Source organism: Herbaspirillum aquaticum (assembly GCF_002213425.1).
In the GTDB taxonomy this organism is placed as follows: domain Bacteria; phylum Pseudomonadota; class Gammaproteobacteria; order Burkholderiales; family Burkholderiaceae_D; genus Herbaspirillum; species Herbaspirillum aquaticum.
Genome location: NZ_NJGV01000018.1, coordinates 114,172 through 158,845 on the forward strand (window position 1 = coordinate 114,172; position 44,674 = coordinate 158,845).

Sequence of the window (44,674 nt, forward strand, 5' to 3'; positions counted from 1 at the left end):
ACGTTCCATGGTGGACTGGAAATCGGCATAGCCGGAGTAGGCCGCATCGAAGCCGGAAACGATGGCGAAGAGATCGGCATCGCGCGGCTTGAAGGGCGCTACCAGCGGCGCGGTCACGCCGTGCTCGATGCAGGCCAGGATCTGCCACTGGTTGACCAGGTCGGTATAGCGGCGCAGCGGCGAGGTGCTCCAGGCATATTGATCCACGCCCAGGCCCTGGTGGGGCGCGGCGTGGGTGACCATGCGCACCTGCATCTTGGCGGCCCAGCCACCGGCCCCGCCACCTTGCGCGCGGTAGATGCCGGGCACGCCGTGATCGGCCATGAGCTTGCCCCAGGTGCTGTTGGCGAAAATCATCAGCTCGGCCACGATCTTGTCCAGCGGTGCGCCACGGCGGCGGCGCACGATGCTCACCACATCGTTCTCGACGTAGAAGTTGAAGTCGACACGGTTGTTCTGCTCCGGGCGCAGGCCGAAGCTCTCGCGCTTGGCCATGCGGCCCTGTTCGAGCAGTTGCACCCACTGCCACAGGAGCGCGATCTCTTCCTTGTGCGGATACTCGCCGCGATTCTCGGCCAGGGCCTCCTCGGTGACCAGCTCGTCGAGGTCGTTGTGGCGCAGGTTGGCGGCAATGGGGACCAGCTCGGCACGGGTCTCGGTGGCCAGCACTTCCCAGCTGGCCGCATCCAGGGTCGCATAGAGCGACAGCGCAGGACGGGCAGCACCGGCATCGAGCGTATAGGTGGCCACCAGGTCGTCGGGCAGCATGGTGATCTTCTCGCCCGGCATGTAGACGGTGGACATGCGCGCACGCGCAATCGCATCGATCGCATCGCCGCGCTTGATGGCCAGGCCCGGTGCGGCGATGTGGATACCCACGCGCAGCTTGCCGTCCGGCAGGCGGGTGACGGACAGGGCATCATCGATTTCGGTGGTGGTCACGTCATCGATGGAGAAGGCCTGTACATCGGCCAGCGGCAGGTCGGTGGTGGCCGGCGGGATATCGATGGCCGGGAAACCGGTGCCGCGCGGGAAGAATTCGGAGAGGAAACGCGCGTAATGCAGGTCCTTGGGCGAGGCCACGCCACCGGCGGCCAGCATCAGGCGCTGCGGGGTGGTCTGCATTTCCTTGGCGGCGGCGTCCAGGGCCTTGAATTCGATGCCGTTCTTGTCCGGCTTGAAGAGCAGTTGCAGGGCGATGGGGCGGAAGGCTTCCGGCAGTTTGTGGGCCTTGAGTTCCTCCACATACACGGCCTGTGCGGCCAGTTGCTGCTTCTTCTTTTCCAGCCCGGCCAGGGCCGCCTGCAGCGAGGCTTGCGGGGCCGCCTTGTAGCGGCCGCGGCCCTTCTTGTAGAAATAGATCGGCGCACGATGCAGGCACAGCAGCAGGCCGGCCGCTTCCGGGGGCAGCGGGGCGTGGCCGAAATATTCGGCGGCCAGGTCGGTGAAACCGAATTCTTCTTCGCCGGCCACTTCCCAGAGGAAATCCAGGTCGACTTCATCAGCGATGGCCTGGGCCTGTTGCATCAGCTCCTGCGGCGCGGGGGCAGCGAATTGCAGCAGCGCATCGCGCGACTTGACTTTGGCGCGCTTGCCGGAGGCCATCTCGACCTGGTAGGACTCGCCCTGCTGGGTCATGATGGAGCCGGCCTTGAAGTCGCCGGATTCTTCGAACAATAAATTCATCTGCTTCTATCGCTTTTCAATCGGTACGTGGGCCGGCAGCGGACGCATCAGCGCCTCCAGTGCCGGCAGGAAAACATCGGTGACCATCAGCACGCCGCCGCGCCGGGTAAACAGGGAGCGGCGCGCCAGCAAACTGGTCGGCAATTCGGACTCGGGCAAGGCCTGCGCGATGCGGCGCATCAGCGGGTGGCCGGCGGACAGCCGAGCATACTGGATGGGACTGCGCCCGACCAGCGGATCAAAGAACAAGTTGGCGCCCAGGGGCGTGGTACCGAGCTTGCTGAAAAAGGGCCAGTCGGACTTGACCGAGCCGGTCGACAGCACCGTATGCCCGAACACCACCGGCTGCCCGTCGCCCAGCAGGATGACATCGCGCTCCACCACCCGGCTACGGGGCGATATGCGCAAGGCTTCATGCTCATCGGCCAGGATGCGGCCCGGGCGCTGGCGCAACAGGCGCACGCTGAAGCTGTCGGTGCGTTTCTTCAGTTTCAGGGTCATGGAACCGGGGTCGGCCAGCCAGGCCCGGGTGCGCCGCATCAGGTCGCCATCGGTAGCCAAGAGCGCCGCCAATGCCTGCGGATGCGCCATCCAGCGCGCCTTGCGCACGGCCTGCGGCATCAGCGCACCGCCTTGCCGGGCAGGTCCACGCCGCAGAAGGCCAGTACCTCGTCCAGATGATCGGCAAACTCGGCCATGCCATGGTCGCTGCCCTCGATGACGGTCTGGCGCGCGCCGGGGTAATGGGCCACCATCTCGCGCCAGTCCAGCACCTCGTCGCCGGTGGCCGCCAGCAGGAAATAGCGCTCGGGGCGCGTGATGGCCGGCACGGCCAGGGCCAGCAGCTCGGCGATGTACTCGCGCTTGAATTCAAAGGGTTCGTCGGAGTGATATTGCGTGGTCACGCCGACATAGGATTCCAGGTCACGCGGCGGCTTGACCGCCGGATTGACCAGCACCGCCCGGCAGCCGGTGTGTTCGGCCAGCCAGGTGGCGTAGTAGCCACCCAGCGACGAGCCGACCACGGTCAGCGCGGCCGGGTCCACCCCCGCCACCAGCGCACCGGCCAGGGCGATGGCCCCGGCCGGCGAGGCCGGCAATTGCGGACAGGCGTACTGGTCCTGCAGGCCGAGCTCGGCCATGCGCTGTCCCATCACGCGCGCCTTGAAGGACTGCGGCGAAGAACGAAAGCCGTGCAGGTACAGGATCATGCCAGTGCGTCCAGCAGCTTCTGGTGCACGCCGCCGAAGCCGCCATTGCTCATCACCAGCACATGGTCGCCGGGCTGCGCGGCGGCCTTGACTGCCTGCACCAATGCATCGAGGTCATGGAAGGCGGCGGCCCTCTGGCCCAGCGGGGCCAGCGCTTCGGCCAGGTCCCAGCCCAGCGCATCGCGCCCGGACTGGGCGCCGAAACCGAAGACCAGGTCGGCCTCCGCCAGGCTGCCCGGCAGGGCTTCTTTCATCGTACCCAGCTTCATGGTGTTGGAACGCGGCTCCAGCACGGCCAGGATGCGGGCGCCCCCGACCTTCTTGCGCAGCCCTGCCACCGTGGTGGCAATGGCGGTCGGGTGATGGGCGAAATCGTCATACACGGCCACGCCATTGGCGCTGCCGCGCAGCTCCATGCGCCGCTTCACGCTCTGGAAAGCGCCCAGTGCCTCGATGGCCTGGGCCGCCGGCACGCCCACGTGACGGGCAGCGGCGATGGCGGCGATGGCGTTCATGCGGTTATGTTCACCGGTCAGCGACCAATCCACCGTGCCTTGCGACTGGCCTTCGAAGAAGACCTCGAAACGGCCATCGTCGTGGGTCTGCAGCGACCAGCCGGGCTGGCCGGCAGCCACGCCAAAATCTTCACGTTCGCTCCAGCAGCCACGTGCCAGCACGCGCTGCAATGCGGCTTCGCGGCCATTGACAATGACCCGGCCGATGCCGGGCACGGTGCGCACCAGATGGTGGAATTGCGTCTCGATGGCGGCCAGATCGGGGAAGATGTCGGCGTGATCGTATTCAAGGTTGTTCAGCACGGCAGTCCGGCTGCGGTAGTGCACGAACTTGCTGCGCTTGTCGAAGAAGGCGGTGTCGTACTCGTCGGCTTCGATGACGAAGAAGGGAGACGGCCCACCCTGGCCATCACTGCCCAGGCGCGCCGAGATGCCGAAGTTCATCGGCACCCCGCCGATCAGGAAGCCCGGCTGGTAGCCCGCGTGTTCCAGCACCCAGGCCAGCATGGCCGAGGTGGTGGTCTTGCCATGCGTGCCGGCCACCGACAGGACCCACTTGTCCTGCAGGATGTTTTCGCCCATCCATTGCGGCCCGGACACATAAGGCAGGCCGCGGTTGAGGATCTCTTCCATCAGCGGGTTGCCGCGCGAGACCACGTTGCCGATGACGAACAGGTCCGGCTTGATCTCCACCTGGGACGGCTCGAAACCCTGGGTCAGGGTGATGCCCTGGGCTTCCAGCTGGGTGCTCATCGGGGGATAGACGTTGGCGTCGCAGCCGGTCACGGTATGGCCAGCCTCTTTGGCCAGCACGGCCAGGCCGCCCATGAAGGTGCCGCAGATGCCGAGGATGTGTATATGCATAGCGAATCTTGGGGTGTAATCCCGCGATTTTACCTGAGGCGGCGGGTGCATCCGCTAACGAGTATCATGTCGCCCATGTCTGAATTTGAATTCACCTCCCCCACCGAGCAGCTGCGCGCCGAAATCGCCGCAGCCGCCGCCCGCATGATCGCCGAGGATGGCGCCGACTACGGCACCGCCAAGCGCAAGGCGGCCAAACAGATCCTGGGCAACCAGAAGGTGCGCGGCGAGATCATGCCGGATAACGAGCAGATCGAAGAAGAAGTCCGCATCTACAACGAACTCTTCTTTGCCGACACCCAGCCGGCGCGCCTGTTGCACCTGCGCCAGGTGGCCCTGCAGCTGATGCAGGACCTGCAGCAGTTCAATCCTTATATTACCGGCGCAGTCTGGAATGGCACTGCCGGTGAACATTCTGACATCCACTTGCAGCTCTTCTCCCCCAGCGCCAAGGATGTGGAGATTTTCCTGCTGAACAAGAATGTGAACTTCGAGGTCGGGGAGACCAGCCACTTCCGCACTGGCCAGGCCGTGGAGACCCTGAGTTTCCTGCTGCCCCAGCGGGGCGCCGACCCCGAGCTGGCCCATCTGGCCCTGTATGACGAAGACGACCTGCGCGGCAGCCTGCGCGCCGCCCCGGGCAAACGCCCCGAGCGCGGTGATGCGGCTGCGCTGGCCGCGCTCATCGATGCACCCTCCGAGGACTGATTCATGACGAAGCTGAAAAATGTGATCCTGTTGGCCGTGGTTGCGGTCGTTTGCGTGGGTGTTGGCGTTTATGCCAGCCATCGCGCCAACCCGCCCGCCTCGCCCGAGACCCAGGCGCTCAACAAGCTGCTGTCGCAATCGATGCCGGATGCCAGCGGCCAGACCCTATCGCTGGCGCAATACAAGGGCAAGCCCCTGGTGGTCAACTTCTGGGCCACCTGGTGCGGCCCCTGCGTGGAAGAAATGCCGGAACTGACGGCCTTGCAGCAGGAGATCGCGCCGGTGCAAATCCTCGGAATTGGCGTCGATAGTCAGGAAAATATCGCCAAGTTTGCGCAAAAGTACCAAATCCGCTATCCTCTCTTCGTTGCCGGAACCGGCGCCACCGATTTGCTGCGGCAATTCGGCAATCAGGCGGGCGGACTTCCGTTCACCGCTCTGGTGGGCAAGGACGGCAACGTCAAGAAGGTCTACCTGGGCCGCATCAAGTTCGATGAACTGCGCGCCGACCTGTCACAGCTCTGAATCGCAGAGTCAATTGCAGGGCCACCTCGGCGGCCCGCAAACGCAAATCCGTGAAAAGAAAGTTTTTCTTGCCAAATGATGGCATTTGACGGCAAAATGCGCGCATCGTCGTCAAACGGAGCTCAATCTCCATGGCAAAACAGCTTCTCCTGCTCAATGGACCGAACCTCAATCTGCTCGGAACCCGGGAGCCGGAAGTCTACGGATCCACCACGCTGGCCGATATCGAACAGCGTGCACAAGAACAGGCCCGCGCCGCCGGCGCGACTCTGGCCACCTTCCAGAGCAACCACGAAGGTGCGCTGATCGACCGCATCCACCAGGCGCGCCTGGAGGGGGTCGATGGCATCATCATCAATCCGGGTGGACTGACCCACACCAGCGTGGCATTGCGCGATGCGCTGGCCGGGGTGGCGATTCCCTTCGTGGAATTGCATATCTCCAATGTGCACCAGCGCGAGGAGTTCCGGCATTTTTCCTACCTGTCCGGCATCGCCCGGGCAGTCCTGTGCGGCTTCGGGGTCGATGGCTATCGCATGGCCGTTGATTTCTGGCTGCGTCAATCCTGAGGGCGGACACGCCGCTTCGAACGGATCGCTTCACGTACTGCAAGACCCAGACTGAACCCGCCGGGCGCGACAGAGCGCCGGCGTTTCGTTTAACACTACTCATCTACATTCCGAGGGATTCAAATGGATTTACGAAAACTCAAGACGCTGATCGACCTGGTTGCTGAATCGGCCATCGAAGAGCTGGAAGTCACCGAAGGCGAAAGCAAGGTCCGCATCGTCAAGTCGTCCCCGAATGCCCAGAACCAGGTCGTGATGGTGCCGCAACAGCAAGCCTACGCCCCCGCCGCCGCCCCCGTGGCCGCGCCCGCCCCGGCAGCTGCGGCTCCCGCTGCCGCACCGGCGGCGCCGGCCGTGCCGGAAGGCTACATCGTCAAGTCGCCCATGGTCGGTACCTTCTACCGCTCCTCGGCACCGGGCGCACCGGCCTTCGTCGAAGTGGGCAAGGAAGTCAAGGAAGGCGATACCCTGTGCATCATCGAAGCCATGAAGCTGCTCAACGAAATCGACGCCGACAAGGGTGGCGTGGTCAAGCAGATCCTGGTGGAAAACGGCCAGGCCGTCGAGTTCGGCCAACCGCTGTTCGTGCTGGGCTGATTCCCGCCGCAGCAGTCCCTGGCCTGGCAGCAACGGCCGCCGCGCGGCACATGCCGGCTGCCGCGGCCTGGCTCCGGAACCTATAACGCTTGAACCTGGCGACGCCTCATTCCTGTTATGTTTGAAAAAATCCTCATCGCCAACCGTGGCGAAATTGCCCTGCGTATCCAGCGCGCCTGCCGCGAACTGGGTATCAAGACCGTGGTCGTGCACTCCGAGGCCGACCGCGAGGCCAAGTACGTGAAGCTGGCCGATGAGTCGGTCTGCATCGGCCCGGCCCCGTCGGCCCTGTCCTACCTGAACATGCCGGCCATCATCAGCGCCGCTGAAGTGACGGACGCCCAGGCGATCCACCCCGGCTACGGCTTCCTCTCGGAAAACGCCGATTTCGCCGAGCGCGTGGAACAGTCCGGCTTCGTCTTCATCGGCCCGCGCGCGGAAAACATCCGCATGATGGGCGACAAGGTCTCGGCCAAGCAGGCCATGATCCGTGCCGGTGTGCCCTGCGTGCCAGGTTCGGAAGGGGCGTTGCCGGACAATCCCAAGGAAATCGTCCAGATCGCCCGCAAGATCGGCTATCCGGTCATCATCAAGGCCGCTGGCGGCGGCGGTGGCCGTGGCATGCGCGTGGTGCATACCGAAGCCGCGCTGATCAATGCCGTGACCATGACCAAGACCGAAGCCGGTGCTGCCTTCGGCAATCCGGAAGTCTATATGGAGAAGTATCTGGAAAATCCGCGTCACGTGGAAATCCAGGTCCTGGCCGACGAGCACAAGCAAGCCATCTGGCTGGGCGAGCGCGACTGCTCCATGCAGCGCCGCCACCAGAAGGTGATCGAGGAAGCGCCAGCACCGGGCATCCCGCGCAAGATCATCGAGAAGATCGGCGAACGCTGCGCCGAAGCCTGCCGCAAGATGAACTATCGTGGCGCCGGCACCTTCGAGTTCCTGTACGAAAATGAAGAGTTCTACTTCATCGAGATGAACACCCGCGTGCAGGTGGAACACCCGGTCACTGAAATGATTACCGGTGTGGACATCGTGCAGGAACAGATCCGCATCGCCGCCGGCGAAAAGCTGCGTTACCGCCAGCGCGACATCGAACTGAAGGGTCACGCCATCGAGTGCCGCATCAACGCCGAAGATCCGTTCAAGTTCATCCCCTCGCCGGGCCGCATCACGGCGTGGCACGTACCGGGCGGTCCTGGCATCCGCGTCGATTCGCATGCCTACTCGGGTTATTTCGTGCCGCCCAACTATGATTCCATGGTCGGCAAGGTGATTTCCTATGGTGCGACCCGCGAACAGGCCATCCGCCGCATGCAGATCGCGCTGTCGGAGATGGTGGTGGAAGGCATTTCGACCAATATCCCGCTGCACCGCGAGCTGATGGTGGATGCGCGTTTCTTCGAAGGCGGAACCAATATCCATTATCTGGAACATAAGTTGTCGGAACGCCCGACGGCGCCGGAAGCGGACAAGTCCCTCAAGAAGTAAATCGCAGTTCAGCAGCAAAAGCAGCAACAACAGTACTAACAGTAACGACAGCAAAGGCAGGCAAGCATGGCTTGGGTAGAAATCGTCATCGAAGTGGCGCGCGAACAGGCGGAGGCATTGTCCGACGCCCTGATGGACTCTGGCGCCCTTTCGGTGTCGGTGGAAGATGCCGATGAAGGGACGGACGCCGAGCGTCCGCTCTTCGGCGAACCCGGCATGGAGCCGGAAGAAGCCGCCTGGGACCGCAGCCGTGTGGTGGCGCTGGCCGGCAAGGATGCCGATCACGCGACCATCGTCATGGATGCCGCCAAGGCCATCGGCCTGGACTATGCCCTGCCCTTTGCCACGCGCACTGTGGAAGAGCAGGACTGGGTGCGCCTGACGCAATCCCAGTTCGAGCCCATCCACATTGGCCAGCGTATCTGGGTCGTGCCCAGCTGGCACGAGGCACCGTCCGATCCGGACGCCCTGGTGCTGGAACTGGATCCGGGCCTGGCCTTCGGCACCGGCAGCCATCCGACCACCCGGCTGTGCATGGAGTGGCTGGAAACCAATGCCACGCAAGCCCAAACCCTGCTGGACTACGGCTGCGGCTCGGGCATCCTGGCCCTGGTGGCCGCCAAGATCGGCGTGCCGCAGGTGATCGGGGTGGACATCGATCCGCAGGCACTGGAGTCGGCCCAGCACAATACTGAACGCAACCACTGCAGCGCCACCTATTACCTGCCGGAACCCTTCGCCGCCGCCCACCCGGAAGGTGAACGATTCGACGTGGTGGTGGCCAACATCCTGGCCGGCCCCCTGCAACTGATGGCGCCCATGCTGGCTGGCCGCGTGCGCGCCGGCGGCGCGCTGGTGCTTTCGGGCGTGCTGGATCGCCAGGCCCAGGAAGTCATCAACGCCTACGCGCCCTGGATCGCCCTGACCGTCTGGGCAGAACATGAAGGCTGGGTGGCCCTGACAGGCCGCCTGCCGGAGTAATCCATGGCGTTGGCGACCCAGTGTCCGCACTGCCTGACCATCTTCAGGGTCGCCAGCGACCAGCTCAAACTGCGCGGCGGACTGGTCCGCTGCGGCAATTGCCGCCAGGTCTTCAACGGTAACGAATTCCTGGTCGAGCCCAGCGTGGCCGACGGCCACTACCAGCCGGCAGCGGGCAGCAAGGCCCAGGCCGGGATGGCCACACCGGCGTTTGCGCCGGCACCTTCGCCTTCATCCGTCCCGACCGCCCCCGCAAATAGCCCCTATGAACAAGCTGGCGCACCGCTGGCCACGCAACGGCCTGCTTTCGTTCCCCCTGCGCAAGCGCCCGTCCCTGAGGTGAACATTCCTGCGCCGCAGCCGACTGCGGTCGCCGCGCCTGCCCCTGCAGCGCCATCCGCCCCCTTGCCTGCTGCCATCCCGGTCATTGCCGAGCCCAAGGTGTTCCGCTCGCCAGCCAGTCCGGGTTACCTCCCCGACCTCGGCGCAAACTTCAAAGCGGCTGCGCCTGTGGACAAGACAAGTCCGGAAGAAGAGACCCGCCCTCCGATGACACCGGAAGAGGATGCCCCCGACAGCGGCGCGCTGCTGCTCCGCTCGTCGGCCGAGTCCGACGGGATCGCCGCGCCGCCCGAGGTGGCCGCCGTCTTCCGCATGGACGACGAGCCGGTGTTGCATGATGTGGCCGGGGACAAGGACAGCATCCGCGCCGATGGCGAGGAGGCCGGCACGCAAGAGGCGCAGGACGACGACGATCCCGCCGACGAGCCCGGCTTCGTCAAGCGCGCCGAGCGCCGCGCGCGCATCAGCCAGGTCATGAAGATGGTGATGATGGTGCTGGCCGGTGTGATGGTGCCGGTGCTGCTGCTGCAATCGCTGTATTACTGGCGCAATCCGCTGGCGGCCTCCGCACCGCAGCTGCGACCCATGCTCAACGGCATGTGTGTGGCCTTGCATTGCACCGTGGGCCTGCCCACCGACATCGAACGCCTCTCGCTGGAATCCAACGAGCTGCAGGTGGTGCCGCCCAACCAGAACGTCTATGCGCTCTCGCTGGTGATGCGCAATCGCGCTACCAGCGCCCAGGCCTGGCCGCATATCGAGCTCACGCTCAACAATGACGACGAGAAGGCGGTGGTACGCCGCGTTTTCCGCCCGCGCGACTACCTGGCCGACCCGGCCCAGGTCGACCGCGGTATCGCACCCGAGAGCGAGCAGCAGATCAAGCTCAACTTCGAGCTCAAGGATGCGCTGGTCTCGGGGTATCGCATTTATCTCTTCTATCCGTGAGACGAACTCATCACGACTGATCGTCACCGATCATCACTTCCCGGCCTGACCACGAAACGACTTGCACCAGCTTCGGACTGCACACCGCTTTTCTTCTACAATGCGGCATCGTCCACTCACTTGTCACGACCACGCCATGAGCTCCCTGATCTGCGGTTCCCTCGCTTACGACAACATCATGCAATACGAGGGCCGCTTCGCTGAAGCCCTGCTGGCCGACCAGTTGCACAAGGTCAATGTCTCCTTCCTGGTGCCCACCATGCGCCGCGAGTTCGGCGGCTGCGCGGGCAACATCGCCTACAACCTCAAGCTGCTGGGCGGCGAACCCATCGTGATGGCCACCGTCGGCCTGGACAGCGCACCCTACATGGAGCGTTTTGCAGCACTGGACATCTCGACCCGATGCGTGCGCCAGATCGAGTCCTCGTTCACCGCGCAGTGCTTCATCACCACCGATGCCGACAGCAACCAGATCACCGCCTTCCACCCCGGTGCCATGACCTGGTCGCACGAGAACAAGGTCGCTGACGCCGGCGCGGTCAAGTTCGCCATCGTCGCCCCCGATGGCCGTGACGGCATGCTGCAGCACGCGCAGCAGGCGGCTGAACTGAATATCCCGCTGATCTTCGATCCGGGCCAGGGCATGCCGATGTTCGATGGCAATGACCTCAAGAACTTCATCGACCTGGCCACCTATGTGGCCGTCAATGATTACGAAGCCGAGCTGCTGACCGCGCGCACCGGTCTGTCGCTGGCGCAGATCGCCGAGCGCGTCACGGCCCTGGTGGTCACGCGCGGCGAACTGGGTGCCGACATCTTCGTGGGCGGCAAGCACCACGCCATCCCCTGCGTTCCGGCCGACAAGATCGCCGACCCGACCGGCTGCGGCGATGCCTTCCGCGCCGGCATGCTGCATGGCCTCACCGAAGGCTATGACTGGGAAACCACCGGCCGCCTGGCCAGCCTGATGGGCTCCATCAAGATCGCTTCGCAGGGTCCGCAGAACCACGCGCCGTCCAAGGCGGAGATCGAGGAGCGCTTCCACAAGGCCTTCGGTTATCGTTTCAGCTGATGTAATCCGGGCTTCCGGTACAGCGCACAGCGCAATGCCGGCAGCAAGACCTGACCAGGAGATCTGCGATGATGAGCCCTTCCAAGTTTGCCTTGCCTGCTGATGTGCGCGTTCGCCTGCGCCGCTGGTCTGCCGCCTCACTCCTGCTGGGTGCGGCGCTGTGTTCGCAGTCCGCGCTGGCGGCCTTGAAACCGGGAGACAAGGCCCCCGAATTCTCGGCCCCGAGTTCACTGGGCGGACAGGTCTCGACCTTTTCACTCTCGCAGGCCCTGAAGAAGGGACCCGTGGTGCTGTACTTCTACCCGGCTGCCTTCACCTCCGGCTGCACCATCGAAGCCCATCTGTTTGCCGAGGCTGTGGATCGCTACAAGGCACTGGGCGCAACCGTCATCGGCGTGTCGGGCGACAATATCGAGACGCTCAACAAATTCTCGGTCAGCGAATGCCGCAGCAAGTTTGCGGTGGCCGCCGACGTCGACAAGAAGATCATGAAGGCCTATGACGCCCAGTTCATGAAGGTCTCCGGCTACGCCAGCCGCACCTCCTACGTCATCACGCCCGACCACGCCATCCTCTACGAATACACCGACATGAATCCGGAAAAGCATGTGGAGAACACCATGCAAGCGCTGGAACAATGGTCGGCCAGACAGAAGCGCTGAGCGATCGCTGCAGAGGCTGCGCAGATGCGAAAAGAGCCGGACGATGTCCGGCTCTTTTTCATTGATGCGACGCTGGCTGGCGGGTCAGAACACCCCGAAGAGCAGCGCACCCACCACCCGCACGGCGATCTGCAACAGGATCAGCAGCACCAGCGGCGACAGGTCCACGCCCCCCAGCGGCGGGATGATACGGCGCAGCGGGCGCAGCAGCGGATCATTCAGGGCGCGTACGAACGGCGCCAGGGGTGCATGCGGGTTGACCCAGCTGAAGACGGCTTCGAGGATCAAGGTGGCCATGAAGCCATAGCAGATCCACTCGAAGAAGCGCTCCAGCGACACCAGGAAGATGAGCTTGAAATCGAAGTTGGTCTGCCAGCCCAGGATGGCGATGATGGACAAGAGCACGATCAGGAAAGCCCCCACCAGGCTGGCCCAGTCATGGCGGCCGCCGGGCATGAGCCGGCGCAGGGGCAGCACCAGCCAGTCCGACAGCTGGTAGACGAATTGCCCCACCGATTGCGGCGGACGCACGCGCACTACCTGCATCCAGAAACGCAGCAGCAGGACGCCGGCCAGGATGCTGGCGACGGCGTTGACGATCATCGTGAAAATACTATGCAGCACAGGGATCTCCATCAGTGAGAGGCAGGGCACATACTAGTGGGCAAGCGGCGGCAGCGCAATCGCAAGCTGCACGCGGCATCATATGCGGCGCGATACGCTGCATCAGGCGGCAGCGCCAGTGCGGGCGCCGCGAGCGAGCATACCTGAGCTTTCATATATTGTGCCATTACGGCGATTTGCCAGAGCCGTGATGCTGCCTGGATCGCCAGGCATGGCAAACCCTCTTTGCGGGCATAAAAAAACCGCTGCATGGCGCAATGCCATACAGCGGCCTTCAGTCCGAGGGGATCAGACTAGACGCGCGCCGATCTTACGGACGGCCAGCGCCGGTCGGGAACGGCCATGCAGCGGCCGGGTTCAGCACGGTCTTGGCGGCCGGTGCTGCGGCGGCTGCCGGCTTGGCGGCTGCCTTCTTCGGAGCGGCGGCCTTCTTGGCGGCGGCCTTCGGAGCTGCTGCTGCCTTCGGAGCGGCTACCTTCTTGGCGGCTGCCTTGGGAGCTGCAACCTTCTTGGCTGCTGCTGCCTTCGGTGCTGCTGCCTTCGGAGCTGCTGCCTTCTTGGCGGCGGCCTTGGGGGCTGCAACCTTCTTTGCTGCGGCGGCCTTCGGCGCTGCTGCCTTCTTGGCGGCGGCCTTCGGAGCTGCAACCTTCTTCGCTGCTGCCTTCGGAGCTGCTGCCTTCTTGGCGGCGGCCTTCGGAGCTGCAACCTTCTTTGCTGCTGCCTTCGGTGCTGCAACCTTCTTCGCAGCGGCTGCCTTCGGTGCTGCGGTCTTCTTTGCTGCTGCCTTCGGAGCTGCTGCCTTCTTGGCGGCGGCCTTCGGAGCTGCAACCTTCTTTGCTGCTGCCTTCGGTGCTGCAACCTTCTTCGCTGCTGCCTTCGGAGCTGCTGCCTTCTTGGCGGCGGCCTTCGGAGCTGCAACCTTCTTTGCTGCTGCCTTCGGTGCTGCAACCTTCTTCGCTGCGGCTGCCTTCGGTGCTGCGGTCTTCTTCGCTGCGGCCTTCGGTGCTGCAACCTTCTTCGCTGCGGCTGCCTTCGGCGCTGCGGTCTTCTTTGCAGCTGCCTTCGGTGCTGCAACCTTCTTCGCTGCTGCCTTCGGAGCGGCTGCCTTCTTCACGGCTGCCGGCTTGGCGGCGGCCTTGGCCACGGTCTTCTTGGCGGCTGCGGCCTTGGGCGCGGCTACCTTCTTGGTGGTTTCCTTGGCGGCTGCCGCCTTCTTTGCCGCCGGCTTCTTCGCCGCGGTCTTCTTTGCTGCTGTTGCCATTTTGTTTCTCCTTCTTCACGTGAATGGAAAAAATCAAGCTTGATATAAGCAACCCGCACGCGACATCGCGATGACGCGGGCGAGCTATTCATCGGCACAAGCCGCCTGTGGCTTGCGCTAATGAATTCGGCACCAGCTGAACTGCTGCATCCCCTCACCTATGCAGCGCTTCAGCTATCTTGGCGACGCCCCTCCGGTAGTGCCCGCGCAATGGCGCAGGAAGATGCGACTACGGGAGCAGGCGCGACACCAAAAAAAACGCCAGCGTGTTCAAACGCTAGCGTCGGAATCGCGTTCCTGAAAAACCTTGGTGTTTTTCAAAGGAAAAGCCGCCTGACCCGACAAGATGGGGTTAAGCGGCGATAACAGAGAAGATTGATTCGGTCTCTGACTGTTCATTAATTTGGCGTAGGCCTTTTCCGTTTCAGCAGCCGGGCATCTTGCAAGCTACCCGGCTCCTGTTGTGCATCATGTCTCGATGAAGAGAACTTCAAGACTGCACATCATTCCCAACTCAGTGCGCCCCCGGTTTGGTATTCGATGACACGGGTCTCAAAGAAGTTGCGCTCCTTCTTCAAGTCGATCATCTCGCTCATCCACGGGAACGGATTTTCTTCTTGTGCGAACAGCGGGTCCAATCCGATTTGCTGTGCGCGGCGGTTTGCGATGAATCGCAGGTAGCCCTTGAACATGGTAGCGTTCAACCCGAGCACGCCTCGCGGCATTGTATCCTCTGCGTAACGATATTCCAACTCCACCGCGCGTAAAAACAACGATTTGATTTCGTCGCGGAACTCCGGAGTCCACAGGTGCGGGTTCTCCATCTTCACGGTGTTGATCAGGTCGATACCGAAGTTGCAGTGCATCGATTCGTCACGCAGGATGTACTGGTACTGCTCGGCCGCACCCATCATCTTGTTCTGGCGACCCAGTGCCAGGATCTGCGTGAAGCCCACGTAGAAGAACAGGCCTTCCATGATGCAGGCGAAGACGATCAAGGACTTCAACAGCTTCTGGTCATTCTCCATCGTGCCGGTCTTGAACTCGGGATCGGTCAGCGTATCGATGAAGGGAATCAGGAACTCGTCCTTGTCGCGGATCGATGCGACCTCGTGATACGCATTGAAGATCTCGGCTTCATCCAGGCCCAGCGACTCGACGATGTACTGGTAGGCGTGGGTGTGGATCGCTTCTTCAAACGCCTGGCGCAGCAGGTACTGGCGGCACTCCGGAGCGGTGATGTGGCGATAGGTACCCAGCACGATGTTGTTGGCCGCCAGCGAGTCGGCGGTGACGAAGAAGCCCAGGTTGCGCTTGACCAGGCGGCGCTCATCTTCGGTCAGGCCGTTCGGGTTCTTCCACAGCTCGATGTCACGCTGCATGTTGATCTCTTGCGGCATCCAGTGGTTGGCGCAGCCGGCCAGGTACTTGTCCCAGGCCCACTTGTACTTGAAGGGCACCAGCTGGTTGACGTCGGTGTGGCCGTTGATGATGCGCTTGTCGGCCGCATTGACGCGACGGGTGGTGTCGACCTGCTCGCCGTTGCCGGCCATCAGTGCCGGGTTCAGCGCAGCGTTGGACTGGCCGAAGGCCGGTTGCAGTTGCGGCTGCAGGTTGGGGGTGCGCGGCGCTTGGGCCGGTTGCTTGACTTCATCATCCCAAGAAAGCATCTCTGGTTCCTCTTTACTTTATCGGTCGCTGCCGGCGAGGTCGCATGACCATGGCGCGGCGGGTGTCTATCAGGTGACAACGGCGCATCCGGTGAAGTTCACCGCGATGCGCCGGCTAGGGTGGGCAGGACTTGGGACAGTGGTGCTGCCGTCATCTCGGATGACCTTGAATCATCCTCATCAGCAGGCCATCCCGGCCCTGCCCGGATTGCTTACTGGCAGGCCTCGCACTCTTCGAAGCCCGCATCGCCCGGACGCATGGTGCACACCGGACCGTCGGCTTCGATCGAAGCACCCGGGGTCGGCATCACGTAGGCGGCCGAGGCAGCGGCAGCCGAAGCGATCGGTGCGGCCGGCACGGCCGGTGCCGACGCCATGGCACCGGCGCCGCCGTCAACGGCCACGGCGTTCAGTGCACCCGCACGGGAAGTCGACTTCTCGGTGTGGGTCGCGCCGATGGTGCGCAGGTAGTAGGTGGTCTTGAGGCCACGCAGCCATGCCAGCTTGTAGGTCTCGTCCAGGCGCTTGCCGGAAGCACCGGCCATGTAGATGTTCAGCGACTGGGCCTGGTCGATCCACTTCTGGCGACGCGAGGCGGCTTCCACCAGCCAGGACGGATCCACTTCGAAAGCGGTGGCGTAGATGTCGCGCAGGTCTTGCGGGATGCGGTCGATCTTTGCCAGGCTGCCGTCGAAATACTTGAGGTCGGCGACCATGACTTCATCCCACAGGCCACGGGCCTTCAGGTCGCGCACCAGGTACTCGTTGATCTCGGTGAATTCGCCCGACAGGTTCGACTTCACGTACAGGTTCTGGTAGGTCGGCTCGATGCAGGCGGACACGCCGATGATGTTGGAGATGGTCGCCGTCGGCGCAATGGCCACGCAGTTCGAGTTGCGCATGCCGTGTTCGGCGATGCGCGCACGCAGGGCGGCCCAGTCCAGGGTCTCGGTGCTGTCGGTTTCCAGGTAGCCGCCGCGCTCTTGCGCCAGCAGCTTCAGGGAATCCTGCGGCAGGATGCCGCGATCCCACAGCGAACCGCGGTAGGAAGCATAGCGGCCGCGCTCTTCAGCCAGTTCGGTCGAGGCCATGTAGGCGTAGTAGCAGACGGCTTCCATGGAGCGGTCGGCGAATTCGACGGCGTCCATCGAGGCGTACGGCACGCGCTTGATGTGCAGGCAGTCCTGGAAGCCCATGATGCCCATGCCCACCGGACGGTGGCGCAGGTTGGAATCACGTGCCTTCTTGACGGCGTAGTAGTTGATGTCGATGACGTTGTCCAGCATGCGCATGGCGGTGCGGATGGTCTTTTGCAGCTTGGCATGGTCCAGCTCGCCATTGACCAGGTGCGCCGGCAGGTTCACCGAACCCAGGTTGCAAACCGCGATCTCGCTCTCGTTGGTGTTCAGGGTGATCTCGGTGCACAGGTTGGAGCTGTGCACCACGCCCACGTGTTGCTGCGGCGAACGGATGTTGCAGGGATCCTTGAAGGTGATCCACGGGTGGCCGGTTTCGAAGAGCATCGACAGCATCTTGCGCCACAGGTCGTTGGCTTGCACCTTCTTGAAGAGCTTCAGCTCGCCACGGGCAGCCTTGGCTTCATAGGCGGTGTAGGCTTCTTCGAAGGCACGGCCGAACTTGTCGTGCAGGTCCGGGGTGTCGGAGGGCGAGAACAGGGTCCACTCGCCCTTTTCCATCACGCGCTTCATGAACAGGTCGGGAATCCAGTTCGCGGTGTTCATGTCGTGGGTGCGGCGGCGGTCGTCGCCGGTGTTCTTGCGCAGTTCGAGGAATTCCTCGATGTCCATGTGCCAGGTTTCCAGGTAGGCGCACACTGCGCCCTTGCGCTTGCCGCCCTGGTTGACCGCCACGGCGGTATCGTTGACCACCTTCAGGAAGGGGACCACGCCTTGCGACTTGCCGTTGGTGCCCTTGATGTGGGCGCCCAGGGCGCGCACCGGGGTCCAGTCATTGCCCAGGCCGCCGGCGAACTTGGCCAGCAGGGCGTTTTCCTTGATGGCTTCGTAGATGCCGTCGAGGTCGTCGGCCACCGTGGTCAGGTAGCACGAGGACAGCTGCGAACGCTGGGTACCCGAGTTGAACAGGGTCGGGGTCGAGCTCATGAAGTCGAACGACGACAGCAGGTCGTAGAACTCGATGGCGCGGGTTTCGCGGTCGATTTCGTTCAGTGCCAGGCCCATGGCCACACGCATGTAGAACGCCTGGGGCATCTCGATGCGGGTACCGCCGATGTGCAGGAAATAACGGTCATACAGGGTCTGCAGGCCGATGTAGCCGAACTGCAGGTCGCGCTCGGGCTTGATGGCGGCAGCCAGCTTGGCCAGGTCGAACTGGGCCAGCTTGGTGTCGAGCAGCTCGGCCTCGATCCCCTTCTTGACGTATTGCGGGAAGTATTCCAGGTACTCGGCCGGGGCGTCTGCCTGGGCCACTTCCTTGCCGAAGACCTCCTTGCGGATGGTGTGCATCAGCAGGCGCGAGGTCACCTGGCTGTAAGCAGGATCCTTTTCCATCAGCGCGCGGGCAGCCAGGATGGCGGACTTGTACAGCTCTTCGACGGGCACGCCGTCGTACAGGTTCTTGACGGTTTCGGACAGGATGGCTTCGGCATCGACGTGCGATTCCAGGCCGACGCAGGCAGCGGCGATCAGGGCGCGGACTTCGTTGATGTCCAGCGGACGGCTCTGGCCGTCTTCGGTCACGTGCAGTTGCGGTGCGGCCACTTCGGTCTTGGTGGCGGCGCCTTGCTGGGCGCGCTCTTCCATGCGCTTGGCGCGGTACAGCACGTAGGCACGGGCCACGTCATGCTCGCCCGAACGCATCAGGGCCAGCTCGACCTGGTCCTGGATATCTTCAATATGGAAAGTGCCACCGGTAGGCTGGCGGCGCACCAGCGCCGACACCACGTTGGTGGTCAGTTGCTCGACCATCTCGCGCACGCGCGCCGAGGCGGCACCCTGGCCACCGTTGACGGCCAGGAAGGCCTTGGTCACGGCGATGGAAATCTTGGAGGGCTCGAAACCGACCACGGCGCCATTGCGGCGGATGATGCGGTATTCGCCCAGGCCAGCGGTCTGGGACACGATGGCCTGGCCTTCAGCGGAACCTTCCAGCTCGGCAGAGGTGCCAAACGGAGCGGGCGATTTGACGGAAATTTCTTGGGTTGAGCGCACTTAGCCTCCTGGGGTACATGGGGCAGATGGCCGGGGGTTGCCAGCTGCGTTGCTAATAACTTCATCCGGGCCCGGAACGACAAAGGGCCCGCGAACGGCGGAAGCGTCCCACAATGACTGTCCCTTGCGTGGACATTCATGCTGACGCAAAACTGCTTGAAACTGATGTGTGGAACGGAATTAAAAGAAGGAGAACCGGGGGCGTTGTCGTACTTGGTTACTGCCTCGCGGGTCTTGCACCTTCTGAAGCACTGCCTGAAACGGGCCGACCGTGGATGAAGACCCGACACCAACAACAAGTTCAACTGAACACTACATCTAGTATCAAAACATCGAATGGGACTAATTCTAGTAGCGGGTCCGGGCAGATGCAACCGCTATTTAGAGAATTTTTATGCTGCTCAAGCTTGACTTTTGTGAAGGCCAAGAGGGAAGCGCAATTGCGCCGCGTTAACAATTTTCACCATTTTGTTGTGATAGCCGTCCCAGTCAAAGAAGGGTCCGGGGTCGGTCTTGCGCACCGGCGCGATGTGTTCGTGACCGGCCACGGCGGTCAATCCGTAACGCGTTACCAGGGCCTGGGAGAGCTTCGCCAAGGTCGCATACTGGGGCTCGGTGAAGGGTTCGAAGTCGGTTCCTTCCAGCTCGATGCCGATGGAAAAGTCATTGCAGCGCTCGCGCCCCTCGAAGCTGGACACACCCGCATGCCAGGCGCGGCGATGCGCCGGCACGAACTGCACCACCTCGCCATCGCGGCGGACCAGGAAGTGGGCCGAGACGCGCAGGGGACGCAGCTGGTCGAAATAAGGATGCGCGTCAAAGTCGAGCCGGTTGCAGAACAGGTCGGCGATATAAGGGCCACCGAACTCACCGGGCGGCAGGCTGATGTTGTGGATCACCAGCAGCTCGGCGGCCACGCCTTCAGGGCGTTCATCGCAATTGGGCGAGGGTTCGCGGCGGGCGTGATCGCACCAGCCGTCGCCATCGATGATCCAGGCGCCGGCGTCAGGGAAGGCCGCATCCATGGTCAGAAGGAAGCCAGCCGGCGATGCTCTTCGCAGCAGTAGTGCGCGCCGGAGGCATGGACCACCGCCTCGGAAGACGGAAAGTGGATGCCGCAATGGGCGCACTGCACCATGGTCTCGACATTGCTGTCGCCACGGCGGCGAAAGCGCGAAGGCTTGGGACGCGGCATGCCCGGCTCGGGCTCCCCGGCGGCCGGATTGCCGTCGGCCGCACGGTCGCTGCCGGCCAGCATGGATTTCTTGGCGCGCTGGAACCACACCACCACGGCCAGCAGGACCACCAGCCAAATCAGATATTTCATGTCAGAACCCGATGCAGCACGACTTCAAGAACGAACCGGCTGCCCACATAAGCCAATAAAAGGATGGCGAACCCGGCCAGCGTGAAGCTCAGCGCGGTCCGCCCCCGCCATCCCTGCCAGCGGCGGCCGGCCAGGAGCAGGCCGAACAGCAGCCAGGACAGCATGGTGAAGACCGTCTTGTGGTCCCACTTGAATGGTGTCCCGAACAACTGCTCGGAGAAGACGACACCCGACAGCACCGTCAGCGTCAGCAAGGTGAAGCCGAAGGCGATCAGGCGGAACAGCAGTTTTTCCATGGTCAGCAGCGCCGGCAGGCGATCCAGCGCCAGCCCGAACCAGCCCGACTGGGCGGCCGGACCGGGCCGGGTATGCAGGCGCGACTCCTGCAGCACCATCAGCACCGCATGGAAGGCGGCGATGGTGAGCGTGCTGTAGGCCAGGATGGAGACGGCGATGTGCGCCAGGAACCAGTCGGACTTGCCGGCCAGCGCCACCATGTTGCCGGGGAAGGCGCTGGGCAGTACCACCGCCACCGCCGCCACCGGCAAGACCAGCACGCGCATGCTGTCGAGCGAGAAATTGCGATTTTCCAGCCAGTAGGCCGCCACCGAGATCCACAGCGTGGACGACAGCATGACTGCAAAGCCCACCCGCAGCGCGTCGGGCGCGAACATGTCCGACAGCAGCGCCCCGCCATGCAGCACCCAGCCAGCCACGATGCCCGCCGAAATCGGCACGCGCCGCTCCGAGGGCATGAAGGCGCAGCCCAGATAGAGCAGCGCAGCCAGGATGAAAAAATAAGTTTGCATCACCCGAGTTTACACTATCTCGGCCCCCGGCCCGCTTGCGCCCGGTCAGCCGACGTGCGAATCGGGCCCGCCAAATGCGACACGGCAGGGCTTGCCTGCCGTGTCGCACGCTTCACTGCAGAGCGCCGCAGCCGCGTCAGTCGACCGCCGCCGCCTTCATCTCCGCATTGTGATGGCGCTGCTGCTCCTCCATCACCAGCTGGCCCAGTTCGCGTTTCAAGGCATTGAACTCGGGGTCGGCCGGATCGCGCAGGCGCGGCAGGTTCACCAGCATGTCGCGCTTGACCGTGCCCGGACGGTAGGTCATGACCACGATGCGGTCGGCCAGGTAGATGGCCTCCTCGATGCTGTGGGTGACGAAGACGATGGTCTTCCTGAACTCGTCCCAGATGCGCAGCAGCTCATCCTGCAGGTTGCGGCGGGTGAGCGCATCGAGGGCACCGAAGGGCTCGTCCATGAGCATGATCGGCGAATCCAGCGCCAGCACCCGGGCGATGGCCACCCGCTGGCGCATGCCGCCCGAGAGGTCCTTGGGGAAACGGGTACGGAAGTCGATCAGGCCCAGCTTGTCCAGCAATTGCGTGACCCGCTGGTGGATTTCGGCCTTGGGCGTTCCCTTGATCTCCAGCCCGAAGGCCACGTTCTGTTCCACCGTCATCCAGGGGAAGAGCGCGTATTCCTGGAACACCATGCCGCGATCCGGTCCCGGCTCGGTGACGACCTTGTCGCCGGTGAGGATCTGGCCGGAAGACGGCAGCGCAAACCCGGCGATGGCGTTCAGGAGCGTGGACTTGCCGCAGCCGGAGGGCCCCAGCAGGCAGACGAACTGGCCGTCCGGGATATCGAGCTGGATGTCCTTCAGGGCCACCACCTCGCGGTCATCGGTTTTGAACACCTTGTGCACATCCTGTATACGAATGCGCGGGGAAGCATTGGTCGGGTTCATCTCAGTTCTCCAGCCCGCGATGCCAGCGCAGCATGTAATTGTTGAGGCGGCTCATGCCCAGGTCGATCGCCAGGCCCAAGAGGCCGATGGTGATCATGCCGGCGATGATCTTGTCCGACCAGAAATATTCACGTGCTTCCATGATGCGGAAGCCCAGGCCATTGCTCACCGCAATCATCTCGGCCACGATCACCACGATGAAGGCGGTGCCGATGCCGATGCGCACGCCTGAAAGGATGTAGGGCACCGCCGCCGGCAGCATCACCCGCAGGAACAGCGTGGACTGGCTCGCCCCCAGGTTGCGGGCCGCGCGCAGGTAGATGCTGTCGACCTGGCGTACCCCGGCGATGGTGTTCATCAGCACCGGGAAGAAAGCCCCCAGCGAGATCAGGAACAGCGCCGGCGGATTGCCCAGCCCGAACCAGAGGATGGCCAGGGGAATATAGGCAATCGGCGGAATCGGGCGGATCACCTGCACCGTCAGGTTCATCAAGCCGTAGATGCGCTGGCTGGAGCCCATCAGCAAGCCCAGCGGCAGGGCCAGCCCGGCACCGATCAGGAAGCCGGCCACCACCCGGTACAGGCTGCCGATGGCATCCATGATCAGTTCACCCGAAAAGGCCCAGGCCAGCCAACTGCCGGCCTCGGGTTCATAGGGTTTCAGCGGCGTGGCGTATTCCACCCATTTCTTCAGGACCGCCCAGGGCGAAGGCAGGATCTGCGGATTGATCCAGCCAGCCCGGGAGGCGCCCTCCCACAGTGCGATCACGATGATCGGCACCAGCAGCCCCTGCAGGAAGCTGCCCTTGTTGTTCTTTGCCATCGAGATTCCCCCGGCTTACTTCAGGTTCATGCTCTTCTTGGCCTGCTCCAGCAGATCGGTCTTCACCCAATCCTTGGCCACAGGCGGCTTGGCCATCTTGCCGGTGCCGTACTTGGCCATGGTGTCGGTGGTGACCTGGATGTGCTCGGTCGTGATGTCGTAGGCGTAGGGCGAGTTGCCGATGGCGTCGTAGAAGTCTTCCTTGGTGATCTGGTTCTTGAAGATCACTTCACGCACGTACTTTTCGGCCACTTCCGGCTTGTCGATGAAGGTCTTGGTCGCCTCCAGGAAGCAGCGCATGAACTTCTCGGCCAGAGGACGCTTCTCCGTATAGAACTTCTCGGTCATCACCATGGTGCGGTAGGGCTCGCCGATGGGGGTGTCATACGGCTTCATGACTTCCACGCCGAAGCCCTTGTTGATGGCCTGCGAGGATTGCGGCTCGCTCTGCATCATGGCATCGATGTTCTTGCCCAGCAGGGCCTGGTTCAGGTCGGCGAAGGCGAGATAGACGATGGTGACATCCTTGGCGGAGAGGCCGTTCTGGCCCAGTTCGGCATCCAGCAGCACTTCATGGATGCCGCCACGGGTGACCCCCACCTTCTTGCCCTTCAAGTCCTTGACCGACTTGATGCCCGAGTCCTTGCCCGCCACCAGGCGCGCGCCGCCCTTGGCGAAACCGGCCACGACATAGATCGGCGCACCGTTGGCACGGCCCGAGATGGCGGCCTCGGAGGCAGTCGCGCCCACATCGAGCTCACCGGCCAGAATGCCCTGCATCACGTCCGGGCCCTTGGCGAAGACTTTTTCATCGACCTTGATGCCACACTTGGGGGCGATCTCCTTGATGTAGGACACGGCGCCATAGTGGGCGAACTTCAGGTTGCCCAGGCGGATGACATCGTCGGCCGCGTGGCTGGCGCCCGAGAAACCGGCACAGGCCAGCAGGGCCAGCGCGATCCATTGTTTTGGTTTTTGCTGTTGCATTTCCACTCTCCTCTTGTGTGTATCGTTGTTGATACGGCGCGCCGGCGGCAGTCGTGCAGCCCGGCAGTCTCGATGGCGTTTGGCCCGTGCTGCGTGGCGCGGGCCTTGATTATTCTGTGCGCTTGGAAATTCAGCGCCCATGTATACACAAAGAGCGCAAGCCATACAAGCTGTTAATTTTACGTAGCGCCCCCATCTGGGGCGCACGCGCCGGCAGGGGCGCAGCAGGGCTGATCGGTTAGAATGCAGGATTGCCCGCCGCCCCACCTGCGCACTCCCGGTGCGTCGTCGTCCCGGCCAGCGGCCCTGCGGCCTTTCCGCCCCATTCATTTGCAGATATCACCATGCTAGACAACCTGACCCAACGCCTCGCCAAAGTCGTCAAAACCATGCGCGGCGAGGCGCGACTGACCGAATCCAATACCGCCGAGATGCTGCGCGAAGTGCGCCTGGCCCTGCTGGAGGCCGACGTGGCCCTGCCCGCCGTGCGCGAATTCATCGCCAAGGTGAAGGAAAAAGCCATGGGCGAAGAGGTCATCGGCTCGCTCACCCCCGGCCAGGCGCTGGTGGGCGTGGTCCAGCGCGAGCTGGCCAGCCTGATGGGTGCCGACCTCGGTGCCGAAGCCTCGCAACTGAACTTTGCCACCCAGCCACCCGCCATCATCCTGATGGCCGGCCTGCAGGGTGCCGGTAAAACCACCACCGTCGGCAAACTCGCCAAATACCTGCGCGAGAACAAGAAGAAAAAGGTCCTGACCGTCTCCGCCGACGTCTACCGCCCGGCCGCCATCGGCCAGTTGCAGACCGTGACCGGCCAGGCCGGCGCCGACTTCTTCCCCAGCCAGCCGACCGACAAGCCGGTCGACATCGCCCTGGCCGCACTGGATTACGCCAAGAAGCACCACCACGAAGTCCTGATCGTCGACACTGCCGGCCGCCTGGGCATCGACCAGGCCATGATGGACGAAATCCGCGCCGTGCACGCCGCCATCAAGCCCATCGAAACCCTGTTCGTGGTCGACGCCATGCTGGGCCAGGATGCCATCAACACCGCCAAGGCCTTCAACGACGCCCTGCCGCTGACCGGCGTGGTGCTCACCAAGCTGGACGGCGACTCGCGCGGCGGTGCTGCGCTGTCGGTGCGCCACATCACCGGCAAGCCCATCAAGTTCGCCGGTGTGGCCGAAAAGCTCGATGGCCTGGAAGCCTTCGATCCCTCGCGCATGGCCAACCGCATCCTCGGCATGGGCGACATCCTGGCGCTGGTGGAAGAGGCGCGCAAGGGTGTGGACATGGAAGCCGCGCAGGACCTGGCACACAAGATCAAGGGCGGCGGCAAGTTCGACCTCAATGACTTCAAGGCCCAGCTGTCGCAGATGAAGAAGATGGGCGGCCTCACCAGCCTGCTGGACAAGCTGCCGGCCCAAATGCAGGCCGCCGCCGGCAACGCCAACATGGACCAGGCCGAGAAACAGGTGCGCCGCATGGAAGGCATCATCAACTCCATGACCCCGCAGGAACGCGCCAAGCCGGAACTGATCAAGGCCACCCGCAAGCGCCGCATCGCCGCCGGTGCCGGCGTGCAGGTGCAGGAAGTCAACCGCATGCTCTCACAGTTCGAGCAGATGCAATCGATGATGAAGAAGCTCAAGGGTGGCGGCATGATGAAGATGATGCGCGGCATGAAGGGCATGCTGCCAGGCGGCATGCGCTGACGACATCGACCGCAAAGCCTTGCTGGACAAGGCTTTGCGCCCCTCCTGCACGACCTCCGGAGGTCTCTTCATCCGCCGGAAAACTCCCCTCCCCCGCTTTTTCCTTCGGTTTTCCAGGCCTGCTCCGGTCTCTGCGGATGCGTTTTCTGCCCGCGTCACGCGCACGAAAACATGCCCTTCTTTCATCGCTTTTCCTTCACCTCCGAGATCGCCAAAGCAGCCCTTTCCCGGACTTGTGCGATCCGCCGCGATCCCTTTACCGGCGCGGCTTGACGGCGGATCGGGGCGGCTCGTTGTTTCCTGGCGCTTTCACTGGAAAATCCGCTAAAAAATACTTGCGTGGCCGTGCAAAGAGCACCACTATTAGCGGTGCGTAAATGACGCATTCATCTCATTCTTGTGAGGAGTCTTTCCGATGGCCACAGCAAAAAAAGCAGCAGCCGCAGTAAAGAAGCCAGCAGCAAAACCCGCAACCAAACCTGCCGCCAAAGCAGCCGCCAAACCGGCCGCCAAAGCCGCCGCTCCCAAGGCAGCAGCCAAGCCTGCAGCAAAGGCAGCGCCGAAAGCCGCACCGAAGGCCGCTCCCAAGGCAGCCGCTCCCAAGAAGGCCGCTGCAAAACCCGCCGCCAAGCCCGCAGCAAAGCGCACTCCCAATGCCGCCTTCATGAAGCCGCTGACACCGTCGGCTGCCCTGGGCGAAGTGGTCGGCGCCAAGCCGCTGCCGCGCACGGAAGTGACCAAGAAGGTCTGGGAATACATCAAGAAGCACAAGCTGCAAAACGCCGAAAACAAGCGCAACATCGATGCCGACGACAAGCTCAAGGCAATCTTCGGTGGCAAGAAGCAAGTCACGATGTTTGAAATGACCAAGCTGATCTCGGCTCACCTGAGCTGATCGACGCCCGCGGTTTGCAAGCGACTTGCAAACAAAAACGCCCGCAGATGTCATGCGGGCGTTTTTGTTTCCGGATGTTTCAGAGCGGGCCGGCTTGCTCGCCGGCTTTCCTCTTGTCTGACGCCTCTTGCAGCGCTTCTCTGATGGCGACCAGGCCTGTCACCGCCTACCATGGCGGTTCTGCAGGGTGTGGCACCGGCCGCAAAGGCCGCTTTCAGCGTTCCAGCTCACATCGTCACCGGCAGAACTGAATAAAAGAACCGAAAACCGGAAACCGGGTCTATCCCTGTGCCATCCACTGATGAGCCTGGACGCTCATGACCAAGAGAAAGGAAATGACCATGCCAAACCAATCCGCCACCCTGCGTCACCAACTGCTGCGTTCGGCCAGCGCCCTCGTGATCGGCCTGGCCGCCCTGAGCGGTGCATCGCACGTGTTCGCTGCGGGCAAGGCCGGCAATTCGGAATACCAGCAGCAGATCGCCGCCTGCAAGAGCGGTGCCTCCACCGAAGACCGCGCTACCTGCTTGCGTGAAGCCGGCGCCGCCCAGCAAGCCGCTGCACGCGGCACGCTGACCGATCCGGGTGCCGAGCAACTGAAGGAAAACGCCCTGCGCCGCTGTGAGGGCCTGCCGCAATCGGACCGCATCGATTGCGAGAAGCGCGTCAACGGCCAAGGCAACAGCGAGGGCAGCGTTGCCTCGGGCGGCATCCTGCGCGAAACCGTGACCATCGTCCCGGCCAAGTAATTTCGCTCTCCCCAAAAGCAAAGGCGGACGCCCATGGCGCCCGCCTTTGTCATTGCAGCCTGCGCAAAGATCAGGCAGCCAGCTTGCCCTGGATGAAGGCCAGCGCCTCGGCCAGCGGCACCTGGGTGGCTTCGGCATCGCGGCGGCCCTGGTACTCGATGTTGCCATCCTTGAGGCCACGGTCACCGACGACGATGCGATGCGGCACGCCGATCAGTTCCCAGTCGGCAAACATGGCGCCCGGACGCTCGCCACGGTCATCCAGCACCACATCCACACCGGCTTCGCTCAGTTGCGCGTACAGCTTGTCGATCTCGGTCTTGACGGCTTCGCTGCGGTCATAGCCCATGGGGCAGAGCACCACTTCAAAGGGCGCAATCGAGGTCGGCCAGATGATGCCGCGATCGTCGAAATTCTGTTCGATGGCCGCGCCCAGGATACGGGTCACGCCGATGCCATAGCAGCCCATCACCAGCGGTTGCGGCTTGCCGGACTCATCCAGGTAGGTTGCCTTCATGGCTTCGGAATAGGTGGTGCCCAGTTGGAACACGTGGCCCACTTCGATGCCGCGCTGGATCGCCAGCACACCCTTGCCGTCCGGGGAAGCATCGCCTTCGACGACGTTGCGGATATCGGCCACCAGCGGCTCGGGCAGGTCGCGGCCCCAGTTGGCACCGGTGAAGTGGAAATCGGCTTCGTTGGCACCGCAGACGAAATCGGCCATGTTGGCCACCGTGCGGTCGGCCACCACCTTGACCGGCTTCTTGGTCCCGATCGGGCCCAGGTAGCCCGGCGGCGTGCCGAACCACTCGACGATTTCGGCTTCATTGGCGAAGCGGTAGGTGGACAGGCCCGGGATCTTGCTGGCCTTCACTTCGTTGAGCTCATGGTCGCCGCGCAGCAGCAGCAGCCAGATTTCCTTCTTGGCCGGATCTTCGTTGTCCACTGCCAGCACGATGGATTTGACGGTGCGCGCCAGCGGCAGGCCCAGCAGTTCAGCCACGGCCTCGCACTTGGACTTGCCGGGCGTGGCGGTCTTTTCCAGCGCCTGGGTGGCGGCAGCGCGGCTGCTGTCCACGGGCAGCGCTTCGGCCGCTTCCATGTTGGCGGCGTAATCGGAGGTGGGGCAATACACCAGCGCGTCTTCACCGGTGGCTGCGATGACGTGGAATTCGTGCGAACCGGAACCGCCGATGGCACCGTTGTCGGCTGCCACGGCGCGGAACTCCAGGCCGAAGCGGGTGAAGATGCGCACGTAGGCGTCATACATGGCCTGGTAGGACTTCTTCAAGCCATCGACATCGCGGTCGAAGGAGTAGGCATCCTTCATCGTGAATTCACGGCCGCGCATGAGGCCGAAACGCGGGCGGCGCTCGTCGCGGAACTTGGTCTGGATGTGATAGAAGTTGACCGGCAATTGCTTGTAGCTGCGCAGCTCGGTGCGGGCCACGTCGGTGACCACTTCTTCCGAAGTCGGCTGGATGGCGAAGTCGCGGCCATGGCGATCTTTCACGCGCATGAGCTCGGCGCCCATCTTGTTCCAGCGGCCGGTTTCCTGCCACAGCTCGGCCGGCTGCACGACCGGCATCAACAGCTCGACGGCGCCGGCGCGGTTCATTTCCTCGCGCACGATGGCTTCGACCTTGCGAATCACGCGCAGACCCATGGGCATGTAGGTGTAGATGCCAGCCCCCAGACGCTTGATCATGCCGGCACGCATCATCAGCTTGTGGCTCACGATTTCAGCGTCGGACGGGGCTTCTTTCAGGGTGGAAATAAAAAAACGTGAGGCGCGCATGACGGTCGGTTCTTTTTAAAAAGAGGAGGGTTATAATCGTTCCAATTTTAAAGGATTAGCTGGCTGATGCGCCCTTTCTTTGCAGATTTGCTCCTAGTTTCAATGACATCCGTGCATCGATGTGATTGCTCCTGACCGCCTGGCGTACCGGCTTTGCCGCGTACGCCCGCAGTCGCATGAGCCTGCCTGAAAGGGACTTCCAGCCGCAGAAAGTTTGAGGATCACCATGCTGGATCGAGAAGGCTTCCGCCCGAACGTCGGCATCATCCTGCTCAACGCCAATAACGAGGTGTGGTGGGGCAAGCGCGTACGCGAGCACTCCTGGCAATTCCCGCAAGGCGGCATCAAGCACGGCGAGACCCCCGAACAGGCGATGTTCCGGGAACTGGAAGAAGAGATCGGCCTGCGTGCCGAGCACGTCAAGATCATCGGCCGCACCCGTGACTGGCTGCGCTACGAAGTCCCCGATCATTTCATCAAGCGTGAAGTGCGCGGCCATTACCGCGGCCAGAAGCAGATCTGGTTCCTGCTGCGCATGGTCGGGCGCGATTGCGATGTCAACCTGCGCGGCACCTCGCATCCGGAATTCGATGCCTGGCGCTGGCATGACTACTGGGTGCCGCTTGATGTGGTCATCGAGTTCAAGCGCGAGGTCTACCAGCAGGCGCTGCAGGAATTGTCGCGCTTCCTGAATCGTCCGGGCCACGGCCCGCGTCGTGCCGAACAATCCGGGCGCATTGCGCATCCCCACAAGAATCCGGGCCAGGCTGCACAAGCCCAGCCCTGCAACGGCGCGAGCACGCCGGAAACCAAGTGAGTTCCATGCCCTCTTTCCAGCAACCTGAATCCCCACGCCCCCTGTTTTCCGTGCGCGGCCTGCGCCGCGCGGTACTGGCCTGCTCGCTGCTGGCGGCCTGCGCCGGCGCACTGGCGCAGAGCTTCGATGAAGAATTCGACGACGAGGAAAAGCCCTGGCAGGAAATCGCCGTGCAGTTGCCGCCGACTCCCCAGGAGCAGAACCTGGCCGAGTTCTACCTCAGCCCGAATGCGACCATGAAGGCCTACATCGATACCAACTCGGTCTCGGTCGGCACCGACAAGGTGGTGCGCTACACCGTGGTCACCAAGACCGAAGGCGGTGCGGTCAACGTGATGTACGAAGGCATGCGCTGCGAGACCTGGGAAAAGAAGACCTACGCCTTCGGCCATCCCGATGGCAAATGGTCGCGCTCGCGTCGCGACAAGTGGCAGCCGATCCGCGATATCGGCGTCAATCGCATCGATGGCGCGCTGTTCAAGGATTATTTTTGCGAAGGCAAGATCATTGCCGACAATGAGAACGTCAAGAGCATCGTCAATCGCCTCAAGACGCAGACACGTATTGATCCTGTGCGTCGCTGATCGGTTTGCCGGTCTGAAGCACCCGATAAAAAACGCGGCCTCGGCCGCGTTTTTTGTTACCTGCACGAAATAATTTATATCTTATATATCTTATATATCTTATATATCGTATAAATCATTACCATCGCGCAACGTGATGCATCGCCTTCACAGCAGCACCAGGTTATCCCGATGCACCAGTTCCGGCTCCTCGACGAATCCCAGGATGGCCTGGATCTCCGAGGAAGGATGGCGGATGATGCGGCGCGCATCCGAGCTGTTGTAGTTGCTCATGCCGCGCGCGATGGCGCGGCCGCTCTCGTCCACGCAGGTAATCACGTCGCCCCGGCCGAACTCGCCCGAGACCTCCACCACGCCGATGGGCAGCAGCGACTTGCCTTCCAGGCTCAGCTTCTGCACCGCGCCGGCATCGAGCACAACGCGGCCGGCGGTCTTCAGGTGATCGGCCATCCATTGCTTGCGCGCGGTCAGTTGCGCGGTCTCGGCGTTGAGCTGGGTACCGATGGCTTCTCCCGCAGCCAGGCGCGTGAGGACCTGCTCCTCACGGCCCCAGGCGATCACGGTATGCGCGCCGGAGGTGGCGGCGCGCTTAGCGGCCAGGATCTTGGTCAGCATGCCGCCACGGCCAATGCCGGTACCGGTGCCGCCTGCGATGAGTTCCAGCGAGGGGTCGCCCGCACGCGCTTCGGAAATGAGGGTGGCCGTCGGATCCTTGCGCGGATCGGCGGTGAACAGGCCCGGCTGGTCGGTGAGGATGATGAGTGCTTCGGCTTCGATCAGGTTGGCCACCAGGGCGCCCAAGGTATCGTTGTCGCCGAACTTGATCTCGTCGGTGACCACCGTGTCGTTCTCGTTGATGACCGGCACCACGCCCAGTTGCAGCAGGGCGAACAGGGTGGAGCGGGCATTGAGGTAGCGTTCGCGGTCAGCCAGGTCGGCGTGGGTCAGCAGCACCTGCGCGGTGTGCAGGTCGTGCTTGCGGAAACTGGTTTCGTAGATCTGCGCCAGGCCCATCTGGCCGACAGCCGCACAAGCCTGCAGGTGATGGATGCCGGTCGGGCGCTTGTCGAAGCCCAGGCGCTGCATGCCTTCGGCCACCGCGCCCGAACTCACCAGCACCACTTCCTTGCCGAGCGCACGCAGTTGCGCGATCTGTTCCGCCCAGCGGGCGATGGCGTTGGCGTCCAGGCCCTTGCCATCATTGGTGACCAGGGAAGAGCCAACCTTGATGATGAGTCGCTTGGCGCGTTGAATGACCGATTGCATAGTGTTCCGGGTTCTGATTCTTCTGGGAGCGGTCGGAAAATCCGACAGGCAGAGATGATAGCCCGAACCGCCCCCGCGCGCAGCCCCAAGAAGGATCAGGGCCGCGGCGCAATGAATCAGTCCAGGACCTTGAAACGCGGATCGTCCGGATCGATGCTGGAGATGGCGCGGGCTTCCTCGGTCATCTGGGTTTCTTCCGAGCGGTGCTCTTCGGCGCGTTTGGTTTCCAGATACTTGTAGATCTCGTTGATGAGCTCTTCGCAGCCATCACGATTGAGCGCCGAAATCTCGAAGACCGGACCCTTCCAGCCGAAGCGCTTGACGAAATCCTTCACGCGCTTGGCACGCTCGGCCTCGGGCACCACGTCCAGCTTGTTCAGGACCAGCCAGCGCGGCTTGTCGAACAGGGACTGGTCGTACTTCTTCAGTTCCTGCACGATGGCCTTGGCTTCCTTGACCGGATCGACTTCATCATTGAAGGGGGCCAGGTCGACGATGTGCAGCAGCAGGCCGGTGCGCTGCAGGTGGCGCAGGAACTGCACGCCAAGGCCAGCACCATCGGCCGCACCTTCGATGAGGCCGGGGATATCGGCGATCACGAAGCTCTTTTCGTGGCTCACGCGCACCACGCCCAGGTTCGGGTGCAGGGTGGTGAAGGGATAGTCGGCGATCTTCGGACGGGCGTTGGAGACGGCCGTGATGAAGGTCGACTTGCCCGCATTGGGCATGCCCAAGAGGCCCACATCGGCCAGCACCTTCAGTTCCAGGCGCAGCTCGCGGCGCTCGCCTTCCTTGCCTTCGGTCTTCTGACGCGGGGCGCGGTTGGTGGAGGTCTTGAAGTGGATGTTGCCCCAGCCGCCTTCGCCGCCCTTGGCCAGCATCACGGTCTGGCCGTGGAAGGTCAGGTCGGCGATGTGTTCGCCGGTGTTGATGTCGACGATGAGCGTGCCCACCGGCATGCGCAGGTAGACGTCATCGGCACCCTTGCCGTAGCAGTCCGAGCCACGGCCATTTTCGCCGCGACCGGCGCGGTGCAGCTTGGCGTAGCGATAGTCGATCAGGGTGTTGACGTTGCGGTCGGCCACGGCCCAGATGGTGCCGCCCTTGCCGCCGTCGCCGCCGTCGGGACCGCCGAAGGGGCGGAATTTCTCGCGGCAGAAGCTGGCGACGCCGTTGCCGCCATCCCCTGCCACGACTTCAATACGTGCTTCGTCGATGAATTTCATGATTTGGACGCCTCATGGGTCATGGGAGCCGCTAACAAAACGTCGATGCATCCTCGGCCCTGGTCAGGACCCACCCCGGCGCTTCCGACGGAAGGCCGGGCTCGGCGCTTTGTTGACGGCTCTTCAAAAATCAAAAAGGCTCCACCACCGGCAGAGCCTTTTTTATGCCTGGTTTCCGGGCGAACCCGGATGACAGGAACGCTTACGCCGTAACGACGGTAGCGTATTGACGCTGTTGCAGGCCCTTGACAACGAACTTGACCTTGCCGTCCTTCAGGGCGAACAGGGTGTGGTCCTTGCCGACGCCGACGTTTTCGCCAGCGTGGACGCGGGTGCCGCGTTGACGGACGATGATGCCGCCAGCGTTGATCACTTGGCCGCCATAAACCTTGACGCCCAGGCGTTTCGATTCTGAGTCACGGCCGTTGCGCGTAGTGCCGCCGCCTTTTTTGTGTGCCATTTAAAACTCCTTGATGACTTTGGATGAGCAGTTCGTTCGGGTCAACGCTTAGGCGTTGATCGAGACGATTTGCAGTTCGGTGTAGTTCTGACGATGGCCTTGACGCTTTTGGTAGTGCTTGCGACGACGCATCTTGAAGATGCGGACCTTGTCATGGCGACCTTGTGCTACCACAGTAGCCAGCACCGTAGCACCTGCGACCAGCGGCGCACCGAACTTCACGGTTTCGCCTGCGCCCACTGCGAGCACTTGATCCAAAGTGATTTCGGAGCCAATGTCAGCCGGTATCTGTTCTACTTTGAGTTTTTCGCCAGCAGCAACTTTGTATTGTTTGCCGCCGGTTTTTATGACCGCGTACATGTGAAACCTCACGAATGAATGAATAAGAACGATTTTTCCCTTGCCGCGCCCGTCGAAAACCCATGGCGAAACAGGAAAACCGCAAATTATACAGGCACTTAGCCGCACGGTCAAAAGGCTTGACACTTTGGCCGACCTCTGTACAACACAGTTTCCGGCAGGACAATGCAAGCGGACTTGCTCGCCTGACAACACCCGGCAACACGGCGGCAATGAAAAACCTGCGGTTCCTGCCCGCATGCTCTTTGGCGTGCTGCCTGCTTGTCATCGTATAATCCCGGTAATAACCATTTCCCACAGGTTCCGCCTTGTCTGCCGCCGTACAAAACGCTTCGCAACAAACCATCATGCATCCGATCGTCGCCGACATGGAGGCGGTCAACGCAGTCATCCGCCGGCAGCTGTACTCGGAGGTGCCGCTGGTCAACCAGGTCGCCGAATACATCATCAGTGCGGGCGGCAAGCGCCTGCGCCCGGTGCTGGTGGTGCTCATCGCCAATGCCTTCGGCTACAAGGGCGAGCATCACCACTCGCTGGCGGCCGTGATCGAATTCATTCATACCGCCACCCTGCTGCATGACGATGTGGTCGACGAATCGTCGCTCCGCCGTGGCAAGCAGACCGCCAATGCCATGTTCGGCAATGCCGCCTCGGTGCTGGTGGGCGACTTCCTGTATTCGCGGGCCTTCCAGATGATGGTGGCGGTGGGCAACCCGCGGGTGATGGAAATCGTGGCCGACGCCACCAACGTCATCGCCGAAGGCGAGGTGTTGCAGCTGCTCAACATGCACAATCCGGATGTGGATGAAGCCGGCTACCTGCAGGTGATCCGCTCCAAGACGGCCAAGCTGTTCGAGGCCGCCAGCCAGATCGGCGCCCTGATTGCGGGCGCTGACGAAGCCGGCATCGAAGCCGCCGGCGAATATGGCCGCTCCATCGGCACCGCCTTCCAGCTGATCGACGACGTGCTGGATTATTCCGGCAACAGCGCCGAGATCGGCAAGAACGTCGGCGACGACCTGCGCGAAGGCAAGCCTACGCTGCCGCTGATCTGGCTGATGCAACATGGCACCCCGCAGCAGCGCGAACTGGTGCGCACCTGCATCGAGAACGGTGACGAACAGCATTTCGACGAAGTACTGTCGGCCATCACCCATTCGGGCGCCCTGGCTTATACCCGCGAACAGGCGGAAATCGCCGCCCGGCGCGCTGCGGATGCAATTATTTCACTTCCCGATAGCCAATTCAAAAAATCCCTGTTAGAATTATCGGCTTTCGCAGTAGATCGAAATCACTGACTTAGATCTCACTCGACGGGGTGTAGCTTAGCCTGGTAGAGCGCTACGTTCGGGACGTAGAGGCCGGAGGTTCGAATCCTCTCACCCCGACCATTAAACCCAGCAGCCATGCGGGTTTCCATAAGATGGTCTGTTTCCCAGTACTACAGTGTTCGCTGTAGTACATCAGTTAGGTTAGGTCCGTGGATTTCCTTTGATTTCCACGACCAAACTGCCTGCAATATCCCCCCTTCCAAAAGCTTCAAATATAATTTGCGTGGCCAATTTGGTACACGTAGACTGCTGGTCTGGTGCTTGCCTGTAAGCATCTAAATTTACAAAAATAACAATAAATGACCAGCATCAAAACTACCGTAGCCCAAACTGCGTCCAGCAGTTCGACTTCCGCCTCAACCAAGGCGTCCCGCACAGTACCAATCCCCGAATCACTGCATCACGTACCCGGTTATCCCGAAAAACTAAAAATCTACCGGATCGCGGCAAGCCGGTTCTGGCAAATCCGGCTGTACGACGAACACGCGAAAAAGACCATCAAACGCAGCTCACAGTCGGAACATAAAACCGAGGCCTTTAAGGCCGCAAAAGCGCTGTATGAACAAGTCGTCTTCCAGCGCCTAATCGGGGCAAGCACATCGGCCAAGAGCCGGTTCGACGTTTGCGCAAAAGCCATGATGGAACTGCAACAATCGCGGGTCGTTCGCAAAGAGATCTCCTTGAATGCCCATCAGAACGACCAGTACTTTCTCGATGCAACCATTCTGCCGCGCTTTCGCACGCTGGACGTTGCTGACGTGACATTCGACGAGCTAGAGCAATTCGTGGCGAAACTCGGAGAAACGCTATCGGGGTCATCGATTCTGCGGTATCTGGGTCTCGTGCGTAAGGTCCTGGAATATGCGCGCAATCGACACCTGCTGCAGGCACTACCCCAGTTCCCAAAGGTCCAAAAACAGGACCAGCCGCGCGGATGGTTCCGCCCGTCCGAGTACAGTGCGCTTCTCGCCCGAGCAAAACAGCTCGTGGGCCAAGTCGTCGAATTGCAACCTGCAACCGACGCAGCAACCGGCAAGAAACAGGAGGTTCGGCGCGTAACGATCACCAGCGACTTGCCCAACATGATCGCGTTCATGGTTAACGGCTTCATCCGCCCCACTGACTTGAAGAACATGCGCCACAAGCACATCGAGATCATCCGTGGCGATCACACGTTTTTGCGGCTGACGCTGCCCGAGAGCAAGAAGCACGACAAGCCGATCGTTACCCTCGAAAAAGCCGTGGCCATTTACGAGGAAATTCAGACCGAGAATGCGAAAAGGGAACTTGCCGCCTCAGACGACTATGTATTCATGCCGACCTATACCAACCGGGCAACGGCATTGCGCAAGCTCCAACAGCAGTTCAACTATGTGCTGCAAGACCTGAACTTCAAGAAAGGCGCGCTCGACGAAGACCGCACGATCTACAGCCTCCGCCACACCTGCATCATGTTCCGCTTGCTCGACGGCGACAACATCGACCTGCTGACGCTAGCTCGTAATGCCAGAACTTCCGTCGAGATGATCGAGCGTTTCTATGCCAGCCAGCTTACTGGCGAGATGAACATCGATTCGTTGCAGTCGGTGCGTACCCAGAAAGGTCTGCAGCTTTCCAAGTCGCTGGATGCCGGCATACCGCTCAAAGTCCAGTCCGGAATTGTTTCCCTAGACTTGCCAGCTCCCTCCCCTGCTCAGCTTGACCTGAACTGAGCCCCTCAAAACATCGGAGTATGCCACTCGAGCCAGAGATTTTACGAGGCTCGAAATAGAATGCTCCGATCGTCATACCATGTCAGGCGTCTCTTGAAGAGACGCTTGAAGGACAACCAAGCCATTTGCCCCCCTTCAAAGCAACCTACATAAACGTTGGTTCGATGCCGGCCTTGCCCAGAATAACCTATCGTCGAAGAGCCGCTAAAAACTTATTTCTGTGCCATTAACTGACGCTTGGCAGGTTGCCAAAATCAAATAATGCCTAGGGTGATCGATCATCTATCTTAAAATTACCCCTATGAGCCTAGTAAAGTCAAAAAAGCGCGTTGCAGATCACGGAGAGGTTTTCACGCCAGCATGGATGGTGGAAGCCATGCTAGATCTTGTCAAAGAGGAAACTGAACGCATTGACTCCCGGTTTCTGGAGCCAGCATGCGGGAGCGGTAATTTCATTGTTCGGATACTACAACGCAAGCTTGCTGCCGTGGAAGTTAAGTATGGCAAGTCTGATTTCGAGCGCCGGCATTATGCGTTACTTGCACTAATGTGCATTTATGGTATCGAATTATTGACAGACAACATCGCAGAGTGCCGTTCTAACGTGTTGGAAGTTTTTACCGAATACCTCAATCTTGATGACAAGAACGAGCTGTATCAAGCAGCATCGTATGTGCTGTCGCAGAACCTTGTGCACGGTGACGCGCTGACTATGCGTACCAAGGACGGTCAACCGATCACCTTCGCCGAATGGGGTTACCTCGGCAAAGGCAAGTACCAACGGCGCGACTTCCGATTCGATGCTCTCACAGGCTCGTCTGCCTTCAGCGCAGAGGACTCTCTTTTTGCCCATTTGGGCAAACACGAAATTTTCTTACCTTTAAAAACCTACCCATCGATGACGGTGCGCGAACTTGCAGCAACCGCACAGGTTGGAGGTCCCATGGAGGCATCATGAGCGCTCAAGCCAGTTTCACACTGCGAGGACGCAACCCGGATGTCCTGACCTGCATCGCAAATCTTTCGAACGACGAAGTCTTCACTCCGCCCGAACTTGCTAATCGCATGCTCGATATGCTGGCCGAGACATGGGCTGCTGATAACGGCGGCGCAAATATATGGGCGGACAAGAGGGTCAGGTTCTTGGACCCGTGCACAAAATCGGGTGTGTTCCTACGCGAAATTACTAGCCGCCTCACTGTGGGGCTTGCGCAAGAGATCCCGGACCTCCGCGAGCGCGTAAACCATATTCTGACCATGCAAGTTTTCGGCATCGGTATTACACGCCTGACCAGCCTACTTGCACGGCGCAGCGTGTATTGCTCCAAGGATGCCGACGGTCAGCACTCCATTGCCACAGGCTTTACCAGCGATGCAGGGAATATCTGGTTCGAGCGCACCGAGCATACTTGGGTCAATCGTAAATGCATATTTTGTGGTGCCAGCCAGATAACCCTGGACCGTGGTCAAGACCTAGAAACCCATGCTTATGCGTTCATTCATACAGACGACATCAAGGCCCGGGTGGCCGAGCTCTTTGGAGATGACATGCAGTTCGATGTAATTATTGGAAATCCCCCATACCAGCTAGGTGACGGCGGCGGCGGCGGCGGTGCCTCTGCTACGCCAATTTATAACCTATTTGTCGAGGCGGCACTATCACTAGAGCCGAGATATACCGTAATGATTACCCCATCCCGGTGGTTTTCTGGCGGTAAGGGCCTAGATGACTTTCGTGACCGAATGCTTCGTGACCACCGCTTCGTTAAGCTTGTTGATTTCCCGCAGTTATACGACGTATTTCCAGGCGTGAAAATTCGGGGTGGCATTTCGTATTGGTTATGGGGACGAGAACACAATGGCGGTTGCGAAGTCGTCACGATGATCGGTAATGAAAGAGTCGGTGAGCCCGTCGTACGACAGCTCGATGCTTACGATGTTTTTGTGCGGCGCAATGAAGCTGTTCGTATCCTCGATAAAGTTGTGTCTTTTCACATTAATGGGCGAGGAGAAGGTAATCTCGGGGATCAGGTTTCCCCGAGACGCCCTTTCGGTCTGACAAATCAACGTGGCAAGCCCACAAAAAAAGGACTCAAAGAACCAGTTCTGCTATATGGCAATCAGAACACGTCCTACGTTGAGAGATCAATCATAACTAGCAACCCTGAGTGGGTTGATCAATGGAAGGTCCTTTTGGTTAAGGCCCATGGAACAAGTGGACGTGACGACGTTAGTATTCTTGGCGAACCCATAGTAGCGGGGCCCGGAACAGCATGCACTGAGACCTATTTGGTAATTGGCGTGTGCGGGTCTGAGTCTGAAGCGCAAAACCTTGCTGCATACATGCGAACAAGGTTTGTGAGATTTCTCGTGTCGCTTCGGAAAATTACGCAAAACATTACACGCGCCTCTTATCGATTTGTGCCGAAACTTCCAATGAATCGTCTGTGGTCTGACGAAGATTTGTACGCACGATATGGAATTACAAAGGATGAGGTTGCATTCATCGAGTCACTTATAGCAGACCGCCCAAGTAATGAGGGCGGCGAATCTGAAGAGCACGACGATGAATAAACCCGCTATCGAAGAAATCCTCGCCCCCAAACCAGATGCTCGGCCACGTATCTATGCCTATTCTATATCTGATGCAGCTCACAAGAATTTGCTCAAGATAGGGCAGACTACACGTGATGTGAAACTACGTGTGGCCGAGCAGCTCAAGACAGCCGCTATCAAAAACTACACCATCGAACTGGCCGAACTTGCCGAGCGCGGAGATGGTTCTATCTTTACTGACCACGAGGTGCGTGCGACGCTAGTAAGAAAAGGCTTTGAGAATACCGAGCTGGAATGGGTACGTTGCTCCGTAGCGGATTTAAAAACGGTGCTCGCCGAGCTGCGTACGGGTCAGCGTTTCAGCGGCACGCATCATGAATCTTTTGGCATGCGCGAGGAGCAGGCAGAGGCGGTAAACAAGACGTTTGAGTACTATCAGTCGATTTGGTCCGAGGACAGGAATGCCGCGCCGCGCTTTCTATGGAATGCCAAAATGCGATTTGGCAAGACCTTCACGACTTATCAGTTAGCGAAGAAGCTCAATGCTAAGCGCGTGTTGGTAGTGACTTTCAAACCAGCTGTCGAGGACGCATGGCAGACGGACCTAGAAAATCATCGGGACTTTGATGGTTGGCAATATCTATCGCGCTCGTCAGGAAGCGACCCGACACAAATCGACCGCAACCGGCCGGTGGTGTATTTCGGTTCGTTTCAAGACCTACTTGGGCGCGATGCAGCAGGAAACATCAAACCGAGGAATGAGTGGCTGCACACAGTAAATTGGGATTTGGTGGTTTTCGATGAATACCACTTCGGTGCGTGGCGTGAAACAGCCAAGGAATTGTTTGAGGGCGAGGAAGAGGAAATCAGCAGAGCGGAGGCACGACTTGAAGACGCTAAGGGTCTGAAGGAAAGAATCGCCGACTTGCAAGAGCCCCTGGAGAAGGAAACAGAGTTCTTACCCATTACCACCAGGGCGTATTTATACCTTTCGGGCACGCCGTTCAAGGCGCTGGCTACAGGCGAGTTCATTGAGGAGCAAATCTTCAACTGGACTTACACCGACGAGCAGCGTGCGAAGGCGACGTTTGCAGCCAAACATCCCGGTAAACGCAATCCCTATGGTGCCTTGCCACAGATGCGTCTGCTGACCTATCAAATGCCGGACGAGCTACTCGCGGTTGCCAGCGGCGGCGAATTTGACGAATTCGACCTCAATGCGTTTTTTGAGGCATCAGGCTCGGGCGAGTCCGCGCAGTTCAAGCACAAGAGCGATGTGCAGAAATGGCTGGACATTATTCGGGGAGGGTACACATCCCATTCGGCCGAACTGCTGAAAGCAGGCACGCGGCCGCCGTTTCCTTATTCGGATGTGCGCTTACTACCTTACCTGCAGCATTCGTTCTGGTTTCTCCCAAATGTAGCTGCCTGCTACGCAATGGGAAATCTACTGGCCGAGCGGCATAACACCTTCTGGCACGACTATCGGGTCATCGTTGCTGCCGGGACTGCGGCAGGCATTGGTCTAGATGCGCTGCCGCCGATACGCAAAGCCATTGGTAGCGGGTTCGAGAGCAAGACTATAACCCTGTCTTGCGGCAAGCTCACCACGGGTGTAACGGTTCCGCAGTGGTCGTCTATCCTAATGCTACGCAATCTAAAGTCGCCAGAGACCTATTTTCAGGCAGCATTCCGCGTTCAGTCTCCATGGTCCATCAAGAATCCTAACGGCGACAACCCGAACGAGGAGGAGATTCTCAAGCCGGTGTGTTTCGTGTTTGACTTTGCACCCACTCGGGCATTGCGGCAGCTCTCCGATTACGGGATCGGTCTATCACCCAACGAGTCCGACGCGGAAAATGCGGTGAAGGATTTAGTCGCTTTCCTGCCAGTATTGGCTTACGACGGCGCAAATATGACACAAATCGATGCTGGCGGTATTCTAGACATAGCAATGGCGGGGACATCTGCAACGCTATTGGCCCGTAAATGGGAGAGTGCGCTACTTGTCAACGTGGACAACGACACCCTGCGTCGCATCCTCGACAATCCTGATGCGATGGCGGCGGTGGAGCGCATCGAAGGCTGGCGCACGTTAGGTGACAACATCATCGAGACCATCATCAATAAAAGCGATAGGGTCAAAGATCTCAAGAACAAAGCCAAGCAGGAAAAACTATCAGCAAAGGAGAAGAACGAGCTGACAGAGGAGGAAAAGGAATATAAGTCCAAACGCAAGCTGGTGCAGGAAAAATTAATCAAATTCGCGACGCGCATCCCAGCGTTCATGTACCTGACCGACTTCCGTGAGAACACCTTACAGGATGTCATTACAAAATTGGAGCCGGAGCTATTTCTTACAGTAACCGGACTGACGGTGCAGGACTTTCACCTTCTCGTGCGACTTAAGGTATTCAATACTGAGCAGATGAACCAAGCGGTGTTTGCATTTCGACGTTATGAAGACGCCTCACTACGTTATACAGGCATCGAAAGTCATGATGGCCTGAACCATTATGGGCTTTATGACACTGTTGTGGCAAAAGAATGAAACGCCCCTATCCAAGGGCATCTTCAAGACCAGCCTTCTGCACCTCTCCTGACATCCGCGTAAACAGTCTAGCGTCCGCTATGGCCGAGCTTCTGCCCAGTTTGGCCAAGCTGGATGACAGCGCTCCGTGATTCGCTGCTGCTGTACTGCTCCACAAGACCTGAGTGAGGCGCAGTCAGCCTGTTATTGACGCAATTGGAATGTCGGCTTCAACCCATCGCGAGGCCGTTGGTTGCGATCACCAATCTGTACGATTTTCAATGCAACGGTTTTTGCAATGTCCAAAACATAGGAGTTCGTCCACGCACCAACTTGCCGAAGTTTTGTTGACCAGAGTGCATATACCGCACGCATCCCCGTAGGCGTGACGAGAGCGCCGCCATCCGATTTTCTATGGCATTTCTGTTCTCTACTTATTTAAGGCAAAAAGTCACGCCTAATCGCCTCTCAACGACGTACTTGCACCATCTCAGTTTTTAGGAACAAAGTCACTCTTTACTTGCATACCGCCTCCCAGAGATTACCCTCTCGAAAACGGTTACTGGATCGGGGCACAAGATGAGCTACGCAGCTCCTTTTAGAGCAATAACAAAAACTGAATTAATTGCAAAGGTTATTGGCACAAATCGCACTGTGGAATACAGGACAGGAAAAGCATGTCAAGTACAACGCAATCCGGCGCATCCTGGTATGTTTATTGTATGGTTTAGCATGACGAATGTTGCGCACGTACCTGCAGAACGACTCTCTGAGACCATTGAGTACACGGACGGCAGGCCAGAGGGCTGGCAATGAAGTTTGCGCTTGGTAAGCTCGTAATTACTACTGCCTGCAAAGCGCATATGGAAAGCATTGCAGAGCAGCCCTTAAAGTACCTGATGCGACACCTCAACTGCGACTGGGGCGAGTTAGAACCTGAAGACAAACAGGCAAACGAGCAAGCAATTAATTGCCCGATTCGTATCCTTTCACGCTACACGCTCCGGGACTGGTCAAGCATCTACATCATAACGGAGCATGACCGCAGTTACACGACGATCATGCTCAGCGACGAGTACTAGCCGCAGAGACCGGCACATCAAATGAATCACAGGCATTCAAGAGTGCGACGAAGCTCTGTTTGAGCCCAATATACGCCTCCGAAAGCTTGCTAGATAAATCAAAGCGTCCCTCTAAGTGACGCATCTTTCACAACTAGCTTATCACTACAATCTACAAGCCGAGCCGTCACGCCTCGTTACATCCAGAACGGCATTCAAGTATGCGAAATTGCACATACAGTGCCCGCTAAAAAGCGGACACTTCAATGCGCAAGCAGGGAACTACTAATCTACACTCGGAATTGAGATGTCTTGACTTCTTCCCGATCTATCTTGCATTCACAACAAGTCCGTCCTGTTGCAATCGATACATTCCGACTACGGTCTCGAGATGTCTCAGATACTTGCGATTGTCTCGCAGGTGCGCAACGCTCTGTAGTGCTTTCAGCACAACCGGATCGCTTAATAGCAAGCCTTCTTGACCGAGAATCCATTTGGCTCGCCCAAGAAATTGCTCGGGGCTAGCGGGCAGCACTTCCAGGCATTCGCACCGAGAAGTCAACGAGCGCGGCAGTTTGTTAATTTCATTAGTACAAATAATGACCATGGAGTCGCCTTGGATTTTGTCTAGCTCGGTCCAAAACACACTGCAATTTTCATCGTGAAAAGCGAACTCTTCGATTACCAAGTAATACCGCTGATCTTGGAGGTGAGCAAGGTTTCGACCATTCTGCATGCGATTGATCAGTTGATAGAGATTACCCTTGATTTCTTTCGCATGAATGACATCTACTGTCGTTTTCTTTCCCTCGATTGCCGCCGGCAAAAGATTGGCAATAGTGCTTTTCCCGGTGCCTTGCGTCCCCCAAAGAATGAGACTTCCGCTCTTGAAACCCTTCTCGTACATTTGCATCATTATCTTGACTTCCTCTGACCCGAAGACAATTTCGTTAAAAGCACGCGGTTTATATTTTTCAGTGAATGGTGTATGCGTTGTCATGTTTGATCCTGGTTGGTTATAAATTCGCGTCCGGACGCTGGCGACCGGGCGCTTTAATATGTTTGTTTAGGCAGAAGTCGAAACCGCTGGCTTAGCATGCTCGCGACTTTGTCGTGTTCGGTACGAAGTGTGCAGCTTGGATCCGAACATGGGAAAAACCTGAACCTCGGCCCCATGAGGTTTATAACTGCTCCATGTTGGTTTCGTGTCTTGCTTGGTCTCGGGCAAGCCGTGTTCAGGGTTTGATGTTTCTTTATTCCGGATATGGCGCGCCGTTTCCTGTGCTGCGCGAAGCTGCTCTTCGCGATCTGCAGCAGTTTCTGGCACTTGTTGAGTCAATTCGAAGCGACCGATTTCCCTTTGGATGGCTTCGATCATCTTTTCCGAAGCAGACGGCAACAATCCAACAATACGGATGGTTCCATCGGGCGAAGGCTCAGCAACCAGCAAACCCGTGCCCTGCAGTGTCATTCCCGACTGGAGTTCGATCGTCGCCAAGGGAGCATGCTTGGCTTCTTCCATCTTCAGCTTCACATCAGCTACAGCCGTTTTGAGTTTTTCACGTTCCGCCTTTACGTCATCGCTTATGGCGATACGGCGACTTACCTCTTCGATGCCCCCTTGTTCCTCAATCCATGCTGCGAATGTTTCTCCCGTTTGTTGGTCTACATGAGCTACGGTCAGAACATACGCATATTTGGCAGCATAAAGTGGACCCATCCGTCAAGACAGCGTTTGCCAGAATTTAAGCTGCATCCATGACTTCACTTGCAGCAGAACAGCGCTGCCCTGATCCTGC

40 protein-coding genes, 1 tRNA gene and 1 pseudogene (1 of these 42 cut by a window edge) are annotated in these 44,674 nt (G+C 60.3%); 21 read left to right on the top strand and 21 right to left on the bottom strand.

What is annotated here, in order from left to right; translation table 11 throughout:
• The 4 genes in view from CEJ45_RS17090 to mpl are tightly spaced (at most 6 nt apart) and all read right to left on the bottom strand, a layout consistent with a single transcriptional unit that may run on beyond the window.
• Positions 1–1,686 carry the 5' portion of an RNB domain-containing ribonuclease gene (locus CEJ45_RS17090; RefSeq protein ID WP_088756239.1) on the bottom strand. It extends 423 nt beyond the left edge of the window, so the window shows 1,686 of its 2,109 coding nt (coding positions 1–1,686); the start codon lies at positions 1,684–1,686; its stop codon lies beyond the left edge, outside the window.
• Positions 1,687–1,692: 6 nt separating this feature from the next.
• A complete protein-coding gene (locus CEJ45_RS17095; protein WP_088756240.1) occupies positions 1,693–2,307 on the bottom strand; it encodes a chorismate--pyruvate lyase family protein in 615 nt (204 codons plus the stop codon).
• A complete protein-coding gene (locus CEJ45_RS17100; RefSeq protein WP_088756241.1) occupies positions 2,307–2,897 on the bottom strand; it encodes a YqiA/YcfP family alpha/beta fold hydrolase in 591 nt (196 codons plus the stop codon). Before CEJ45_RS17100 ends, CEJ45_RS17095 begins: the two co-directional genes overlap by 1 nt.
• Positions 2,894–4,276, bottom strand: coding sequence for a UDP-N-acetylmuramate:L-alanyl-gamma-D-glutamyl-meso-diaminopimelate ligase (mpl, locus tag CEJ45_RS17105; RefSeq protein ID WP_088756242.1), 1,383 nt, complete (start codon positions 4,274–4,276; stop codon positions 2,894–2,896). The genes CEJ45_RS17100 and mpl overlap by 4 nt, the downstream gene beginning before the upstream one ends.
• Positions 4,277–4,342: 66 nt before the next feature.
• Between mpl and CEJ45_RS17110 the strand changes: the two genes are divergently transcribed.
• The 9 genes from CEJ45_RS17110 (at position 4,343) to CEJ45_RS17150 (ending at position 12,177) form a co-directional block, all read left to right on the top strand.
• Positions 4,343–4,984: a hypothetical protein gene (locus CEJ45_RS17110; RefSeq protein ID WP_088756243.1), complete on the top strand. Its 642-nt coding sequence runs from the start codon at positions 4,343–4,345 to the stop codon at positions 4,982–4,984.
• A gap of 3 nt (positions 4,985–4,987) precedes the next feature.
• Complete coding sequence (locus CEJ45_RS17115; RefSeq protein ID WP_088756244.1) at positions 4,988–5,509, top strand: TlpA family protein disulfide reductase; 522 nt, start codon at positions 4,988–4,990, stop codon at positions 5,507–5,509.
• A 131-nt stretch (positions 5,510–5,640) separates the two neighbouring features.
• On the top strand, positions 5,641–6,078 hold the full coding sequence (gene aroQ / locus CEJ45_RS17120; protein ID WP_088756245.1) for a type II 3-dehydroquinate dehydratase: 438 nt from the start codon (positions 5,641–5,643) through the stop codon (positions 6,076–6,078).
• 123 nt (positions 6,079–6,201) lie between these two features.
• Complete coding sequence (gene accB, locus CEJ45_RS17125; RefSeq protein WP_088756246.1) at positions 6,202–6,675, top strand: acetyl-CoA carboxylase biotin carboxyl carrier protein; 474 nt, start codon at positions 6,202–6,204, stop codon at positions 6,673–6,675.
• A 117-nt stretch (positions 6,676–6,792) separates the two neighbouring features.
• Positions 6,793–8,172, top strand: a complete 1,380-nt coding sequence (gene accC / locus CEJ45_RS17130) for an acetyl-CoA carboxylase biotin carboxylase subunit (protein WP_088756247.1) — start codon at positions 6,793–6,795, stop codon at positions 8,170–8,172.
• Positions 8,173–8,238: 66 nt separating this feature from the next.
• The gene (gene prmA, locus CEJ45_RS17135; protein ID WP_088756248.1) at positions 8,239–9,153 is read left to right on the top strand and encodes a 50S ribosomal protein L11 methyltransferase; all 915 of its coding nucleotides are present in this window, start codon (positions 8,239–8,241) and stop codon (positions 9,151–9,153) included.
• A gap of 3 nt (positions 9,154–9,156) precedes the next feature.
• Positions 9,157–10,443 carry a DUF3426 domain-containing protein gene (locus CEJ45_RS17140; RefSeq protein WP_088756249.1) on the top strand — a complete coding sequence of 429 codons (1,287 nt, stop codon included), beginning with the start codon at positions 9,157–9,159 and terminating at the stop codon, positions 10,441–10,443.
• A 136-nt stretch (positions 10,444–10,579) separates the two neighbouring features.
• Complete coding sequence (locus tag CEJ45_RS17145) at positions 10,580–11,515, top strand: carbohydrate kinase family protein (protein ID WP_088756250.1); 936 nt, start codon at positions 10,580–10,582, stop codon at positions 11,513–11,515.
• A gap of 68 nt (positions 11,516–11,583) precedes the next feature.
• Positions 11,584–12,177: a peroxiredoxin gene (locus tag CEJ45_RS17150; protein WP_088756251.1), complete on the top strand. Its 594-nt coding sequence runs from the start codon at positions 11,584–11,586 to the stop codon at positions 12,175–12,177.
• Between the two features lie 84 nt (positions 12,178–12,261).
• Here CEJ45_RS17150 and CEJ45_RS17155 read toward each other — a convergent pair whose 3' ends face one another.
• The 10 genes and pseudogenes from CEJ45_RS17155 to CEJ45_RS17200 all read right to left on the bottom strand — a co-directional run bounded on the left by CEJ45_RS17155 (position 12,262) and on the right by CEJ45_RS17200 (position 23,815).
• A complete protein-coding gene (locus CEJ45_RS17155; RefSeq protein ID WP_088756252.1) occupies positions 12,262–12,801 on the bottom strand; it encodes a YggT family protein in 540 nt (179 codons plus the stop codon).
• Between the two features lie 310 nt (positions 12,802–13,111).
• Positions 13,112–13,831: pseudogene (locus tag CEJ45_RS17160) on the bottom strand (histone H1-like repetitive region-containing protein); the annotation flags it as partial.
• A 734-nt stretch (positions 13,832–14,565) separates the two neighbouring features.
• Positions 14,566–15,732, bottom strand: coding sequence for a ribonucleotide-diphosphate reductase subunit beta (locus tag CEJ45_RS17165; RefSeq protein ID WP_088756254.1), 1,167 nt, complete (start codon positions 15,730–15,732; stop codon positions 14,566–14,568).
• A gap of 212 nt (positions 15,733–15,944) precedes the next feature.
• Positions 15,945–18,923, bottom strand: a complete 2,979-nt coding sequence (locus tag CEJ45_RS17170) for a ribonucleoside-diphosphate reductase subunit alpha (RefSeq protein WP_088756255.1) — start codon at positions 18,921–18,923, stop codon at positions 15,945–15,947.
• A 401-nt stretch (positions 18,924–19,324) separates the two neighbouring features.
• Positions 19,325–19,948 carry a 1,6-anhydro-N-acetylmuramyl-L-alanine amidase AmpD gene (ampD, locus tag CEJ45_RS17175; protein ID WP_088756256.1) on the bottom strand — a complete coding sequence of 208 codons (624 nt, stop codon included), beginning with the start codon at positions 19,946–19,948 and terminating at the stop codon, positions 19,325–19,327.
• Positions 19,949–19,950: 2 nt separating this feature from the next.
• Positions 19,951–20,250 (bottom strand): PP0621 family protein, encoded by a 300-nt coding sequence (locus CEJ45_RS17180; RefSeq protein ID WP_088756257.1) that lies wholly within the window; start codon positions 20,248–20,250, stop codon positions 19,951–19,953.
• On the bottom strand, positions 20,247–21,059 hold the full coding sequence (locus CEJ45_RS17185; RefSeq protein ID WP_088756258.1) for a cytochrome C assembly family protein: 813 nt from the start codon (positions 21,057–21,059) through the stop codon (positions 20,247–20,249). The genes CEJ45_RS17180 and CEJ45_RS17185 overlap by 4 nt, the downstream gene beginning before the upstream one ends.
• A gap of 136 nt (positions 21,060–21,195) precedes the next feature.
• Positions 21,196–22,005, bottom strand: coding sequence for an ABC transporter ATP-binding protein (locus CEJ45_RS17190; protein ID WP_088756259.1), 810 nt, complete (start codon positions 22,003–22,005; stop codon positions 21,196–21,198).
• Position 22,006: 1 nt separating this feature from the next.
• Positions 22,007–22,828 (bottom strand): ABC transporter permease, encoded by an 822-nt coding sequence (locus CEJ45_RS17195; protein WP_088756260.1) that lies wholly within the window; start codon positions 22,826–22,828, stop codon positions 22,007–22,009.
• A 15-nt stretch (positions 22,829–22,843) separates the two neighbouring features.
• A complete protein-coding gene (locus tag CEJ45_RS17200) occupies positions 22,844–23,815 on the bottom strand; it encodes an ABC transporter substrate-binding protein (protein ID WP_088756261.1) in 972 nt (323 codons plus the stop codon).
• 344 nt (positions 23,816–24,159) lie between these two features.
• Between CEJ45_RS17200 and ffh the strand changes: the two genes are divergently transcribed.
• From ffh to CEJ45_RS17215, 3 genes are all read left to right on the top strand, one after another.
• The gene (ffh, locus tag CEJ45_RS17205) at positions 24,160–25,530 is read left to right on the top strand and encodes a signal recognition particle protein (RefSeq protein ID WP_039790476.1); all 1,371 of its coding nucleotides are present in this window, start codon (positions 24,160–24,162) and stop codon (positions 25,528–25,530) included.
• Positions 25,531–25,945: 415 nt separating this feature from the next.
• The gene (locus tag CEJ45_RS17210; RefSeq protein ID WP_088756262.1) at positions 25,946–26,425 is read left to right on the top strand and encodes an SWIB/MDM2 domain-containing protein; all 480 of its coding nucleotides are present in this window, start codon (positions 25,946–25,948) and stop codon (positions 26,423–26,425) included.
• A 341-nt stretch (positions 26,426–26,766) separates the two neighbouring features.
• Positions 26,767–27,174 carry a hypothetical protein gene (locus CEJ45_RS17215; RefSeq protein ID WP_088756281.1) on the top strand — a complete coding sequence of 136 codons (408 nt, stop codon included), beginning with the start codon at positions 26,767–26,769 and terminating at the stop codon, positions 27,172–27,174.
• Positions 27,175–27,244: 70 nt separating this feature from the next.
• Here the strand turns inward: CEJ45_RS17215 and CEJ45_RS17220 are convergent, their stop codons facing one another.
• The gene (locus CEJ45_RS17220; RefSeq protein WP_088756263.1) at positions 27,245–28,972 is read right to left on the bottom strand and encodes a proline--tRNA ligase; all 1,728 of its coding nucleotides are present in this window, start codon (positions 28,970–28,972) and stop codon (positions 27,245–27,247) included.
• Positions 28,973–29,198: 226 nt separating this feature from the next.
• Here CEJ45_RS17220 and CEJ45_RS17225 point away from each other — a divergent pair, with 226 nt between their 5' ends.
• On the top strand, positions 29,199–29,789 hold the full coding sequence (locus CEJ45_RS17225; RefSeq protein WP_088756264.1) for an RNA pyrophosphohydrolase: 591 nt from the start codon (positions 29,199–29,201) through the stop codon (positions 29,787–29,789).
• A 5-nt stretch (positions 29,790–29,794) separates the two neighbouring features.
• Complete coding sequence (locus CEJ45_RS17230; protein WP_088756282.1) at positions 29,795–30,373, top strand: CNP1-like family protein; 579 nt, start codon at positions 29,795–29,797, stop codon at positions 30,371–30,373.
• A 147-nt stretch (positions 30,374–30,520) separates the two neighbouring features.
• Here CEJ45_RS17230 and proB read toward each other — a convergent pair whose 3' ends face one another.
• The 4 genes from proB to rplU form a co-directional block, all read right to left on the bottom strand.
• A complete protein-coding gene (gene proB, locus CEJ45_RS17235) occupies positions 30,521–31,639 on the bottom strand; it encodes a glutamate 5-kinase (RefSeq protein ID WP_088756265.1) in 1,119 nt (372 codons plus the stop codon).
• A 116-nt stretch (positions 31,640–31,755) separates the two neighbouring features.
• Complete coding sequence (gene obgE, locus CEJ45_RS17240; protein ID WP_008334622.1) at positions 31,756–32,865, bottom strand: GTPase ObgE; 1,110 nt, start codon at positions 32,863–32,865, stop codon at positions 31,756–31,758.
• A 202-nt stretch (positions 32,866–33,067) separates the two neighbouring features.
• On the bottom strand, positions 33,068–33,325 hold the full coding sequence (gene rpmA / locus CEJ45_RS17245; RefSeq protein WP_006713216.1) for a 50S ribosomal protein L27: 258 nt from the start codon (positions 33,323–33,325) through the stop codon (positions 33,068–33,070).
• Between the two features lie 48 nt (positions 33,326–33,373).
• Positions 33,374–33,685 (bottom strand): 50S ribosomal protein L21, encoded by a 312-nt coding sequence (gene rplU / locus CEJ45_RS17250; protein WP_006713215.1) that lies wholly within the window; start codon positions 33,683–33,685, stop codon positions 33,374–33,376.
• Positions 33,686–34,032: 347 nt separating this feature from the next.
• Between rplU and ispB the strand changes: the two genes are divergently transcribed.
• From ispB to CEJ45_RS17285, 7 genes are all read left to right on the top strand, one after another.
• Complete coding sequence (gene ispB / locus CEJ45_RS17255; protein WP_186450175.1) at positions 34,033–34,983, top strand: octaprenyl diphosphate synthase; 951 nt, start codon at positions 34,033–34,035, stop codon at positions 34,981–34,983.
• Between the two features lie 16 nt (positions 34,984–34,999).
• Positions 35,000–35,076 (top strand) — tRNA-Pro (locus tag CEJ45_RS17260).
• A 239-nt stretch (positions 35,077–35,315) separates the two neighbouring features.
• Positions 35,316–36,728: a hypothetical protein gene (locus tag CEJ45_RS17265; RefSeq protein ID WP_088756266.1), complete on the top strand. Its 1,413-nt coding sequence runs from the start codon at positions 35,316–35,318 to the stop codon at positions 36,726–36,728.
• A gap of 376 nt (positions 36,729–37,104) precedes the next feature.
• Positions 37,105–37,686, top strand: a complete 582-nt coding sequence (locus CEJ45_RS17270) for an SAM-dependent DNA methyltransferase (RefSeq protein ID WP_241517367.1) — start codon at positions 37,105–37,107, stop codon at positions 37,684–37,686.
• A complete protein-coding gene (locus CEJ45_RS17275) occupies positions 37,683–39,302 on the top strand; it encodes an Eco57I restriction-modification methylase domain-containing protein (protein ID WP_088756268.1) in 1,620 nt (539 codons plus the stop codon). Before CEJ45_RS17270 ends, CEJ45_RS17275 begins: the two co-directional genes overlap by 4 nt.
• Positions 39,295–41,835 (top strand): DEAD/DEAH box helicase family protein, encoded by a 2,541-nt coding sequence (locus CEJ45_RS17280; RefSeq protein ID WP_088756269.1) that lies wholly within the window; start codon positions 39,295–39,297, stop codon positions 41,833–41,835. Before CEJ45_RS17275 ends, CEJ45_RS17280 begins: the two co-directional genes overlap by 8 nt.
• A gap of 791 nt (positions 41,836–42,626) precedes the next feature.
• A complete protein-coding gene (locus tag CEJ45_RS17285) occupies positions 42,627–42,896 on the top strand; it encodes a hypothetical protein (RefSeq protein WP_088756270.1) in 270 nt (89 codons plus the stop codon).
• 307 nt (positions 42,897–43,203) lie between these two features.
• Here CEJ45_RS17285 and CEJ45_RS17290 read toward each other — a convergent pair whose 3' ends face one another.
• Both CEJ45_RS17290 and CEJ45_RS24620 read right to left on the bottom strand, forming a co-directional pair.
• The gene (locus CEJ45_RS17290; RefSeq protein ID WP_088756271.1) at positions 43,204–43,875 is read right to left on the bottom strand and encodes an AAA family ATPase; all 672 of its coding nucleotides are present in this window, start codon (positions 43,873–43,875) and stop codon (positions 43,204–43,206) included.
• 66 nt (positions 43,876–43,941) lie between these two features.
• Complete coding sequence (locus CEJ45_RS24620) at positions 43,942–44,595, bottom strand: hypothetical protein (RefSeq protein WP_141107017.1); 654 nt, start codon at positions 44,593–44,595, stop codon at positions 43,942–43,944.
• Positions 44,596–44,674 lie beyond the last annotated feature (79 nt).

Bases quoted from the DNA above. Each gene is read 5' to 3' on its own strand.
- CEJ45_RS17275 (WP_088756268.1), top strand. From the start codon at position 37,683: ATGAGCGCTCAAGCCAGTTTCACACTGCGAGGACGCAACCCGGATGTC.
- CEJ45_RS17180 (WP_088756257.1), bottom strand. From the start codon at position 20,250: ATGAAATATCTGATTTGGCTGGTGGTCCTGCTGGCCGTGGTGGTGTGG.
- mpl (WP_088756242.1), bottom strand. From the start codon at position 4,276: ATGCATATACACATCCTCGGCATCTGCGGCACCTTCATGGGCGGCCTG.
- ispB (WP_186450175.1), top strand. From the start codon at position 34,033: ATGCATCCGATCGTCGCCGACATGGAGGCGGTCAACGCAGTCATCCGC.
- CEJ45_RS17115 (WP_088756244.1), top strand. From the start codon at position 4,988: ATGACGAAGCTGAAAAATGTGATCCTGTTGGCCGTGGTTGCGGTCGTT.
- obgE (WP_008334622.1), bottom strand. From the start codon at position 32,865: ATGAAATTCATCGACGAAGCACGTATTGAAGTCGTGGCAGGGGATGGC.
- CEJ45_RS17200 (WP_088756261.1), bottom strand. From the start codon at position 23,815: ATGCAACAGCAAAAACCAAAACAATGGATCGCGCTGGCCCTGCTGGCC.
- CEJ45_RS24620 (WP_141107017.1), bottom strand. From the start codon at position 44,595: ATGGGTCCACTTTATGCTGCCAAATATGCGTATGTTCTGACCGTAGCT.
- CEJ45_RS17225 (WP_088756264.1), top strand. From the start codon at position 29,199: ATGCTGGATCGAGAAGGCTTCCGCCCGAACGTCGGCATCATCCTGCTC.
- CEJ45_RS17185 (WP_088756258.1), bottom strand. From the start codon at position 21,059: ATGCAAACTTATTTTTTCATCCTGGCTGCGCTGCTCTATCTGGGCTGC.
- aroQ (WP_088756245.1), top strand. From the start codon at position 5,641: ATGGCAAAACAGCTTCTCCTGCTCAATGGACCGAACCTCAATCTGCTC.
- CEJ45_RS17165 (WP_088756254.1), bottom strand. From the start codon at position 15,732: ATGCTTTCTTGGGATGATGAAGTCAAGCAACCGGCCCAAGCGCCGCGC.
- prmA (WP_088756248.1), top strand. From the start codon at position 8,239: ATGGCTTGGGTAGAAATCGTCATCGAAGTGGCGCGCGAACAGGCGGAG.
- rpmA (WP_006713216.1), bottom strand. From the start codon at position 33,325: ATGGCACACAAAAAAGGCGGCGGCACTACGCGCAACGGCCGTGACTCA.
- proB (WP_088756265.1), bottom strand. From the start codon at position 31,639: ATGCAATCGGTCATTCAACGCGCCAAGCGACTCATCATCAAGGTTGGC.
- accB (WP_088756246.1), top strand. From the start codon at position 6,202: ATGGATTTACGAAAACTCAAGACGCTGATCGACCTGGTTGCTGAATCG.
- CEJ45_RS17230 (WP_088756282.1), top strand. From the start codon at position 29,795: ATGCCCTCTTTCCAGCAACCTGAATCCCCACGCCCCCTGTTTTCCGTG.
- CEJ45_RS17150 (WP_088756251.1), top strand. From the start codon at position 11,584: ATGATGAGCCCTTCCAAGTTTGCCTTGCCTGCTGATGTGCGCGTTCGC.
- CEJ45_RS17265 (WP_088756266.1), top strand. From the start codon at position 35,316: ATGACCAGCATCAAAACTACCGTAGCCCAAACTGCGTCCAGCAGTTCG.
- CEJ45_RS17195 (WP_088756260.1), bottom strand. From the start codon at position 22,828: ATGGCAAAGAACAACAAGGGCAGCTTCCTGCAGGGGCTGCTGGTGCCG.
- CEJ45_RS17215 (WP_088756281.1), top strand. From the start codon at position 26,767: ATGCCAAACCAATCCGCCACCCTGCGTCACCAACTGCTGCGTTCGGCC.
- CEJ45_RS17210 (WP_088756262.1), top strand. From the start codon at position 25,946: ATGGCCACAGCAAAAAAAGCAGCAGCCGCAGTAAAGAAGCCAGCAGCA.
- ffh (WP_039790476.1), top strand. From the start codon at position 24,160: ATGCTAGACAACCTGACCCAACGCCTCGCCAAAGTCGTCAAAACCATG.
- accC (WP_088756247.1), top strand. From the start codon at position 6,793: ATGTTTGAAAAAATCCTCATCGCCAACCGTGGCGAAATTGCCCTGCGT.
- CEJ45_RS17110 (WP_088756243.1), top strand. From the start codon at position 4,343: ATGTCGCCCATGTCTGAATTTGAATTCACCTCCCCCACCGAGCAGCTG.
- CEJ45_RS17290 (WP_088756271.1), bottom strand. From the start codon at position 43,875: ATGACAACGCATACACCATTCACTGAAAAATATAAACCGCGTGCTTTT.
- CEJ45_RS17145 (WP_088756250.1), top strand. From the start codon at position 10,580: ATGAGCTCCCTGATCTGCGGTTCCCTCGCTTACGACAACATCATGCAA.
- CEJ45_RS17095 (WP_088756240.1), bottom strand. From the start codon at position 2,307: ATGCCGCAGGCCGTGCGCAAGGCGCGCTGGATGGCGCATCCGCAGGCA.
- CEJ45_RS17285 (WP_088756270.1), top strand. From the start codon at position 42,627: ATGAAGTTTGCGCTTGGTAAGCTCGTAATTACTACTGCCTGCAAAGCG.
- CEJ45_RS17220 (WP_088756263.1), bottom strand. From the start codon at position 28,972: ATGCGCGCCTCACGTTTTTTTATTTCCACCCTGAAAGAAGCCCCGTCC.
- CEJ45_RS17100 (WP_088756241.1), bottom strand. From the start codon at position 2,897: ATGATCCTGTACCTGCACGGCTTTCGTTCTTCGCCGCAGTCCTTCAAG.
- CEJ45_RS17140 (WP_088756249.1), top strand. From the start codon at position 9,157: ATGGCGTTGGCGACCCAGTGTCCGCACTGCCTGACCATCTTCAGGGTC.
- CEJ45_RS17280 (WP_088756269.1), top strand. From the start codon at position 39,295: ATGAATAAACCCGCTATCGAAGAAATCCTCGCCCCCAAACCAGATGCT.
- CEJ45_RS17190 (WP_088756259.1), bottom strand. From the start codon at position 22,005: ATGAACCCGACCAATGCTTCCCCGCGCATTCGTATACAGGATGTGCAC.
- ampD (WP_088756256.1), bottom strand. From the start codon at position 19,948: ATGGATGCGGCCTTCCCTGACGCCGGCGCCTGGATCATCGATGGCGAC.
- CEJ45_RS17270 (WP_241517367.1), top strand. From the start codon at position 37,105: ATGCTAGATCTTGTCAAAGAGGAAACTGAACGCATTGACTCCCGGTTT.
- rplU (WP_006713215.1), bottom strand. From the start codon at position 33,685: ATGTACGCGGTCATAAAAACCGGCGGCAAACAATACAAAGTTGCTGCT.